We start from the raw sequence: 57,671 nt of genomic DNA, 5'->3' as shown, positions 1-57,671 counted from the left end.
CTGGGGTATTTGAGAAATATCCCAGTTTTTATAGCTGTGGACTGGCGTAGGGTTCATTAGCTTTAACCTCCATCATTCAAGGTGGGGGTTATTTTTTTCTTATGGCCTCTTGTCCAAGACAGCGTTCCCTCTTTAGAGCGTGATCGTTTAACGTGGATTTGAGCAAAATTATTTTCGGACAGAAACAATTACGGAAGCAAACACAAGGCTTGTAAACTTTCATAGCCAACTAGAATGGGTTTCCGTCATAGTCTCCAGTAATTTCTACTTCAGCATCAAACAGTGCTTCGTCTTCTTCGGGATTATCTGGGTCAATATAAGTTCTACACTTGGAGTAGAGCAAGAAATTCATTGGACGGTTATTTATGATTTCAACTTCAACAAAAACAAAAGATGCATTTCTCCGCAAGTACTCCTCTATAATCAACCTCTAGATCTTCCTCGTTGATCTCCAATTTCAGTTCAAAGAAACCTTCCTTGTTGTAGTACTTTATTGAATATACATCACGTACATTTAATCCACCTTCTCTTTCAATCACTTAATATCCTTTGTGCCCATCATGCTACTTATCTCTCTTAGCTTAGTTTTTGAAGCACATGTCTCTACCTAGAGGGGATAATATCATTCTTGAAGAAGCGTTTGCAGCCTTTTTGTCTCTTGTTTTACTGAGGTAAAAATCAATCGTGTTTCCTTTGGAATCCATTGCACGATACAGATACATCCATTGACCTTTTACTTTTATATACGTTTCATCGACTCTCCAGGAGTCATTTGTTGGTTTAGGATGACGCGCCGTACCTTTTAAAATATTAACTTGATGGCGATATACCTGGACCCCAATAAGAAAGCGAGAAGCGTTGTTCCTCTCTGAAACATCACTTGCATATCCACCTTTTTTGGCATCAAATGCAAAAAAAACAAGCCCTTTTCTTAGTGAAAGGGGCTTGTTTTAATTTAACAATTCGGCTTTACAAGACCATGTTTTTTAATATGATACTGCATACTTTGCCGGGTAATCCCGAGTTTTTTTGCAGCTTTTGATATGTTCCAGTCCGTCTGTTCTAATGTCTTTTGGATAAAATGCTCTTGAGAATTCGTAAAGATTGACTTAAAAGGCTTCTTTTCCATATTTTTTTGTTCATTGATTTTATACGTGTGATCGGAAAAGATTTTTCTTCTCATATAACCAGGGAGATGGTCAACCTCAATTGATTGATCGGCTTCGCTTACCCGAATAATTACATTTTCGATTAAATGCTCAAGTTCTCGAGTATTTCCAGGCCAAGGATATTGTAGAAGAATCATAAGTAATGTTTTTGAAAAATCCGGAACAGCTTTAGAAAATTTCTTCCGATTAGACTCAAGAAAGTATTCGATAAAAAAGTGAATATCTTCTGTTCGCTCCCTTAAAGGAGGTATGTAGAGACTTGTATGGGCAATCCGATAAAACAAGTCAAGTCGCATTTTTCCTTCGGAAATCAGTTTCTCCGGATCTTCGTTTGATGCACTGATGACTGTACACTCCACAGGTGTAACTTCATTGGAACCGACCCTTCGAACTAAACGCTCCTGTAATACTCGCATTAACTTTGATTGTAATGTCAGCGGCATGGAGTTAATTTCGTCTAGAAAGAGGGTGCCATTTTTGGCATATTCAAACAGTCCCATTTGGTTCGTTGCGCCGGTAAAGGCTCCTTTTACGGTTCCAAATAAAGTACTTTCCAACAGGTTTTCAGGGATTGCCGCACAGTTAATCGCAACAAAAGGACTTTCTGCTCTTGGACTGTGGTTATGCATGCTTTGGGCAAACAGCTCTTTACCTGTTCCTGTTTCTCCGACGATTAAAACATCGGTATTATGAATAGAAATATTTTGCGCTTCCTTAATTAAGTTTTTTAATGCAAGGCTTTCGCCTTTAATATGATTAAACGTGAAAGTGGTCCCATTTTTTAAATCACGTTTATTCTTATCCGTAACAACACTTTGCCTTTTTAGCTCAATGGTTTGGTGAAGTCGATCTTTAAGTTTTGATTCATTCGTACTTAGTGAAAAAACAGCAATCGTTTCTCCATCCTTTTGAATGGGAAATGTGCTGTAATTTACATATTTCGGAATTCCGTTAACCGTCGAGTGCGCCCGATATCTGGAGAAAATGGGTTTTCCAGTCTTAAATGTATGTTTATGCTCCGAATATTGCGGATTATAATTATAGGCTGACCATAAATGTTTGCCGATAATTTCTTGACTATTTAAACCTTCCAGTCTCTCCTGCGCAACATTGTATAAGGTGATTTTTCCTTCATGGTCACTCATCATCACGCCTTCATCGAGAGATTCGACTATTTTTTCTAGACAATATAATCGCATCTTAGGATTTGTCATTAAATCCTTAGTGTTTTCTATACACAAGATAATATAGTGGTTATCTGCAGAAAAATTCTTCACTTCAACAATGAATTTCTTTTGGTTTATTGTAATAGGAAAGGTTTCATTATCTACAAACCTCACTTCTTCACAGGGGATGAGTTCAGTAATAGGAATACCTTCTGTGATTTCCAATGGGATGTCTTCGTTTACGTCATGCCATAAAACATCGTGTTTTTCATTTAACACGATAACCCCGTCTACAAAACTTCTAATAATTGATCCGATAGATGCTGCAGTCAAATTTCCTTTCCTCCTGTCTCACGTTTAATGTCCCCTTGAATATAACATTAATTTCAAATATTTCAAATAGTCTGCATGCAAAATTTATCTGCTGCAATTAATGATGTAACCGTTTACAATTTTTTAAATATTCGAATGATTTCAATGAAATAGATGCAAAAAACATCTGCGATTTCTTCTGGACAAATAACCAACTTTTGTAAAATGGTAATCCGGTTATATTAGGGGGAATTTAAAAATAGCCGATTATAGACAGTGTTTTCTGTAAAATTAGAAAATCCCATAAAATTAGACTCCTTTGGCACGGTACTTGCAATATATAAAAGCGAGTACAGTAAATACTTAATTTAATTTAGGGGGAATAGTACATGTCAAAACCAGAAATCTTATATTCAGTTAAAGCACAAAGGGGACCTGAACTTCGTTGTAAAGGTTGGAGACAAGAGTCTATTTTACGGATGCTTGAAAACAATATGGAAAACGCAGAAAAACCGGAAGAGCTTGTAATTTACGGTGGGATTGGTAAAGCAGCACGTAACTGGGAGTCTTACCATGCAATCGTCAAATCGTTAAAAGAGCTTGAAGATGATGAAACACTTGTTGTTCAATCCGGTATGCCTGTTGCGGTGTTTAAAACACATAAATATGCTCCGACAGTTGTTATGGCAACGACAAATATTATGAAAGCGGACTGGCCGACTTTCTATGATTTACAAGATAAAAACTTAACGATGTATGCAAACTATACAGCAGCTCCATGGGAGTATATCGGTACACAAGGGGTCATCCAAGGGACATTTGAAACCTTGTCAGCAATTGCACGCCTTCACTACAATGATTCCCTTGTTGGAAAAATTCTTTTAACAGCCGGTGCTGGTGGTATGGGTGGAAATCAAACGAGAGCCATGACGATGCACGGAGGAGTAGCGATTCTATGTGACTCTAACGTAGAGATTATTAAGAGAAGAATTGAAAAAGGATTTATTGATTGTTTGGCAGATTCATTGGATGAAGCGATTGCGATGGCAAAACAACATGCAGCTGAAGGGAAACCACTTGGTGTGGCAGTAGTTGGAAACGCGGCTGATATTTTTGAAGAAGTTCTTCAAAAAGGGTTCTTACCAGATATTTCAACATCAATGACTCCTGGCCACGATCCGATTTCCTACTTACCTTCTGGTTATACAGTTGAAGAAGCAGAAAAGCTTCGTGATATAGATCGTGAACTTTATTTAGAAAAAGCACGTGAAACGATGGTTCGTGAGTTGAAATCGCTTATCAAATTTATGGACCTTGGTGTGCATTCATTTGAATACGGTACAAGTCACCGTAAAGAGTGTATCGATGCAGGCATGGATGCGAAAGAAGCAAAACGTTTACCAGGCTTTGTAGCTGAATATCTTCGTCCGCTCTTCTGTGAGGGTCGTGGACCTTTCCGCTGGATCTGTCTATCAGGTGATTCAGAAGATTTAAGGAAAATTGATGATATGATTTTAGACAAATTTAGCGATGACTATCTCGTAACGCGCTGGATTAAGCTTGCGAAAGAGCATATTCCAATTGAAGCATTACCAGCTCGTATTTGTTACATGGGCTTTGGTCAGCGTAAGGCATTTGCATTAGAAGTAAATGATATGATCCGCCGTGGCGAACTATCCGGACCGGTTGCATTCTCACGTGATAACTTAGACTCTGGTTCCATCGTAAACCCGACATTTGAATCTGAAAATATGAAAGACGGAAGTGACTTAATCTCTGACTGGCCGGTATTGAACGGTCTTCTAAACGCTGTTGGTATGTGTGATCTTATTGCCCTTCAAGCGAATTATTCCATGGGTGAGGCTGTTCATACAGGTGTTACGATGATTGCAGACGGAACAGCTGAATCTGACATGAGATTAGAAGTTGCGATGACAGTTGATTCTGGCATCGGGGTTGTTCGTCATGCTCAAGCTGGTTATGAAATTGCTCAAAATGTTGCCAATGGTAAAGGTAAAATAACGAAAGAAAGCATCCAAATTCCATTATGGTGGTCGCCAAAAGCAACATTCGGTCCGAAAGATGTAGAGCCGGAAAACGTTAAAGCGTAACACGTGCAAAAACATTGGTAGAGGTCCGAATGATCTCTACCATTCTTTTATCCTTAATAATATTTAAAAATTAGTGGATGAAGAAAGGGTAAAGATTATTAAAAATTTACTGTTAGGGAGCTGATGGATCGGAGTCGAAGGAATATGTATTGACCGGATTTACTGGCGTGTTCTGGTGGTGTCATCGTTTCTTACTTTGAATGGGTTCAGAATAACCAAGGGTATTATTGGTCAGAGAATGAGGTTTCTGAAAAACTTCGAAAAGCAATGGTCGATTCATTTGAAAATATTTCTCAAACATCACAGGTCCTAAAAGTGGATATGCGATTAGCTGCATATATGGTTGGAATAAGAATAACGGCTGAAACTTCGCGTTTCCGGGTCTGGGTTTAAACTGTAATCGGGTGAAGGTGACTTTTAGTAATAGAAGCAAGATTTCTCTTTTTAGGTATTCGTTCAGCTTATATCGGTACCTTTTAAATTAATGCAGTAACACATTTCTTCAAAAGATTTTAAAGGGGTGTTAGTTTGGATAATCAACAGCTGCAATTATCATCAAATGTGGAACAAAATGAGTCATCAGTTAGCTTACAAAAAAAATTAAAAGCACGCCATATTACGATGATTGCGTTGGGTGGTACTATCGGAACTGGAATTTTTCTTGGAACCGGTCCGGCCATCCATACAGCGGGCCCGGGTGGAGTTTTACTTGCGTATAGCGTGATTGGCATCATGGTTTATTTTGTTATGACAAGTCTTGGGGAACTGGCCTCGTTTATGCCGACAAGCGGTTCGATTAGTACGTATGCCACACGATTTATTGATCCCGCCCTTGGTTTTGCTTTTGGTTGGAACTATTGGTTCGCTTGGGCTATGACACTCGCTGCAGAACTATCTGCTTCTGCACTGATTATGAAATACTGGTTTCCCGATAGTTCGTCATTGTTATGGAGTGGGTTGTTTTTAATGCTACTTTTCTTATTAAACTTTTTATCTGTTAAAGGGTTTGGTGAAGGGGAGTATTGGTTTTCCTTTATTAAGGTGGCAACGATTATTATCTTCATTGTTGTTGGAACATTGATGATTTTTGGAATCATGAATGGACAGCCGATTGGATTTGATAACTTTACCACTGGGGAAGCTCCGTTTGTTGGGGGTACCCTTGGCACCTTAAGCATATTGTTAATTGCAGGTTTTTCCTTCTCGGGGACAGAGTGCATCGGTGTCGCTGCTGGGGAAAGTGAGAACCCTTCAAAAAATATACCGCGTGCAGTTCGCACCGTCTTTTGGAGAATTCTTCTATTTTATGTACTGGCGATCCTAGTTATCTCGTTTCTAGTTCCTTATACGAACGGAAGTCTTCAAAACTCTACGGTCATGGCTAGCCCGTTTACCATCGTGTTTGAAAAAGCAGGGTTCGCTCTTGCAGCTTCTGCTATGAATGCGGTTATTTTAACTTCTGTATTGTCCGCTGGTAACGGATGCCTTTACGTGACAAGCCGAATCATGTATGCCATGGCTCAAGACGGACAAGCGCCACGATTTTTAGCTAAAGTAAACAAACGAGGGGTTCCCGTCATAGCATTGGTAGCCACAGCGATTATTGGAATGCTAGCTTTTTTAGCGTCCATCTTTGGTGACGGTACAATTTATATCTGGCTGATGCATTCAGTCGGAATCACGACATTTATTTTTTGGCTCGGTATTGCTGCGAGTCATTACCGATTCCGGAAAGCATATGTTGCACAAGGTTATTCACTTAAAGATCTGCCTTATCGTGCAAAATGGTTTCCTTTCGGACCGATATTTGCCTTCGCCCTTTGCTTAGTCATCTTGCTCGGACAAAACTTTGAAGGTTTTATTAGTGGACATATCGATTGGAAAAATGTTTTGTCAGCCTATATTGGCCTCCCATTGTTTCTCTTGTTGTGGCTCAGCTATAAATTTATAAAGAAATCGAAAGTAATCCCGTTAGAAGAATGTAAGATTGATTTCAAAGAGCAGTAAAACAAGTGATTTTGGATAGAAGCCTTACCATAGAACAATTTTATGTCCATCGAAACCCCATACAGTTAAAGCAGAGGTGATAACTGCGATAAGTAACAAAACAAAAAATAAAGTTTAAGAGTATCAATCTTTACGTTTCGTTTGTTATTCTAACAAACCTGGAAAGGAGTAACCGCAGTTATCCAAGAATGATATGAGACACATCGCCGAAAGTAACAATAACATAAAATTGTCAGTCACCGAGGATTATTGACAAGCTACTGTGTGGGCTGAAGCAAGTTATTCTCCTCTTTCAGAGGATAAAAAGGTGGTCGGATCAATGAAACCTATTTATTTTCTTGCATTACTGCCATTTATCGGTTTATTAGTAGGGCTCCCTTTCGCTAATAGAGTGACTCCTTACGTACTTGGCATGCCGTTTCTCTTATTTTGGAATGTTTTGTGGGTGGTTCTCACATCCATTCTCTTAGCTATTATGTATAAATTCGATCCTATGAGAAAGGAGAGTGGAAACGAATGAGCGTGTCCATCTTCATTATTTTTGGATGTCTGCTCCTATCTCTTTACCTTGGAATTCGAGCGAGAAGAGGGAAAGATATGAACCTTGAACAATGGACGGTGGGTGGCCGAGGGTTCGGTACTCTTTTCCTAATCTTATTAATGGCTGGAGAGATTTATTCTACGTTTACTTTTCTTGGTGCCAGTGGGTGGGCGTATGGAATAGGGGGACCGATTTTTTATTTTCTTGCTACTGGGAGCTTGTGTTACATAGTTTCCTATTTTCTACTGCCTCCTGTTTGGAAGTACGCCAAGAAACATAATTTGCTGTCACAGTCAGACTTTTTTGTAAAGAAGTACAATAGCCTATATTTAGGGGTGCTGGTAGCTTTAGTGGGGACATTTGCTTTGATTCCCTATCTGGTACTTCAATTGAAAGGCTTGGGGATTATTGTTTCAGTTGCGTCCTATGGCTCAATTTCTTCGACGATGGCTATTTGGATTGGGATGATTGCAGTAACCGCCTATGTGATGATTTCCGGTATCCACGGTTCTGCTTGGACCGCTGTTGTTAAGGATATTTTAATTCTCGTTGTTGTCTTGTTTTTGGGGTTTTATATTCCGTTCCACTATTACGGCGGAATACAATCGATGTTTGAAGCAATTGATGCCGCGAAGCCTGGTCACCTAATGCTCCCCGATAAGGGATTTAGCGTGTCGTGGTACATTTCAACGCTGATACTGTACGCACTCGGCTTTTATATGTGGCCACAATACTTCGGTGCAGCCTATTCAGCCAAAAACGGAAATGCGTTTCGTAAAAATGCAATAATCCTGCCGTTGTATCAATTATTGATTATTCTTGTACTCTTCGTTGGATTTGCGGCAATCCTACAAGTTCCGGATTTAAAGGGGCCGGATGTTGATCAAGCATTATTGCTCATGTCTATCAAAACGTTTAACCCTTGGTTTGTCGGTATCATCGGTGCAGCGGGTTTACTAGCAGCAATTGTTCCCGGTTCCATGATTTTGATGACGGTCTCGACCCTCTTGGCGAAAAACGTTTACCAAGTTTTTTCACCATCCGCTTCAAATCAAAAAGTGGTGAAAATAGCAAAAGTTCTTGTGCCTGTTATCGCTCTAATTGCTGTATATTTTGCTTTGAATAGCGGAAACACAATCGTCGCTCTCATTTTAATGGGGTTAAGCTTGGTGACCCAACTGTTTCCATCTTTGGCCACTAGCTTAATGCAAACTAACTTCGTAACAAAACAGGGGGCGTTCGCGGGAATCTTAGCTGGTACAGCGACTGTAGTTTATACAACCATAACTAAAACGACTATCAGTTCGTTATTTCCAACATTGCCTCAAGAAATTAAGGATGTGAACGTCGGAATTATAGCTTTGATTGTTAATATCGCAGTCATGACTGTCGTGAGTTTTGCTACACGAAGTTCTCGTGTTGTCAGTAAGCAAAGTCATTCTGAGGGAGATGTCTTAAAACATAATTAAAAAAATCATGAGGCTATAAAACTCAGGACTTGGGCATGTTGCATGAGTATAAAAAATGGATTCGCGACATCCTGAGTCCTGGATAAACATTAGCGTATGATTACGATTAGATTTTAGAGAATCGTTTTTATACAACAATCGCGTTTTTATATATTACTTTTAGGGTTTGGCTATAATCCCCTTTCATAGCTGTATTAATAGGTCAGTAAAGAATAAGAAATCGGCTCTTTCGGTGATTTCCTCCAGGCATACCTCTGCATGCAAGGATTATTTGCACCTAAAAAAGTTTAATATTGTTAAGTGTTATTTATTATTGAATTGTTTGAAATGAAATAGTGTGCAAATTTTATCTGCGCTTTTTGCTTGTTGTTTGGATTAGAAATGGTGATTTTTAAAAGTTATTTGAAATTCTTTAACTGATATTTTCTATTAATTCTAATAATAATGAAATATATCGCTAGTTTTGAAACCTTGGCACAAAATATGCATTAATAATGTTTGTTCCAGTATTTTTTGGAGGAGGTATGGTAACGATGTCCGAAACGAAAGTAAAGACAAAGGTCGATTTAGTAATCAGTAATGCGGCAGAAGTAGTTACTTGTATAGGGGAAGGCATGGGGGATATCGGAGCATTAACAAATGCTTGGATTGCCATTAAAGATGATAAAATTGTCGGAGTCGGATCCGAAGAAGAGGTTAAAAGTAATTTTGATATAAATCAAACAGATGTTATTGATGCAAGTGGGAAAGTTGTTGCACCGGGTTTTGTTGATTCCCACACTCACTTAGTTTTTTATGGAACACGTGTTGAAGAATATGCTGCCAAACTGACTGGGAATGATCCGGGAAAATTGAAAAAAATCGGAATTACAACCGGACCTAATCGGACAGTCGAACTTACTCGTAATACACCAGAGGAAGAATTATTTGAACAATCAAAGAAACGACTGCTAACAATGCTTGAATATGGGATCACAACGGTTGAAAGCAAGAGCGGGTACGGACTAACAACTGAAAGTGAAATTAAAATTCTTGAAGTAAGCAGAAGGCTTGGCAAAGAGACGCCTCTTGACGTGTACAATACATTTTTAGGAGCGCACGGCTTTCCGGAAAATATGACGAAAAGTGAGTATCTGGACATCATTATTAATGAGATGATTCCGCAAGTAGGCGAGCGCGGACTCGCCGAATTTTGCGATGTTTGGTGTGATGAAGGTTATTTTACGGCTGAAGAATCTGAATTAATTTTAAACGCCGGCTTAGGGCAAGGGATGAAGCCGAAAATTCATGCAGATGCCTATTCCTATATTGGCGGCTCTGACTTAGCGGCGGAAATGAAAATGGTATCTATTGACCATTTAAATTATACACCTGTTGAAGTAATGGAAAAGCTGGCAGAGGCAAAAGTAACTGGAGTTTTAATGCCAGCTTTAGACTTTGCTGTCAGCCATAAGCGGCCGTTTGATGCCCGCAAGATGCTAGATTTAGGTATGAAAATCGCACTAGCAACGGATCTCTGTCCGGCGTGTTATACAGAATCAATGCAGTTTGTCATCAATCTTGCTTGCCGATTGTATAAATTTTCTGTTGAGGAAGCACTAAAGGCTGCTTCATATGGTGGAGCACAAGCTCTCGGTTTGAATGATCGCGGAGTGATTGAAGCAGGGAAATTAGCAGATTTGCAGATTTGGGATGTTCCGACGTATAAGCATATTGCCTATGAGCTGGGAACAAATATTGTGCAAACTGTTATCAAAAATGGAAAAGTCGTAGTGAATCGCTAAGTTAATAGAAGATTTATAGACAATGGAGGGAATTATAATGAAAATGAAACATGTCTCTAACGCTGCTGAACATGTAAATGCTGAACGTTTACAAGATCTATTTCTAGAACTGGCTAAAATTAATGCCCCGAGCACGAAAGAAAAACTTATTGCAGATTATTTGAAAAAAGCGCTGCCAGAGCTCGGATTTATTATTGAATTCGATGAAGCCAATAAAAACTTTGGTGGCGAAGTTGGCAACTTAATTGCTTTTCGCGAAGGAACAGATCCATCAATTCCTCCATTGTTTTTCTCAACACATATGGATACTGTGCTGCCAACAGAAGGATTAAAACCGGTCATTAAAGATGGCGTTATTTATTCTGACGGTACAACCATTTTAGGCGCGGACGACCGTGCGGCATTGGCGGCTTATTTAGAAGCAGTCCGGGCAATTATTGAAAGTGACGTTCCGCACGGTCCGATTGAATTTATTCTAACTGTCAATGAGCAGCCGGGGCTTGTTGGAGCAACCTATATGGATTACAAGAAGGCAAAAAGTAAAACCGGCTATATTTTCGATAGCAGCGGTGATGTTGGCCAAATTATTTTGAAAGGTCCTTACAGCAGTCGGATTTGGATGGAAGTTGAAGGAAACGCCGCTCATATTGCGCTTAATGCCGAAGAAGGCAACAATGCCATTCTGATTGCTGCTGAAGGATTGTCAAATATGAGATTGGGCACAATCGATGAAGAGACGCTTGCCAATATCGGGATTATTAACGGAGGAAATCTGACATCGATTATTCCGGGAAGTGTAACGGTTGCCGGGGAAGTCCGTAGCTTTTCAAAAGAGAAGTTAGATCAGCAGCTAAAGCATATGGAAGAGGTTATGCAGCAAGCTGCCGAGAAGAACGGCGGAAAAGTGAACGTTAGAATGGAGAAAAAATACAGCGGATTTGATATTCCGAAGGATGATATGTTAGTGAAAACGGCAGAAACAGCTGCTCAAAGCATTAAAGTCAACCCTTATTTAACAGAAACGTTGGGTGGTGCTGATACGAACGTGTTAAACGAAAATGGCTTAATTTGTCTGACACTAGGATTAGGATTCCAAAATATCCATTCGTTCAGAGAGAGTATTAGTATTGAAAACTTAATAAACACGGGGAGATTAACTGCAGCTCTTATTGAACAATGGTATGTAAATCATAAAAATGCATAGTTAGAATGATGTATAAAAAGTCCAACAGTGGTATTTATTCACCACTATATTATTTAATTATTATTTTTGTGTTTTGCCGAATTAGTTTTATAATGTTTCAAGAAGATGAAATATTCAGATAAAAAAATCAAGAGGAGATGGACGAATGCAAAACAGTGGAGTAGTAGACCTAGAGTTAGTAGAATTAGATGGTTATACGTTAGATCGTTATAAGGTACAAAGGGTAGTTAATGGCAATGCAAAGGTTTCTATTCCCGAAGAAAATCGGCTGCGGGTACAAGAGAGCCGCAATCGAATTGAAAAGCAAATTAATGACGGGAAAGTTGTGTATGGCGTCAACACAGGATTCGGCAAACTCAGTAATATCGAAATTGAAAAAGAGGATGTTTCAAAATTACAGTTAAATTTATTACGTGCAGATGCTGTTGGTGTAGGTGAGCCTTTTCCAATTGAGGTTGTAAGATCGATGATGATACTACGTGCAAATGCCTTGGCTAAGGGCTTTTCTGGAATCAGGGAAGAAACTCTGCAGCTACTTGTTGATATGATTAATAAAGGAGTTCATCCGGTTGTACCTTGTAAAGGTTCAGTCGGTGCTAGCGGAGACCTCGCACCGCTTTCACATATTGCCATCGTTCTAGTCGGCGAAGGTAAGGCAGAATACAAAGGGGAAATTCTTCAGGGGAAGGAAGCACTAAAAAGGGCTGGGTTGAAACCGGTTTCTTTAGAAGCGAAAGAAGGCCTTGCATTAATAAACGGAACTCAGGCAATGTCTGGTGTCGGGGTGCTTGCTCTTAATGAAGCGGAGCGTGTCGGCCTAGCAGCTGATATGGCAGCTTGTTTAACAATGGAAGCGCTTAATGGGGTTATATCTGCCTTTGATAGCGAATTACTAGCTGTCCGTCCCCATCCGGAGCTGGAATTCGTGGCTTCAAGAATGAGAAATTGGCTGGAAGGCAGTAGAAGGATTACACGCCAAGGGGAAGTACGCATTCAAGATGCTTATTCTATCCGCTGTATCCCGCAAGTACACGGAGCATCTTGGCAAGCATTTAATTATGTTGAGGACCGTTTAAAGGTAGAAATGAACTCCGCTACTGACAATCCGATTGTTTTAGAAAGTGGAGAAATCATCTCAGGAGGTCATTTCCATGGCCAGCCGATAGCGCTTTCAATGGACTTTTTGAAAGTAGCTGCAGCTGAGTGGGCGAATATTTCTGAACGAAGAACAGAAAGGCTTGTTAATCCGCAACTAAGCGGATTGTCACCTTTCTTAGCTGTCAATCCTGGTATAGAGTGCGGCCTGATGGTTGCTCAATATGCAGCGGCTTCACTAGTTTCCGAGAATAAAGTATTAGCACATCCCGCAAGTGTTGATTCCATTCCAACTTCGGCAAACCAGGAAGATCATGTCAGCATGGGTACAATTGGCTCCCGTCAAGCTCGGGAAATCATTCATAATTCTGCTAGAGTTATAGCGATTGAAATGATTTGTGCTTCTCAAGCTATTTATCTGGAAAAAGCTGAAAATCAATTGGCACAGGCAACTAGAGACTATTTAGAAAAAGTCCGTCTAATTTGCCCTCCTCTAGAAAGTGATCGGGCAATTTCAGATCAAATGGAGGAACTGGCTCAGTTTATTTTACGTGAAGATTTATTAAGATAAAAACTAAAATGAAAAGGAAAGTGCAATTTAATGATTTGAAATATATTAAATGACTACTGATTTTCAAAATGCACTATGAAAGGAAGCGGTAGGTGAAGTCAAAAAAAAGAAAAAAAGTTTGTTACTGAAAATACCCTGTTAATAAAAGAGGTAGTGGGAGTTAGTTAAAAAATACCGCAAAGTAGATTATAAAAATTGTATATAGTAAAAAACCTCGCTGAATTTCAACGAGGTTTTTCTAATCTCTTTGGTTCACCTTCCGAAAAAGGGTCATATAGGCACCTCATGTAAACGGTTAGCGTTGTTTTTCAATCAGATATATATACTTGTAAGAGATGAAAGAGCAAAAGACTTTCGGGAGGTTCCCTTTGTGTATGTACCTGGGGGAATGCTTGGGGTTCCGATTGTACTTGGAGAAATGACAGCTATAAATATCCTATCGGTGGCGCAGCTATGGGGTTTGAAATCACTTATTATTCAGGAACTACAACTATAGACGACGGGTTTGCTCTTTTTGTGTGATTGAAATAATGTTGTCCGAGGTCTGTACGGGATGACTTTATGCTATTTAACGATGTACTACATCCAGGTGAGGCGTATAAAATTTGGAGGCAAGAGTAAACTTGCATAAGCTCCAGATTTATGATGAGGAAGAGAGTGTGGTAAATTGATTATCTTTGCGTAAAATTTCAGTTTTACGAATAAATGGACATGAGAATGAATGTTTGGTATAATATTCATATAATAATTAAGGGAGCGTGTCTTATGTATACTGAAATGTTTCAAACCATTCAAGATACTCTCATAAAAAAAATAGATCCCGTTTTCATTATTATCTTTGGTTCTTATGCCAAAAAATCTACACATAAAGACAGTGATATCGATATTGCTTTCTACAGTGAGAATCAATCGCTTACTACATATGAAGTTTTTCAGCTGGCACAGGAATTGGCAGATATTCTGAAAATCGAGGTGGACTTGGTCAATATCCGTACAGCATCCACGGTATTTAAAGCCCAGATATATACTACCGGTACAGTTATATATTCAGCGAATGACACTCTTCTTAAAAACCTCCAAATGACTGCACTAAGCATGTACGCTAAATTGAACGAGGAGCGCGAAAATATCTTAAAAAAAATAGGAGAAAGTGGGACCATCTATGAAGAATGATGTGATATTGAACAAAATCAGTGTTATAGAACGTTGCATGAATCGGGTTAAGGTCGTATACGAAAACAATCCAAAAAACCTGAAGGACTATACCAAACAAGACTCCATCATCCTCAATATACAAAGGGCTTGCGAAGCGTCAATCGACTTGGCCATGCATATTGTAGCTGAACGGAAATTAGGATTGCCCCAAACCAGCAGAGATGCTTTTGACATGCTTCATGAGGCTTTAATTATCGACGAAAACGCCGTCAAACGATTAAAGGCCATGGTGGGTTTCAGAAACATAGCCGTTCATGACTACCAGACGGTTAATATAGACATTTTGCAGCAAATTGTTGCGAACCATCTTGAGGATTTTACTGACTATACAAAACAAATCCTCAAATTTTAATAAAGGAGTTTTATGATGAATTACAAAATCCGTGTTTATGAGCTCCATACAAATAAAGAAACAATCAAGGTAGATAAAATTTTTGAAACAAAAGATGCTGCAGAAGCTGCTATCGAAAATCATAAACTTCAAAATCCAGAAAAATATGAGTATGTAAAAGTTCCTGTGAAAAATTAATTATTTCAGCCCTATCCTTTCGTGCTTGGGCTGTTATGTTATTTAAGTCAATAACTTGAACATAATATAATTATGTAAACAACTATTCGTAAAAATTGAATTTTACGCATAAATTAAACTTTAAAAAGGAGTCAATCAATGGCCAATACCAGGCAACATCAAGTCCATGAACAGAAATTGGAACAGCTGGTTAAGTCCATGCCTTTCTATATCGTTGAATATGTTGACAATAAATTGGATACCCGGTCCCCTTCCACCCTCTTGAATTACGTTCTTGATTATAAATTATTTTTGGAGTGGCTGATTGCGGAAGGCATTGCTGAACAGGAGCATATTAAGGATATTCCCCTTTCCGTGCTGGAAAAGTTGAAGTTAATCGAAGCTCAATCTTTTATCAAATTTTTGGAACGGAGAAATATTCCTATCAATAAGCAGGAAACAAAAAAAGCGGAAAAGGTATCCGTCAATCGGAAAATTTCAGCATTACGTTCCCTTTTCAAGTATTTAACGACCCAGACGGAAAATGCAGACGGCGAACCTTACTTCTATCGGAATGTCATGTTGAAAATTGAAGTGAATAAAGTGAAGGAAACATTGGGGGCGCGTGCTTCCAGAATATCGACGAAGATTTTCCACAATGATGAGGATGCACGGTTTCTTGAATTCGTGAAGCATGACTATGAAGGAGAGCTACCTGAGAAGTCCAGGAAACTCATATACTTTAAAAGGGACAAGGAACGTGACTTTGCGATCTTATCCCTCTTCTTAGGAAGTGGCATCCGGGTGAATGAGTTATCCAACTTAAGGCTACGAGACTTGGATTTCGAGGAGAAACAAATACATGTGTTACGTAAGGGTGGAAAAAAGGATGTAGTGGCAGTCTCTCCTCCGTCTATGCAGGACATTAAAGATTACCTAGCTGTGCGATCGGAACGTTATAGAGGATCTAACGATGATGCGGCCTATGTATTCTTGACTAGGGTGAATAATGGTGCCACTCCTCTTTCCAACCGCGCCATCGAGGCTCTAGTAAAGAAATACACGAAGGCATTTAAGTCCAATAAATCGATGTCCCCACACAAACTGAGGCATACGTACGGGACAAACTTAATGGAGCAGTCAGGAGATATTCATTTACTGATGACGCAACTTGGTCATACTTCAACTACAACCGCTGCACTATATACAAACCCTGAGCAGGAGAAGGCTAAAAAGGCTGCGAAACTGTTGGGAGAGAAAAGAACCAACTATCGTGAAAAGGATTAAATAAAAAAAGAGAAGATTTTCTAGTCTTCTCTTTTTTAGTGTTGCTATAAGGGGCAGAACAGTTAATTTTTAGAGGAAATATATTCTTGAAAATGTTTAGAGTTATCTTAGCATTAGTGATTATTGTTCTATCAGGTTATAGTCTAATAACTGAAACCTTGGAGTTAATGCAGTATTATGTGTTTTTCCTTGGGGCACTTATGTTGATGACAGGATTAGCCGAATTGAAGAAGATTATTGTCCATGCAGATACCACTGTTATAGACAACTTTCGTCATAATGTAAGAAATGCTAAAGGAATGTGGTCACGAGCTACAACTATTATATTGCAATTAGTGAGGGATTTAGGACAGGATTAATTGAATCATATGAACAAGTCCAAGAAAAATTGATTGAGATAGATGAGATAGAACGATCAGGAATAGAGATGGGACTAATGGCATTTCGTCATCCTCTTGAAGATTGCACCTTTTTCTGAGAAAGTACTCAAGAGAGCCAAATATAGGGGAAGAGTGACCCCGTTGTGAAAGACGAAAAACTTAAATCTCTTAAAGAGCAATGGGAATCGATTGTCATCATTTTAACGATAATTACGGACCGATTGTAAAAGATGGTTTCACTTTTGAAGGTGGTTATACTCATCTGATATCAAGTGGAGATGGTGATTTTTTAACCGAAACGACTTTATGGGATTTTAAAGTTTCAAAGAAAGATCCGACTAATTCAATAACATTGAAATCTTTAGGTTTAATATACCCACCCTCTTGGCTGTTTTGTTTTAGTTACCCTTCCCATTACTGAAACCATAAAAGCACCCCTATCTAAAATCAACTTTCCTTATTTTACCATATTTCTAAAATTCCAAATCAGTTTTTTTATCAATTTATCACCCTTCTAAAAACTTTTTAAGCCGTTAAAGAGACGTTTAAGGTATTTTTAGTGTTTGGGGTTTCGGCAACCACCATAACCATTTTTACCAACTGACATTACAGAATGATTTGGCTTAGATATCTTTAAGAACGATGTAGCGGTCTGAGGTACACGAAATGCTTTTGAGGTTTTCGTTTCTGGACAAGTTTTTGCAGTGAACAGTAAGCAATTTTTACCTGATCAGTCGGGAATTGCAGCTGAAAAGCAAAAGTATTTAGGGCATGATTCTGAGAAAAACTGGAATCACGCCCTTTTTTTATGTTTAGGTCAACAACTAACAGTGATATCTGTAATAACGTATTAAACGGTTTTTTTTACAAATACTATCGGAATGAAATCAATTATGAAGGTGTGAAAGAGCTATGGTAAAGCAAAAAGAGGTCATCAGCACCTTAAAAGAAAAATTTAATGATAACAGAGATTTGATTGTCCACCAGTTTGAATATTACAAAAAGGAAATCTATCTAGTATATCTCGAAAGTCTGAGTGATGAACAAAAGATAAGGAAGGATGTAATAGAACCTTTGCTTTTATGTGAGAAAGAAAGCAGATATTTATTACATCTTTTATCTCTTCCAACATGTAAAAAGGTCAGTACCGGTGACAGACTTTCATCATTATTAATAGATGGATATCTGCTCATTTTTTTAGGGGATGCCGTTTACTCGTATCACATTATGAAGGCCACCAATGACCAGCCGCAGGACGCAACCGTGGAAATGTCTGTTCTGGGTCCGCAAAAGGCGTTAAGTGAAGACTTAAGCACAAATGTTAATTTAATAAGAACCCGCTATCCCGCTTTAAGCCTTATGGTGGAGCAGCAATCAGTCGGAACGGTGTCTAAAACACCCATTGCCATTATGTATGATCGGGACCTGGTCGATCATGATGTGCTAGGAGATCTAAAGAAGAAAATCCCAGAACTTAAAATGGATATGATTCAAGCCATCGGCGAGCTTCAGAATGCTTTAACTAAGAATAGACACAATCTCTTTCCGACCATGATGGACACACAAAGACCAGATCGGATTGCTTTAAATCTTGCGCAAGGAAAAATAGCAATTCTCCTGCATGGGACGCCTTTTGGTTTAATTGTTCCGGTAGTATTTTTTGATTTTATATCTGCAATGGATGACACATCTCATACTTTTTGGGTGAGCAGGTTAATGATTTTGATTCGATATATGGGGCTGATCATTACTCTCATTCTTCCAGCTTTGTATGTGGCACTGACCTCCTATAACCCTGAGATCCTAAGGTCCCAGCTTGCGGCTACGATTGCTGGCAGCCGTGCAGGCGTGCCTTACCCATCTTTTTTTGAAGTCATATTTATGCTTTTGGCGGTAGAAATGCTTATTGAATCTAGCCTGAGGCTTCCGAAAACAATTGGACCGACTGCGACAACAGTTGGCGGATTAATACTTGGCCAGGCTGCTCAGCAGGCACAGCTTGTCAGCTCAATCATGATTATCATTACCGCCTTCGTAGCCATTGCCAATTTTACCATTCCCGTTAATTCAATGAGTTTTGCAGTGCGGGTCGCACGCTATCCTTTGATCTTACTGGCCAGTTTTTTCGGAATAATGGGTTTATTAGCGGGGATTATCATTATAGTTTGTTACCTCACTGACACACGAAGCTTTGGTACACCTTTTTTAAGAATGTATTGGGGATCCTCTAAGAGAATAGAGAAAATAAGCGATGAAACGAAGGGAGAACGGAGTTAGTTGGCACGTTATTACTATTACATTATCTTAATGAATATGTCATTAAATATCATTCTCAACGTTCCCATGGTTTTGATACAAAACCGTTTCAATGGGTCGATTACATCCATTCTCATAAGTATCCCCCTTGGCACCCTGTTGGCTTATCTTTTTACAAAGGGTATGGGCAGATTTCCATATCAGGGCCTGCCGGAAATATTTAAAGAGGTAATGCCGGGATATATCAGAGTTCCTTTTTTATTTTTTTTATCGTTAATGTGGCTAGCAGCCGGGACCCTTGCTGTAAATTCGTTTAGCTATGTTATTAAGCTCTATCTGAATCCGGAAATGGATCTAAGAATCATTTCGGGTTTTCTTATTCTCTTGCTTATATTTGGAGCAACCCGAAATACTCAATCTATTTTGTATAAAACTGAAATTACCATGCTGGCCGCTCTTCCATTCGTAGGCTTTATTATCTTCAAAACACTATCAAGTGATTATTTTTACCCTGTACATATTAAGAGAATTCTACAATTCACCTGGCAAATGCCTAACTACAGCTCTATTGCAGCAGCCAGTTATATATTTACTGGATACATCAATTTGGCGATTATTAACAGAAATGTCCAAGCGAAGGAGATCCTTAAATATTTTTGGATAATTCCCGTACTCGGTTCTTTGATACTTGCCTTTACGTATCTTATACCTTTTGGATTTTTAGGGATTCAATCCATGGGTGATTTTGTCTTTCCATGGATGGTTACGTCAGATTCATTAAGAATGCAATATGGGTTTATTGAACGAACCAGTTTTGTATTAGTTTTTGTATTCATGCTGGTAACGATGCTCTTTGGTATAGTCACCTGGAATGTTGGCCTTGAGCTAATGAAAGGTGCCTTTGGTATACAAGATAGAAAGACTGGCATGCGCTTATTTACATTAACCTTTCTTTCTATTATTGGATTCCTGAGTGTCTATTTTCAAGAATCCGTGAACCAAAGGGAGTTTTTCGGGTACGCAAAATACTGGTTTAACTTACGGCTGCCTGTTGAAGTGGTATTAGTTATGGTTGTTTTTCTACTTTCCTTGAGGAGGAAAAAAACATGAAAAAGAAGGATTCCTTATTAATCTTATGTGCTGTCCTTGCACTTGTGGGAATGTTAGCAGGTTGTGCGTTTAAGGATATAGATAAGCGCTTCTTTGTGGTGTCTATGGGTGTAGATAAGTCAAATAATCCTAAGAAACCCTTCCATGTTTCCCTGAAATTATCGATTCCCTCTGCACAGGTTCAGCCGGGAAATGCTAAATTCCAGATTATTTCAGAAGATGCAGATTCCATTGCTGAAGCAGTACGGGTCATGAAATCCAAGGTAGACAAGGATTTTGATTTTGGCCATTGCCGGGTACTTATTTTTGATAGATATATTTTAAAAAGTCACCAAGCTGAAGTTCTTAACTGGTTCATGCGAAGGAGGGACATCCAGGGGATTTCCTACATGGCGATTGGTAAACCAACTGCCGAGATGGTCCTTAGAGTAAGATTTAAATCAGAAAGAGTAGCGGGAAACGCTCTCAATTTATCCTTTGATCAAACCACCAATACCTCTCCTTACATAGTATCTGAAATTCTTAATGATTATTATATGAGGTTAAAAGAGGACGGAATCGATCCATACCTCCCTGTTATTGAACCATTGGAAGATACTTACGTTATTAATAAGGTAGCTTTAATAAAAGGAGAAAAATTAATAGGTGAACTGAATAGAGATGAAACCAGAGTCCTTAATGAACTCTTAAATACAAGCCGCAAAGGCCAAATTAATGTCAGGCATGGGGATAATGAATTTTTTGTCAATGTAGACCGATTTAAAACAAAGATTAATCTGGTGATTCCTAAGCGAAAAAAACCCTATGTCCAGGTGAATTTGAAAATTGAAGGAAGTATTGAAGCCTCCGAAAAAAAGCTGGAAAATAATTATGAACTGCTAGAAGATCAAAAGCTGGCTGCCGAGGTTATCAATAAGAGAGTAGAAGGAACGTTGAAAAACATTCAAAAAATGGGAGCTGATCCGTTGGGTCTGGGCTTGATGTATCAAGCTAAACAAGGGGTATCAGAAAAAGAAGTGAAAAAGTGGGAAAACCTATATCCAACTATAGAATTTAAGGTCAAAACAGACCTAACACTTAGTGGGACTGGAACGATGTACTAATGGTGCGTGAAATACCGCTGGCGCTTTACGGATTTATACAAGAGTTTTATACAAATGGACGGCATGCAACGGTTATGCCGTTTTTGGTGTGCCAGGCATATTCATTAACTAGGCGGTGAAAGTCCGCTGTGGGCGTTGGGATATGCGAACCATTAGCTAAAGGCAAGGGTGTCGGCGGTGACTTGGAATCTGAATGAAGCCCAAGGCAAACCCTTGGTCTATACACAAATGCATTTGAGGTTTTCGTATCTGGACGCGTTAGCAAAACAAACTTCCTTTGGTCCTTCACCCTCGGCATTCATTAGTTTTATGAATAATTATAAAGGTTTCGATGGAAGGACAATTTTAAGGGAAATTTGATGAAAGGTATGAAAATATTTTTTCTCCAGCTATTACAGATTGTGGTCTAGAACCTTATAGAGTCGATAGGGATACTAGTGTGGTAATCCCTATCGACGAAATAGTGAGTGGTATAGAAATTCCAAACTTTGTTTAGCAGACATTACCCTTGATAATCCTAATGTTTGGTTTGAATTAGGATATGCTTTAGCTTACGGGAAAGATGTTGTTTTGATTAATTCTAATGAGCGTGACCATCTTAAAAGATTAGATGGTTGTTTTTGGATTTTAGTTTACATAAGATAAATTATAGGAAGTTGAGAATATATAAAATTCATTGTCTCAAATTGACAAGTAATCTTATTATAGTGAGACGGAATAAATAAATTCAAAAAAAGTACACATCTTACACATACCATTCACAAAAGATTCACACTTGTTAAGTGTATAATATAGGTACTCCTTATTTTGATCTCTGAAACGATTGTCCAGGACCAGTTGTATTCAGAATAAACCTCTAAGTTCATTCCCTTAGAGGCTTTTTTTATTGAATCTCATTGTAACGAGTATTCTTAAATTTTGAGACAGAATTAAAAATTTAAATTATTTTTATAATCCCTTTTTGAAACAAATATCGAGCAATTACAAATAATCAGGCTTATATGCATACATTACTTTTAAGCTAAATCCCTTAAATTGCTAGATTACTTACCATCAGTTTAAGCTTTTTACACCAGAAGCTAATTCTGTGTATGGGCAGTCCTCTTACTTGATTTATCTTTGATAAAGTATTAATAAGGTGCTTAAATAGATTTTGTCCTTTCCCCCTCGATAAAAGCTGCCATTGGACAAAACTCCTAACCAAATGGATGTAACCATCTCACCATCGACAAGTACAGAGCTACCCGTAATATATGTGCTTGCCTCTGATACAAGAAAGGTTTCGACTTTTGCAAATTCTTCAGGTGTGCCATACCGTTCCAGAGGAATGGTCTTTTTCGACTGTTCTGCTGCTACTTCTCGGGAAATCCCCTGTCTATCAGCATTTATCTGATTAAGATGGTCCGTTCTTTCTGTTGCAATTCTGCCCGGCGCAACCGTATTAAATAAAATATTATAAGGGGCCAATTCTACAGAAAGAGTTTTCGTAAGTCCATCGATTCCCAAACGGATTGTGTTAGAAAGAATGAGCCCTGGAATCGGCTGTTTAATAGAGGTGGAAGCAATATTAATAATTCTTCCGCCTCCCTTCTTCATATCCGGGAGCACTTCTCGAATAATTCGAATATAGCTAAGGAGGTTCAATTCGAAGGATTTCTGCCAATCTTCATCAGAAATCTGTTCAAAATTCCCTCCAGGAGTACCACCTGCATTATTAACCAAAATGTCAATTGACCCAAAGCTTTCTCAAGTAAACAGTACCAGTGAACGTATATTTTCAATATTCGTAACATCAGAACGATGATAGGCAACCTGTCCCTTTCCTATCTGCTGTAGAATTACCGTATAGATTTAACGCCAGCACCCAATGGATGTTGGCGTTTTTTATTTACTATATTTCTCGATTAAATCTGTTATTATGCAAGCTCGAGAATATCTCTCTGCAAACGAGCCGAAGTATAGGTTCTTTTTCGCCATAGCTGATTCTGCTTCTGTGCGGTTGTTACTTGCTTGTAGCGCTTTTACCATAGTAATAGCTTCCATTTCCATGGTTTCATTTTCACGGTCAATTGCTGAATGTTTTTTTATACTATGAGATTTTTATTTATGGCGGCAGTTTTTGCAGACTTTGATGGTTTGGTTTGTTTCAGTTTTGTGCGGGTAGAGAAGCTTTACTCCTGTTCTTTCACACAGTGGGCATGTCCCTCTGCCATTTGAAGGCAAGTGGCTGATTGTTTTTCCTCGGTTTCTTTTTGCCATTCCCCATCATTCCTATTCATAGTAATTCTTGTTTCTTTATTAAATGATGAACTGGCACAAAGGTTGATAGGCATTTAATGGTTTTTAACAATAGAGCCGCAATTCACATGAAATATATTACAATTTTCCTTTTACAAAATTAAACAAAAAGCAACAATATTAAGCAATAAAAACAGTTGATTATCAATATACAGTTTATGGGAATTATAGTGGAATAAAATCCAGTAATTTTGTGCTCCTAAAATTACTAGGTTTCGAGTGGAACAGTACTTTTTAAATAGGAAAAACAACCCAAAAATTTTATCTTCTAAGATTAAGTATTATAAAAAAGAACTCTTATTCTTTAAAGGATGTTATTCTAAAAGCATTTTCTTTAGGCAACGTTACATTGCAATTAATAGATTATATTCGTTCAAAAATTAGTTTTAAAGACATTAAAACGTGTTACTAAAAGATTAAGAAGATTAATTTAGTAGGAGTGATGTAGTTGGAAAATATAAAACAAAAACTTTTTAACTCTGATGTTGGTGTTTGGTTAGGGGTTGTTTCAGTTGTTTGTTACGCTTCGTATTATATTTATGCTACTTCTTTTAACCAATATTATGGATTGCCTAGCAATCTTGTTGAGCTTAAAATTGAGAATGTTGCAATAGTAATTGCATATGGTATATTCATAATAAGTATTTTTTTTGTGATACCAGAGAGTTATAGAAGGGCTTGTAGGCTTATTTTTAAGAAATTTCCTTCTTTGAATACTAGAAAAAAAGATTCTATCAAGTTGATAGTACTCCTTATTGCCCTTTTTATCTGTACAATCTTAGTATTTCCACTGTTTGGTTTTGAAATCACCCAATTAATAATATTAGGAATTATTTTGGTTTTATTGTCCAGTAATAAACAACCAGCATCAAAATGGACTATGGTGTTATGTATCTATTCTGTCGTAGGTTTGTCAACTATGTTTGGTACTAATAGTGCTGCGGAAAAGGAAGATTATCTAATTATGAGTAGTACCAAGAATAAGAATTATATAGTAATTAAGACCTATCAAGACAAATTTATTATTGCTCCAGTTAATTTGAAAAGAAAAGAAATAACACCAAAGTTTCAATTTATAGAAATAAAGTCGGATAAAGATAATAAAGTGGAGTTCACATTAGTACATACAGGTAAGTTAAAAGTGAAAAAGGTAACCGGAGAACAATATTAATAGTTAGTTCTTATAAAGGCTTTGAGCATAGGGAACTACCCGAAACAGGAATTAATTTAAAATTTAAACCAAAAGGACCTATTAGCTCGCCTGTTTATTATTCTGGATCCTAAAAAAATTTATAAACCCTATACTTACTATAGCTATCGCTACCCAGTTTTTCACTACTGGCTCACCAACCTATATTACTTGGGTGCTTGCGTCAATTACTTCTGAACCTAAGCTTTTTTGGACATTCTTCATTCATGGAAGCAATTGTCCAAACTTACCTTTTATAATCCAATTTTCACTATTTACACTTAGTGACGACAAATATAATCTTTGACTACAAAAGGAGTAATAATTAAATTTAAAACTAGCAGGATTCTTCTTTTTAAGCATCGAAGGTAATAATAGTAAGTTTACCAATTAATTGGGAAAAAGGAGGAGTTTAGGTGTTTAGTAGCAAAAAAGACGATATTCAAGATCATTTAATTAAAAAAGGATATGACATTAAAGAATTCATGAATGAAAATGGGGATGGGTACTATTTCAAAGTAAGTACAACATGGTCAGGAGTTCATACAGTAAAAGTAAAAGATGGATTTTTTGGATACGACATTCAAAAAGTTAAATTATGAACATATATAAAATAGCCTTTAGGCTAAATGAGCAGGCTAAAGCCCGCTTATTTGGCCTGCCCTAATATTATTACTTTGTGTTTATGTTATTCTATTTTCTTTTATTGTAAAATAAAGATAAAGGAACATCCCCTTATAGAGACACCTACCATTCTACATATTGCGATAAATTAAGATGTCCTAACGAGCCTTATTATGACTCACTAAATTAAGTTATTTAATTAGGCCCTCCAATGGGAAGCAATCTATATTCATCTTGTAGTTTTACCATTACGACTGCCTTACTTTACTCTTCAGCATACTAGGTTTATTTTTTTTCAGTTAATAACAGGGATTTAATCCGGATCCAAGGACGCTCATTCTCCCATTCTACTTTGACTGGGACACGAAAGGTCTTTTCCAATAATGATTCGGTTAATACGCCCCTTTTTTCTCCTTTATCCATAACGTTCCCCGAATTGATTAACATAGCATTGGTTATAGATGGTACAATTTCTTCAATATGATGTGTAACATATTAAATGGTTGGGCTGTTCGGTGCAGCAGTCATCTCTTCAATAGATGTTAACAGCTCTTCTTTAGAGTAAATATCCAGTCCATTGCAAGGCTCATCTAAGATTAATAATTGTGGTAAAGACATGAGGGCCCTTGCAATCATTACTTTTCTTTTTTCACCTTGATAGAGTGTGTGGATGAATTGCGCTGACTCCCTAAGCTTTCGCTGGTCAAACCCTAAAAGCGGCATAATCCCCACTTTTTTGTATCCAACTTATTGAATCAAATCCCTAATCCTTAACCAAACTCAGGCTTTGGCAATTCGACCTTGCCGCTTTAACTGCTTCAAAGTAAATAGATTTATAACATTTCTATACTATTTCCTAAAAAATCATCTATATTTGATATTTGTTTAATCTCACATTGAGATATATAATAAAAATAAGATAAAAAGAAAGCGCTTTCAATAATTGAATACTTCGTTACTTCTCATACTATAAGGAGGATTTAAGATGAGCCAAGTAGAAAGAAATTCAAAATTGCAGAAATTAATTGAGCAACAAAAATTCAATGAGAAAGAAGCTTCCAGGATGACAGATTCACAGATTGAATATTATCACTGGCTCTATTTTGATGACTCTGTTTATGATTATATGTAACTCAAATATAAAATGATAAAAAGCGGGAAAAACATTGATAATTCAGGGTTTCCCGCTTTTACTTTTATCACTTTCAGAAATAATCCAACAACATTAAGGGATCATATAAATCCAGAATCTTATCATCTAACTGGATAACTTAGCCTTTATCGATGAATTTTCGATATGCTCTTGATAAGAAATTAGTCAAATCCTGTAGAGAGATTCACTCGCATTGTCTGGGCATGCGTATTTCTCGGGTCAATCCACTAAACACCAGCGCCTCGGAGTTCGATGGCTCCGGAAAAGTGGAACAGAACCTGAAAAAAGGCCTTGCCGAATTTTCAACCGGCAAGGTCTATCCTGCGGATTTGTCCGCTTCCTATAATATCGGGGCTCGCTATTTCATTTGAGCTTTTCAAAAATCTACTTTGGAATCGAAGTGGTTGTTTCTTCAGGCAAAAGTTCCTGAGCTGGCAATAAGGACATCGCCTTGTCTTCGTTCATTAGTCTCCAGCATGCACTTGGGCTTCCGAAGGAAGCTTGACCAGCTGATGCTGACAATACCAAAAGCAGACCAACGACGAACATCGGATCTCGCATAAAGTACTGCCGCAGTATGAACAATGCCAGCGCGACGAGCCCTTTCGATTCACCTCCTTTTATTGTTCACAAGCGTAATTATCTTTGTCTCGGTCCATCTTCGCTTGATAAGCAGGATGGTCGGATGGTACGCCATTTGGATATTTGGTACGTAAGTCGGTGCAGTTCTGGAAGAACTCTGCTTGTGGCTCTGGCTCTGGCTTCGGAGCAGGTTTAGGTTTTGGAGCGGTAGCGGGCTCTGCTTTCTTCTCTTCTTCATAATGGAAACCGTGGTCATGGTCTACGTGAGCATAGCCTGGAATACTCCAAACTCCAATCTTTTTATTACGAGCGATATCCTGTGCCTTATGAAATTCATCGAGCATCGTTAAATCGTTATATAAGTAAGCGGTAGCGGCTAATCCTTTTTCCAATACCATTTCTTGATAAGTCGTATCCCCTACCCAAACATACGCTAATACTCGGCCATACTTATCGGTTCTCTCTTTTCCTACTTGAATCCCAACAGTTTTATTCTTTAATGTTTCTGTAGCAAACTGAGAAGCTTCGGGACCGAACTTTTCGACTGGCTTTTGTGGGTGCTTGGTCTCAGGTGTGTCGATTAATAACATACGGATTTGTTCTTGCTTTCCATCCATGAGGACTTCGATTGTGTCTCCATCAATGACTCGTACCACTTTCGCTTTGACTCCATGCTGTACGGCTTTAGGAGTAGCTGTTTTAGTTGTAGCGGTTGTAGTAGCTTTTTCGGAAGTCTTCTCCGTTTCCTTTTTAGCTGTTTCAGAATCTTTTTTCTCAGATTCTTCTTTGGCTGCTTCTTCTTTTTTCTCAGCCTTTTCTTCTTGCTTTTTCTCTTCTTGCGATGATTTGGTTTTCGTTTCATTAGAAGCTGTTTCTGTATCTAATGTCGGGTCGTTAAGTATGGCGATCATAAAGACTACGAATGAAATTAAGCTGAATATAAACGATTTTCTCCATTTCTTCTTTCTAAAAATATCAATGATTCCTTTCACGATAAAAACTACGAATAATAAAAACGCGATAATCTGAATTGCTCCTAACATCTTCTTCCTTCTCCCCCTGTTGTATCTCGTATAGTTCTTTCATACATCAAATTTTTGTTGCCTGCTTACTGATCCACTCGTCTAGGCTTTCAGCAGTAACGTACTCATTATACATCTTTGTATTCTTTACGTGGAGTAGGTCTTGAAGAGGCTCAACCTTAATCTTATCACTAAAACATACTCATGTTTCACACTTATATCTTTCCAAAATGAAAGGAAATTTTCCAAACAGAAAATCGATTTTCTGAAAAGGATAGTATCCTGGAAATGATTATGCTAATTTAAATTACTACGGAGAAAGTAATATTGACGAAGAGCTAATCATAACCGACTTAGGACAACTCCTTTTTATACGACAATAAACTATTTAAATACCGATATGGAATATAGTTATATCAATTGAATTAATTTAAAGTCAAGGAATTTTAAGTAATCTAGAGTCGCTGAAATGTCTATTTCATGAGCAATATGAATTCTATCCTGCATTTCCTTTGTTAAGTAATAAGTGGTCTTTTTCCACCATATGATTTATTAACACTTGGACATCTAACGTGTTGAGTGTATGTAAAATATGATTGGTTTCTATCCGTTCTAATAACTCACCGTACATAATTCCATTGGTTTCTTGGCAAATAGAAATGATTTGATGGAAGGCAATGTCGATTGGAAACGGGTAATCAGACGCAGGTTCAATCCATTTTTCAAGGATTAATTCCATGACAGCCAGGGAATGGAGAAGACTATCTTCCTTTGTCGTATATAGTTGCAGCATTTGGCTGGCAGTAGTACCACCACTTTTAGATTTATCCCCCACTTTGTAGACTGGCTTTTTTGAACTTTGTGTGCTTTCAAATTCTTCAGTATTTATACTTTCCTCATTGTGGTAAATTCCTAGAAAATCGAACTAAATAGCTTTTGATATCTTTTACTTAATTTTCATAAAAACAGGTTAATAAAATATCTGTTTTACTGATTCTTTTCTTCATTTCTTAATTCTTATTATTACATTTTCAAGTTTATTTAATAAAATCAGCTCGGTTAAATTCCCTATAATTGCTTTATTAGAGCTCTTCAATTTCCTTTATTACTCTAAAAACTTCATAAAAACCACTTAAATCAAAATCAATAAAATTCTCTTGTTGATTTAGTATATATTCAGCAAATTGATTTTTAGATAAAGCAACATTTTCATCATCAGCATTATATACATCACAATCAATAATTTTAGGATTCCTTAACTTATGTGCATCTCCAGAATATGTTAGTATTTTATCTTCCAAATGCCTTCCTGAAATAGTTGAAAATTCAGAGGTTAAAAATAATCTTCTTCCATTTTCATCTTCAGTCTTGATATTAACATCTCGATATAATAATTCTATTGATATACCTTCATATTCACTTCTAAAATTCGGCTTTGGTATACTAAAGGCAAAAACATTATTCCCTAAATTATGTCTTCTTTCTTTTGCGTATTTTTTTCCATTTGCTTCATCACTATCAAAAATTCCAATTATTTTTTTATTTTGATTTACTTTAGCCAATTCTCTTAATAGAGTATTTAATTGAGAATCTGACATTTGCAGCATTGTTTCGTCATATTCTAAAAATTCTAAGTCGAATTGATTAAACTCTGTTTCTAATTTTAATTTATTATAAGCGTTTTTAAGATGCTTCCAATCTGTTTTACCTTCAGTAATAATTAAGGTTTTAGTATCTTGTTTTATCCTATCTACTAGTTGTCTATGTTCATCTTTTAAGCCTTCATATCCATTTACAAATATTTCATAAGCCTCTTTTACTTCACTAAAATCATCAACAGAAATTTCTTCACCATTTGGTAAATTAATTAATTGCCATTTTTCCTTAAATTGTTCCTCCATGCCCAAAAGCATAAATGGTGAATGTGTAGTAATAATAAATTGTACATTTGGAAACAATTCAATTAATTCAGGGATAATATTTCTTGCAAATTCAATATGTAAATTCAAATCAATTTCATCTATTATTACAATTCCTTTTACATCCCCTAAGCTATGAATATGCTGTGATTCATCCAAATTATCATAACTTTTCAATATAGAAGCAAATAATGATAATAGCATAGCTTCACCTGAGGAAAGGTGCGAAAAAGTTGGTGCAATTTCACGTTCATTATCACCAGTTTCTTTTAAAATTATTGATATTCTTCGTCCTGCTTTTTGAGTAACACCTATTCTTGCACTTTCAATATTCTTATATTTTACTTGGTAAATTACCGTAAGTATTCTATTAATTAAATTCTTCAAAATTGTATTTCTACCGTTTATTTGTACCATTTCTAAACCATTTCTAAATTGATTATCATTAACATGAATCAATACTTTATTTACTTTACTTTCATATAAATACATATCTAATAATACATCTAGAAGCCAACCTTCAACTTCATTCAATACGTTTTCTTTAATTAATGAATTGTTATCGAAACCTAAATTATTCTCAGTAAACTGGAAACCAATCTGTTTATTACTTTTATTATACCAAGCTGGTACATGGTATCTATGTACTGGAAAATATGAAATAATATTATTCTCTAATTCATTTTCAACATTACTTCCAATAATAGACTTATAGTAACCTATTTCCTTATACCTATCATCAGTGTAAATCATTGGAAAATACTCATAACTCTCATGTAACCTAGCAGATTCAGCAATATTATTAGACATAAAATCAATATATTTAAATAATTTATCATTTTCTCTGTACGTTACTTCAACCAAGCTATCATTAGCCTCTATATTTATATAGTTTTTCTTCCCAGTTTTGTAGTAGTTATTTGTTTCTACTTCAGTAATTGAAGTATATTTCTTACGTTTTAATTCGATTAGACTATCCACCATTTGACTTAATAACAAAGTCTTACCAGACCCATTCTTTCCAACAATAACAATAGGTTTTGGTGAACCGTTTTCATTAAATTGAGGAATTAAATCTAAATCCTTAATAGAACCATATCCTTTTACCATTACTCTTTCTAAATACAAAATTGATTCACATCCTAACTTCATAACTTTTAGTAATCACACTTCAATATTATACCATTTAATCAATTTGAAATAGGATAATTCTACTAACTCATTTAAACTGAATAATAGTTTTTTTATTGAGATATAAAATAATAAAACACAGCGCTCATTCGTGTTTCATCATGATTTATCGTAATTAATCGGGTTGGTATTACGGTATTAAATCCTATACAAACACAAAAAAAACACCAATGGCGTTTTCGTTGTGCACGAACGAATATAAGACGGAAATTCTAATAGAAGATCATTCTGAGCCAATGAAAAAAGCAAGACTGTCTCGTTATCGATTGACAGAAATTCAAGATTACATAAACGAAACAGGAAATATAGAAAACGGAAATTGGGGTTATTTGTTACAAAAGAAAAAATGGTGTGAGGATAAATACATCGCATTAGAGAAAAAAATAGGTATTAATGAGGAAAGAAAAAATACGAGGAATTTTTACCCAATCAGAAATCAATGACAATTGAAGAAACCATCGATGTAATTAAGGATTATTTAAGGGTCAATGCTGACATGGAAGAGCTCATTGAAAAAATGCTCACTAAAATTTCAATTGACCAAAACCGAAATATAAACGATAATCTTGGAAAATTGGACAATGAACTATCACAGATGCAATTCCACAGATACCTAAATACCCAAAAAATATACCAATTGAACAACGTTCACACGGATTGGGATAAACAAGTTACTTATATTATTACGACAAAAAATAAGGAATTACAGGCGGAAACAAAAGCCATCCCACAAGAAAACAGAATGTTGAAGGTTAAGGACTATGAATTTAAGATCCAAAAACTTTATGAAGAAATAGCCGTGCTAGATTCTACAATTTGGTGAATTAATGAAGCGTTTATTTCAAACGAAAAAGTCAAGCAAATTGAGGAAAATAACAAAGTTCAGCACAAAATAGAAAGAAAGTTATTTTGGTTGACAACTATCACACTCGGCTTTGTAATTATACAAACAGTAATCGGATATTTAAGTCTACAATAAGAAGCGCCAGATCGTTTATTAGCGACTGGCGTCTTTGCGGCTAATTCCTTTGGAGTCATGGACTCTTCCCCTAAACCGGTTGGAGTGAATTTGTTTCAAAAATATTCCTCATATGCCACTTAAAATACAATTTATTTTCCGAATGAATCTGAATTTTAGCACTTGGTATTAATCCATACCAATTTATGTATAGGAACTTCATAAGGCGTATAGTCATTTAACCATTTGTCCAATTTTAATTCTCTTTCATACTTATCATCTATACTAATTATATCTTTTAATCGAAAGTACATAGGTTCTAATAAGTCCTCTATATTTTCTTTAGCTTTACTATGAAAATTAACATAATTATTATTCCTCCTTCCATATAAGTAAGCTAATGAAGCACCAGTAATAGCAACTAATAAAGGAAAATACTCTTTAAAAAAGTCCATTAAATCACCTAATTCCATCTATTAATATATATCTTTTATTTCCAATTTAACGAATTTGAAAGTATGATCTTAAAAAGAGGACCTCTTAAACACTTTGGTAATGTACCTGAACTAACACTACCAGGTTAGTTTAAGGATTAATTAGATGATTAAAGAATAACCTGCATACTAATTTTTTACAATAACAAACAATCGTAAGTATCAGTCATCCCAAATACAAATGATGTTAGTAAGAATTCTTTGATGTTTGTTTTATTTCTACATACACAAAAACAAAGCGACGGAAATGTCTAAGTTGTATAGTAACAATAAAGTTTACTATTCAATAATCGGGCCAGATTGTTGAATAGACTGTGAAAAATAAACTTAAAGTAAAGTTGCAAGTTAAATTTTAAAAAACTTTTGTATTGTATATGCTTTTTTAATGCGAGAGAATGGTTGAATATATCTAATATGGTAGAAAAGTTAGATTTAAAATATCTGAAGAGAAAAGAGAATTACAGGTAACAAAATTTCAAGAAGGAGGAAGAAGATAAATGAAAGATGAATTAGTAAGTTATAGGCTGGGTGGATGGTGTTATTATGGTAATAATACTGCCCAAAATCCCTCATTTAAAGAAACAGATAATGTAGGTAAATTCATGACGTATGGACAAGGTGATCTTTCAAATGAAATGCAAGAATTAATACTTAAGGCAATCAAACAGGGTATCACTCCATTAATTAAACATACTGATCTTGATACGCTTGATTTTAATCCACGTTCAAAAGATAGCTCATGGGTAATTGTTTGGTATTCTAATGATGAAGAAAAAGCTCTAAAGGGTTTAGCTAAATTTTTAATTGATCATGGGTTAGTAGCGAAAACTAAGTCTGGTAGATATTATAATATTTCATTTAAATATGACAAACAAACTCGAAATGGTGAATATGCCGAACAATTTAAATCGTCCATTTCTTTGAAGGATTTAATAGATTTGAATACTGGGAAATTCTATTAAATTATTTAAGTAAAATAAAGGAGTATACGATCACTAATCGTATACTCTTTTTGTTGTTTAGGGAATAATATGACCTTACGCAATCGGGCGCTTTTATGGAATAAAAACTAGATATTAAACGACTTTATTGTCATTCTAATAAGTATTTTGCAGCCACACTTTTAAACTTGTTATGCAGACGGGGATTATAAGTAAAAACATTCAGTGGACTATGCCCTAGGGGAGGGAAGGAATTTTAACATTGCTTATATTTAAGATTGTTCTCATAACAATTGGGACATCCACTACGATTACCATTTCTATTGTATATTTGTGCATCCCATTCGTGACTGCACTTTTTACATAACCACCAAACTTTAAAATGAGAGTTTGCAAAGTAAGCTTGCGGACCCTTTTCATTTTTAGTTGGGTGCCACTCCTTAACTAGTTCTGGATTTACAGCAGCTAAATTATTATCCGTATGCAACCTTCTATTCCCACAATCTGGACAGTTGTTGCCTCCTTTTGTTCTACTTGCAATTGTAGCAGACCATTGATGTCCATGAATACAAACTCAATTTACTTTTTCATGACTTGCAACTTTAAAATTTTCTGGCTTTAAATCCCCATTCTTCTGGTAATCCCATTCTTTTAAAAGTGTGGGTCTAACAGCGGCTAATGAATTTTCATATTCGTAACGATCCATTAAATCTAAAATTGACACATTATCTCTTTCAATATTTATATCAGGACTTTGTTGAATATGATCAATAAATATCTTTTCAAGACACCTTTGAAATGCTTTCATAGAATGATTTTTTTAGATAATAAAAAAATGTATTTGGATTCGGTGATTTATATATAGGACATTCCGGTTCTCGAATTCTAATGAGCTTTGTATATGGCATTTTTTCTAGTATCGCAATGTCTTTTTTTATATCACGCTTATAATCCTTATGATATAGACCTCCGTCATATTCAATTACTAATTTAATCGAAGAAATGTAAATATCCAAAACCATACGTGTGCCTAAAAGTGGTGTTTCCATCTCAACATCATCAAAATGTTTTTTTTAGTAATAAAAGAGTGCATATGATTGTTTTGACACTTTCTTCGTTTTATTACATCTTGGACACCCTGTCCCACCACTTGTTTGATGTTTTGGAGTTGTTTCCCACTCATGTCCCTTCTTACATCTCCATAAAACCTTGTACGATGAACCAAGTGGGACATCTCTTGCAGTCATACTTTTATAATCAATACATTCAACCCATTCATTTGCAATATGCGGATAGAGGTTAGCTAGACTGTTTGTTTCATTCACCCTTAAACCTCGACAGTATGGGCACCAACTACTCCTTCTTTTTCTAGTCATTTGTTTAATTGACATATCAAACGAATGACCTTTTTTACAAATCCAATAAATCACAATATTGGATCCAGCAAGTACCTTATCTTGAGTTAATGAACTATTTCTCTCTTTGTCCCACATGGCTACTAGATCTGGTCTTCTTCCTAATAATGATCGTTCAAAACACACTTTTGAACCTTTGCAATATGGGCATCCTGTTCCATTAGATCTAGATGCTAATTTTGCCTCATAACTTGGATGTCCTTCTTTGCATTTCCACCAAACATGCTGTCTTCCTTTTGGAGGAACATCATTTGGCTTTATATCACCATTTAATTCATAATCCCATTCATTGGCCAATTCTGGATATTCACTTGCTAGACTTTTCTTCATTTATACCACTCCAAGAAATGCAGATTCTTAATTTATTCATATCCCAAATTTACAGTAATTAGACAATTTTAGAGTGTAGTGTTCTTACTTTTATTTTTTCAACTACCGTAGCTTTGAAAGGAAGCTTGGTCAAATTAATACTAATAACCTTGATAAACGAACAAAAAGAAAGAGCCTGTATAGAAAAAAAGATAAACAGAGGCTTTTTAATAAAAACATATTAAACAATTAGGCCCTTTAATGGAGAAGATAGATGCTTATTACTCTTCTTCCTTTATACTTATTAACCCTCTAGCCAAAAATATTTCTACATTTATGCAAAAAGACGTCTATTGGATAAATAGACGTCTACTTTCTGTCATATTTCTCACTAACTCTTTTCACCCATCCCCGCGGTAGGCCGCCTCTTTAATTAGTGATAAGATTTGAAAATTTGCTTATAGGCAAGAATTAGATTAGTTTATACACCGATATTGCATTTGAAATTAATTGACTTGATTCAGATATGATGTGAAAACACAGAACTTATTTCACAAGGACAGGCAAGCCTTACATAAATTTAAAACGTTACCCTTGAATCAAATTACAATAATGGTTCTTAGCAAAATTTTTCCATAAATCATGAAGTTCTTCAACTTGTTCATCTCGTAAGTGTAAAAAAGCACTCCTAAACTCTAAAATTAAATCCTCGTTTAGAGAAATAAATCCTCCCCTCACCTGTTCTTCTTCCATTAACAAAAATAGAAGGTGATTCTTACCAACATATTGATTGGTAAATAGATTATTTGACGGCTCTATAACCATTAAACGAAAAATTGAAGACGTACCATATAGTTCATAATAGGCAGATTTAGCATTTCCTGAAAAATAATTGATTCCCGTAGAATCTTCAGCCATTAAAAGTTTTGGGCCCTCCATAAATTTCCCTCTTAAAATTTTTTGAATTTCTTGCTCTTTATTCAGCATAAACTCCCTCGCTCTCCTCGACCTGCGATAAGAAATCATCTATTCTTTCTTTAAGACTTTCGTAACCAAAGGGTTTACCCTCACTATAAGAATCGTTTGGTTCAACTTGTAAATAAAGCATACTTTCTCCATAAAGATGGTCGGGTACTACAGGTTCCATACCGCTTTGTTTAGGATATAAAACTATAACTTGTTTAATCGGTGTTTTGACAGGTACTTCCCCTTTTTGTGATGCATGTGTATCAAAGTACTCGAGATTTTTGAAATCTTTTAGTTGCAGCTTTACATCTGGATCTATGTTCTGATTAATTAGATATTTATGACGCCGGCACTTCGATTCAATAATTAACCCCGCTTTATCTGTATACAAAGAGCCATCTAAACGATAAATAGTGATACGAATATCAGGCCTTCTTCCAGCATCATTGAAATATCTACTATAGCTTTTATCAATTATTGCACTTTCAATCTCGGTATCATAAGCCAACTCAATATAATGATCACTGTTTGACTTTTCAAAACGTAAAATGGTATCCGGGGGAAGAGTACCTATATGTTGATGTGGGCTGTCTTTACTTGCTAACCACCCATCAACCCACTTGTAATCATTCTCTCTAAAAATATCAATGATTAAACCTACATTATAATATTCAAAGAGTTGCCACGTCCGACGAAAGGGAATGCCGGAAAGACTTGATTCAACTTTCTTAGTCTCAAGTCTAGAAAGCTCTTTGTATAGGGTATACAACTTTCTATATCTATAGTCTTTAAGTAGACGTTGAGTTATCTTCTTTGGCTTATTAGAAGGTACTGATTGAAACCAAGGAACAGTTTCATACTGAGTAAAAAGGTATGTTATTTGACGTAGGAGATTCTTATGTTGTTCATAACTTTGTCTCTCTTTGTCTAATTCCTCAATTCGTCCTAACAAACGTTTTTCACTTCTTTTTAAGCCCTCTATAGATTTCCGATAACCAAAGGAATTATTCCCCAAACTGATTTGCTTTCTATTTTGTTCTAATTGGGCCTTTTGATATTCCATTTTTCTTGAAGTTTGATTTGCTTCCATTTGAAAGCTTACTTCAAGCTTTCTAATTGTCCGCAGAAAAAACTTAATAATAAAACGCACCCATTGATTCTCTATATTTTTTAAGGTTAATTCCGCATGTTTTTCTAAATGTAAACGAGGACTATTAGGTAAAGAGTTTTTCTGTCCTCCCTTTTGAGCTTGCCATAGGAAACTCTTTCTATTTGGCCTCCTCGAATGTGGTGTCACTCGATACTCTCCAATCAAATCCGTCATCGGATCCTTGAAAATCATTTCTAAATTAAACTGAATGTAATTTTTATGTTTATTTACAAATTGAAATAATTGAAGCAAGGTTGGGTTCATATTTGAGATAGGTATTGCCATGCCTGATTTTTGTTTAACCAAATCGTATGATAAGCCATTTAGTAAATTCTCTAGGTATTGTCGTAAATTAAGTAATGATTGCTCCGAAAAATCTTTTGAACTGACTATATAATAGGAAACATACTGTTTTTCTTTTGTAATAATTTCAAATCGATACTTATCCGGCACAAGCATATGTTCAGAATTAGTACCTCCCATAATGGTAGTTCCTTTTAAAGAATGGTGTAACTCTAAAATTTCTCCTGTTTCGTATGTTTCAATTTTTAAAATTGCTTCTGTATCGTTAGGACAAACCAGCTGTACATCGACCTTAGTATATTCACTGACTTCTATTCCTGAATATACTACTTGAGTCGAATCAAGTATTGCCTCATAAGTTTCAGGTCTAGCAAAGGGCCGATAAACTGTGAATAAGACTTTAGGTTGCATATCCATTTACACTTAACTCCCTTGCCTTTTGTTTAAGTTCTATTTTGGTTTTATCAAATGTACTTATTTTTTGGGCTGTCTCACTATTAAACAAAGAGTATAATTCCCCGTTAGGTTCTGTATTGTCAAACTCCATCGTTCCAATTAAATTTTCATATATTTCGATTGGGCCTCTTATTTTAGTAATTACTCTTTGTTTAATGAATAGATCAATTGCTTTTCCTCTTTCAATATGAAATACTTGTTCGGAATCTACTGGTAGATTATTTAAGTAGGCCCCCATCCGTATAATGTTTCGTATAGAAAAGCCCTTTAACCGATCTACTCTAGAAATAGCGTTGTCCAGCTCATCATAAAACTCTAATTCGAATTCTTCAAAGGCTTTCCAATTTTCCTTTTGGCTTTTCCATGTCATGTATACTTCTCCATAGGCATCTTCTAAACCTGAATTATAAACTTCACTTCCATCAAAAACTTCTAGTTCTTTTTTTATATCTTTAAAAGAACGCTTTTCTAAAACCACGACATTTGACCGATCTAATAACCGGTCAGAAAGATCTTTTGTAGTTTCATCTGTATTCATTGTCCCGACAATTACCAAGTTATTTTTCAAATGAATGCTATTCTTGTATTTCTGATCATTATGACACACCGAGTCTTTACTATATAAATTTAAAAACCGATCTTCTTCCTCTAATTCTAATAAGGAAATGAATGGGGCAAAGTAATGTTCAATTTGACTCAAATTCATTTCATCCATAATAAGCATATGAACTTGTTTATCATAATCTTGAGCATGTATCAAAAATTCTACTAAACCAGTTTCAGCTGGCATATAAAGTCCAGTTGCGGGATTTAAATAACCCAATATGTCTCCCGGTTCTGTATATGCAGGTGAAATAGGCATAATCAGCATCGTATCGCTTTTTTGGCTTAAACCAAGAGTTTCACCATATATTGTTGCTAATTTAGTTTTTCCAATTCCACTTTGTCCAGATAACATTGTTAGCGCACTTGATTTTATACTAGTATGAAAGTTGATTAAATCTTCCCTACTATATATTAGATTACGTGCTTTTGCCTTTGTTTCTAAATCTCGGATAAATGCAATCTCGTGAAGTTGCTTAGGACTTGTATTAGTATACTCTGGGCTTTTTTCATTCATTGCAGATTGAACATTTTCAAGTTCTACTTGAGATGTGGCATTGGTTTCTTCTTCCAACCCTCTTAGGTGTACTCCCTCAAAATCTAAACGGTCTGCAATTGTAGTCGATACAAATTCATCATCAAAAAACACAATGAAATCACGTTCCGAACCTATATATTTAAGTTTCTCAGCTTCCATCAGTTCCACCCGTTTTACAGTGCTTGGTGATATAATGACACGGGCATTATGATTGTTTGAAGAATCGATTCTCCATTGATTCTCTTTAATATTCCCATAAATATAATCGCCACAAAGAACATAAAGGGGAGCTGGCATGGCATGATTGTATTGCTCTAAATTGATAGGCTCTTCTGCTAAAAGTTTTGCTTCAAATTCATTTGGTGTCAAGTTTACTTTTGGTACCGCGTAGAAAGATACACCTTCCCTACAGTCTTCCTCAACAATGATATCATCTATGTTTTTATAATAACGTTCGGTTCTTTCTTGTTGAGTTAATAATGGTTTAAACAATAGGAGCTTTCCTTCGAATTTTTCTTTTATGTATTTAATCTTCTTATTTATATCTGTATTATATTTAAATTCAAGAGGCAAGTTACTAATACTTTTACTGCCTACTCCAATATACATTTTATTCATTCCGACCCTATTTTCAACTTGTGTTATTTCTTTCGGTTCTTGGCTAATGGGCTTCACAAAAAAGACAACATCATTCATCTGTTCCGAAAATGAAACAGGTTCTCCAGAATCACCCATTCTTGGTAGATAGTCATCTTTTGATGCCAAAACTCCGACAACATAATTTTCTTTAATTTGATCTAATATATTTGGAGGATATAATTTCATTATAATACACCCTTCCTTTCCATGGTTTTCATGTATCCAATCCATTCAACAAATTCCTTATAGCTCTCAAACTCTATTCCTTTGTATACTTTGTTATATTTTTCAATTTCTTGTTTAATAACTTTAAATTGTTTTGTTGATAACCCTTTCATAAGCAGGTACACAGTTTTAATATCCGGATTATTAAGTAGGTTTTTAATTTCCATTTTGGAGTCAGCATGAACAATTGTTAACTCCGGATAGATTTCCTTAACCCAGTCGTAGTCTGTTAGACAAATAATTCCCCATTCTGTATTAAATGAATACTCAGTCTTATATTTATTTACTCTTTCAAGCTCTATTATTTTTTTAATATTCATTTCTTTTTTCAGTATATCAATCTGGTTTCCAAGATCATTTTTTAATTTTGTTTCGGACCTTTCATGTTCTTCCAATGTCCTTTCAAATTTCTTTTCTTGTTTGTTATACTTTAATTCCCAATCATTTAATTGTTTCTTGAATTCTTCCCTCTCTTTAGAATCTAATTTCAAGCTCTTGTTTATTTTTGTAAGCTCAGTCTCTAAGTTTAATATTTCCGTATCCTTTGTTTTTAATAAATTTTCCAAACCTTGTTTCTCATCTTGGGTTTTGCCCAGTTCTTCATCAAGTTTTTTCTCTAAACCGCTAATTGCATATTCGCTTTGGTTTTTAAGAAGTTCATACATAGCCTCTATGGCAAGTAACATTAATATGTCATGTTCCTCATCCTGATGGGTAATAATATAAGCAGCATGTGAGATTGGAAGTCCAAACATCTTATAAATCTCTTCACTTTGATTGTAAAAGCGTAAGAGGTCATAATTCTTAATTTGATCTTTACATTTTTTTAATAGAGATGAGTACTCGTCAAATTGGTAATCTTCCAAGACTTCTATAATCTTTGATGGTGCATTTTCGCCTATATAAGATCTGTATTTTCTAATAAATTCTTTTAATTCTTCAACTGTTTTAATTCTTTCATCAAAGTTAAGGGGATCTATTCCTTTTCTAATGTTTTGATCTATAGTATCTAACCTTATTCTTGTTTCTTCTGGAAAGGTTAGTAACAGGTTAATAAACCGTATATAGTCAGGAATATTTTTTCTTTCTTCATTTAGAAGTAACACTTGGTCTGAAAATGACTCGGCATTTTCTTTAATAATATTTTGTGAATTAATATAAGTGTAAAAAGGGTCAGGATGCCCCTTTCTTCGCTGACGAATCATTTTCGGTGTCATAGACTTAAAAATTTTTTTAATATGTTGCTTTTTTTGTTCAAGAGTAGCCGTTGTGGTTTTACGAGTACCCGTTGGTGTTTCATTAAAAAATTTGAGTATATGGTTTGCTTCTTTATCATCTATTAAGTATATATATATATCTATTTCGCTCATTAAACGTTCCCCCTTGTTGCGATATCCCTATATAGTAATATATTACCACAACCCTTTTGCTTCTAATACTGAATTGGTTTGAATCATCTTTTAACTTCGGTACAGATAAAAGTAATTTTCCGACAAATGCATGCCCCGATAGTTCCATAAGAAAAAGCTGCCTTATAGACAGCTCCGATCTTCAGCTAAAGCACCTGTTAGTTTTATAAGAAAAGCGAAACCGCGCTCGATTCTTGAAGAAGGAATAGTTGAAAATCTTTTTAACTATGTCCTAGGTAATTGAGATTGATATTGTGAATACATCCCGTTGCTAAATTCAATATAAAAATCTAAATCCTGTGTATTAACTTCTTCCTTATTATTCAATTTAACAAATATAACTGTAGCTTTTTCAATATCAGAAAATTGATAAATCTTTCCCATGAAATCTATAGTACGTTGGGGCAATCCAGCAAATTCTTCAGCATGATTAATTATATTTTTTAATTGTCTACTGAAATATAACATTATATCTTCTGAGCTAGCTTTCCCATCTTGAATTTTTTTTAATAAATCAGAATCCTTCATCATTGAATAGACAGTTTCTAATTCAATTCTTCCTTCATTTAATTCATAATAACCATCTGATGGAACATGTTTATTAGGTATAGAGTATTCTATATTTAATAACTCCCCAGCATTTGCATATTTCAATAAATTTGGTACAGATACAGTTGACTGATTAAGGTATTGCATCAATAAGAGATAAAATAACATTAAATTATTTTCAGCAGTATTTTTAATTAGTACAGGAGTGGTATCTTCATTGGGTAGAAGATTAATGTCCTTCAAGCCTTTCTTTGATACATTCACAATTAATCCTTTATCTAACACACACAATGCACTAATCTGTTTATGTTTTTCCACTCCATTATTTTCTTCAACTAGATTATCTAATAAGGTTTCTAGAGTTGTAGATGACGTAAAGGCAAATACAAATCCAGCTGTGGGTGAATTTATTCCATCCAAACTATCTTTAACTAATGATTTAACACTTAAGATATTATTTACACACTTACTTATTTCAGTTTTGTTTAATGATGATTTAACCTCTATAACTGAAAAAACACTCTCTATGGGTACCATTTTTGTAGACTGCATATTTAATAAAATAGGACTATTAAATGAATCATAAATGATAATATCCTGTTGCCTACTTTGCACTCCAGTTCCATCAATTATTACTCCATTATTCATCTCATATTTAGTAGGAATATATTTTCTTAAATAGCTGAGCAAAATCTCTTCTCTACTACTACCTCTTTCTCCCATATGGTTAATGTTTCCGGTTACTTCTTCAAAGTCAATTTGCATCTTCTTGGCTGAAGCATGAATAGACTGTTTAATCATTGTTTTACCCCCTTAATTACCTCTTATTTATTATAATTAACATACATCATAAACATAAAAAGTTGTATGAATCCTTACTTATTTTGTCTATATTTACCTTCTTATCAGTTTAAAATTGAACTTTTAATTTTTATTGTAATCAGCCATGTACTATCTGTGGCTTTAAAACAATTACACAATAACACAATTTAAAAGGGATAAAAAAAGAACCTCTAAAGAGATTCATTAAGGAAAAAAATCTGCCAAATTAATTGGAGGATGTTTAGGTGTATCTTCTAATTTATCCACTAATTTTCCATTTTCATCAAAAATGTAAACGGATGGTTTCCAAGTCATCCAATCTGATGCTGCAGGTACCAAAAAGTAAGCACAGGCAATAATCAAAGATAATTTAAGTAAATTTTTCATTTACATCCTCCCGGTTAGTGTATTAATAAAAATCCTTTATTTTATATCTCTTTTCCACGTTTTTCAGGTATTTAGTGGTGTTCTCATTAAATACTTTTATAATCTTGTTACAAGAACTCATCTGTTTAACAAGAGTTTCATATCTATCAGGATTGGTGGGTTCCTCGATGAGCTGATCATATGCAACAGTGACCGAATGGATGGCACCTACGATTGTGAAGTATCTGCTTGTAAAGTCATAAGGAATATTTGCTCGCTCTTTTTCTAATAATGTATGTTGTTCTTCGAAAAAACCTTTGCTGTTTTTAAGAATTTTTAAAAGTCCTGCGTTTCTATAATCTTGTTTATCTATCATTTCTCCTAATACTTTCAATGTCAATTGTTCCACCTGAGATAGATAACCCAAATGAAGAGTAATAATTTTCATTGTGCCATAGCAACGAAAATTAAATTCCTTGTTTTTTTGCCAGTTGTTGTATATCAGTATCAATACTGCTACCGAACCAGATATAAATGAACCGATTAATGAACCATAAAAACTGGGTGGCAGCCCTGCACTTTGAACTGCTGCGCCGATTAAGAACATATCTATCCCCCAAAATTAGCATTACCTTTTTTCTTCTTATTATCGCACATTAAGAAAATAATGGAAATGATTACAATGAAAGAACTCCCCGCAGGGAGCTTTCTAATACCAAAACAAAATCCAATCTTTCCTAATCCACGTTTTCCTTCCATCTCTAAACCTTACTATGTAATATTGATCATTTCCAATACCAACGATTATCCCAACTGTGAAACTGTTCCACCTGTTCTTCGCCTTGCCTACATAAACTTTCATATTTAACATTTAAATTCCCCATCTTACTTAATGAAGTGGAGTATATTCTATTATATTAAACTCCCCTTACTTATTCAGGTGGAATTTCTTCTATTAAACTAAAACGCTTCTAGGGTCTAGCCTATAAAATTTTTAATTATGAACAAAAAAAGAACCTCTAAAGAGATCCTTAAAATATATTTTTAGTTGATTAATTCTAAAAAGGTAAATTATCCTTTATTATAGGGTGTACTTTTCTTACTAAATCTGTAATGTCATTTTCTCCGTTGTAAACAACACTAACAATTTGAAAGTCGTTTGGATAGCGAACAGAGTTTTTTATCTTTTTTATCCACTCATAAGCTGATATAGCAGCAGTCCATTCCTGTTCTGTTCTAAAGTCCGTTGTTATTACTGAACAACTACCAGACTGTAAGAACTTAGCACCGTTCGCAAACACTTGAACCTCAATCTGAATTTCCATTGTATACTCCTAAATCTCTGTGGTTTTTCCTTCCTGAATAAAAAAGGGCTTTTTTTTAATCCTCAACGATCACACTAATAATTTCATTAAACTTAATTTTCTCGTAGGAACTATCTTTCTTCTGAATACTTAACTCTTTCGTGACAGGATCAATATACACACAGTATCCATGCAGTTCAATTGGATTTCCCCGGTTATGCAATCTAAAGCTTATCGGTAAATGATATTCCATCGCATAATGAATGTTGTTTTCAAATTCTTCAACCTGGTATTCATCAAGGACAGGTTTTTTATTTAAGAAATAATCGTCCTTATCCTTTTTTTTATTTAATGCTTTATGTTCTGGTAACATCAATGCTGCTTGCCATTTAATGATTCCTCTATCACGAATTGTACCCATTAGAAAGATCCCTCCTTTTCATTCATTATATACGAACTAACGTTCTTGTGAAAGGCAGAAAAAAATGCCTATTCCAGAGAAGAGTCACTTTTAGTGATCCTTAATGAACAAACGCACCCGTTAGTTGAAGAAGAAGAAGAGATTACTTATTCCTTGTTACTATTTGGGTCACTTTTTATTTCGTTAATTCGTTGCAAGTTAAGCCCTGTAAACCTTTGAATCATTTCATCATCTAAATTTTCACTTATTGCCAATTTAGCGATTTCTTCAGTTCTTTCTTCTACTGCAATCAAACCTCTAATAAACGTATAGTCTTCAAGCCTCAATATATCATCTGCCGTTTCACCATCTAAGGTGAACACACACAAATAAGAACCTATATATGTGTCCTTCAAATAAATCCTTAATTCAGCTTCGATAAACTCTGAGTAATCATAAATTATGGCAAGTGATATTTTATGAATAATCAATTCTAGCCAACTTTTGTTGATACTATTAAAAAGGTCCTCTAATTCATCGTCTTCATTTATTTTGGCATTATTTATCCCACCCCAAAAGCCTTGAATAGTGCGTTCTTCTATTTTATGCAGTGCAATTAATTCCTTAAATGCTTCAATGTTCATTTTATCCTCCATACTTAACTTCTTCTTAGCAAAATCAGAAAATTTCGATGCCCTCTTCAAGTATTGCACCCGTTAGTTTAATAAGACAAAATAATAGCTAATATACCGAAAATAGAACCTATAATAATCAAAATAACTACTCTTGAGAATTTCCTTTCCCATTTACGCAGAAACCCCTTTGATAAACTCCTATCATCGTTAGTTGCCTTTTTTAACTCCATACCAAATCTTGATGTCTGAAAAATTAAATATAAAAAAATGCTGATTGAAATTATAGCACTAATTAGTCTTAACCAATCCATCAATTTCACCCTCAAAATTAAAATGTTGCAGTTATACATTCAACTATAAAATATGGTTACTCTTTCTTCAACTAACCTGCCCCTTTAGTTCCATAAGAAAAAGCTGCCTTAAAGACAGCTCAGATCTTCAGCTAACGCACCCGTTAGTTTAAGTACAATATTTCACAAACTTCTAACTAATAAAAAAAAGACGGTGACTTACATAAGTCATCGCCCCGATATTACTAATTATTCAATGCACTAGTAGAATTCCACTCGTCAACTATATGGTCCCTAAAATGAGCTACTTTAATTGTTTATTCATTCCCCTCTGGAAGTACAACAGTAAATGGTTTTAATTCCTTAGCTGGGACAAAGCTTGAAAAATCAAATAGCAACATTGTATTTTCCAGCTTAAAATTCTCAATCCTTTCTTCTCCGTTTAAGTCAAAAGTAGATTGGAAGTGTGCTGTTGCCTTATCAATCATTTTTACTTTATTAAAGGGAATACCGTGGTTTTTAGGAGGCCATGGATTTTCCGGGTCGATCTTAGTTAAATATTCCTTATCAACCAACCAGAAAAGGTATTTCAAATTATGGTTAATTATTTCAAGTTTACCTTTACTCAAATTCTTCGGAATCCCTGTAAGTTGATAATCTATTACCAATTTCTCACCTTTTTGAGTAACATCATTTACCTGCAGGCCTAAATTGAACCGTGTGCTTTTTAAGCTGAAAGATTTAATATTCAAAAGCTGTTGAACTTTTGGATCTGCTGCAGATAACTGAGGATAAAAGGTAAGTGAAGTAATATCTGAATTGAGCTTGGTCATTTCTCTTCTCATGGTACTTTGATATCCATCATCTTGTTCTGACTCATCAAGTAAAGTTCCATCTCCAAACCTATACACTTTTCCTTTATTATCAACTGCTTTTATATAAATATCATCACCTTTGTATTTCTCAACGGTCTCATATATAAGTGAAGATGATGCCTTTGCAGTGAGTATCTCTTTAATACGGATTTTTACCTCGTCTTCTGGATATCCTTGCTCTTGATTAATAGCAAGTGTACGATTTTTTTCTTGTTGAATTGGAATATCAAAATTCCATTCACCTTTTATCCCGTTGATATTATGAATCGTTATGGGAAGAGTAGAATTCTCCATAAATGATTTATAAGGATATACCATTTTCCATTGAAAGTTATATCCATTTTCCACTTTCTTAATGTCATTTGACTTTCCATTTAGCCAAGGGTCATGATCCCCTTTATTGTGTTCAAAGTTTACATCAAAGCTTACTTCTCCTTTTTCGTTATGCCCCTTTTCAACATCTTCATCTACAAATCCTGTGATTGATACTACATTGCCATCAAAGTATGCGCTGGTCAGTTTTACAGTTACCCCATTTTTTGTAATTGATTGGTTTAATTCTGTAACTGCATCCTGGTTAGCTAATTCTACGCCTGTTGAATCATTAAATTCTTGAAAAATCCCGCCTATTAAAGGGGTATTAGCTAATACTCTATTCATTGTAGGATTAACAAATCCTGAGGCAACGGTGATCCCAAGAAGAGCAGCTGCAGCAGCTGAACCTGCAAGAACTTTCTTTATCTTTATTTTCCTACCTTGCCCTGACATTTCTAAGCCTTTATCAATAGCGCTAAACACTTTTTCTTTTGGTACAACTATTTTTTCAATAGCACTTTTTACTTCTTTGTTATCCATTGCATTTGCCCTCCTCTTCTTTATAGGACTTTTTTAATTCGGCTTTCCCCCTGCTTAAATAAGTTTTTACAGTCCCTTGGGGGATCTCCATGATTTCACTAATGGTTTTAATAGAATAATCATAGTAGTAAAACAAAATTATGGCGGATCGATAATTCCCTTTTAACTGTCCGATCGCATTTAATAGATCTATTGCTTCGTCATGACCTGAATGATAGGTTACCGTTAAATTAGACAATACTTCGTCTGTTAGCCGCACAATATTATTTCTTTTCTTAAGGATTTGGCCAGCACATCGGATAATGATTTTTGTAAGCCAAGTCATAAAATATTCCGGATGCTTTAACGAATGAATACTCGTAAAAGCTTGATACGTTGCCTCTTGAACGACATCTAATGCATCCTCTTCGTTATGTACATAAAGATAAGCAGTCCGGTAGACTCGTTCATAGTGCTGCTTTATGAGTTGTTCAAAAGCTTTTTTATTGCCCCTGATTGCTTTTTTAACCATCTTATCATCATCAAACTTCATCTCTCTCAACTCCTTTCAACCATTAGTGGAATATATCTTCAGAAAAAGTTTCAAAAAGTTAAAGTATTTTTGGAAAAAGCATAACATGCAAATAAAAACCTAAGTTAAGAAAATAAACAGAAACCACTTTGCGATTTCTGTTTATTTAAACTGTTGCTTTTTTTTGATAGCATTTGAATTTGTTGAGTGTATTCTGCAACTCAAAGGTTTTGTGAGTTTACACTTTATTCTACAAAATCGCTTATTGAACTATCCTGCCCCGTTAGTGCCATAAGAAAAAGGCTGCCGCAGCAACCCTTGTTATTGAAGTAAGCACCCGTTTATAAAAAAATAAAGTTAAGTTATTAATCGGTATTAATCTAAAAATAATTTCTTTTGATTTTCTGCAAACCAAAGGATTGCTTGTTTTTCCATTTCTTTAACAAATGTCTCTTTTGCTGGACTATACTCACTTGTGTTATCAAACCGTTTCGCCAATTTTTCTTTAAAGCTACTATATCTTGTTACTTCTTCTGGGTGAGACCGCAGATAATCCCTAAATATTAGATGCCGTTCGATTTCGGGGTTATCAAATTGATAAAAATGTATATGATGAGTTCTTTTTTCTCCACCTTTTTGAAATAACCTGCGACCTGTAATCCCCCATTCTCCAGCAATATCATACCCAAGGTTATACATCTTCTCATTAAATTTATCAACCTTCTCGATGTCTTTTACGATACACATCATATCAATTACAGGCTTTGCCTTCATACCACAAACTGATGTACTGCCAAAATGTTCAAATCTGATGATTTCATCCCCAAATATTGTTTTTAAAAATTGAACCTCATTTTTATACATTTGTGCCCAATTTTGATTAAATTCAGTTAGCCGAACTTTCATTTGGATACCTCCCTTATCGACCTACAGTAATTACTTTATTACACTTTCTTTTGCTTAATAACAAAAAGAAGTTATAATTAAGCATTTTTTTCCAAATAAATATAAGTCTTATGTAGCTAACCTGCCCCGTTAGCTTATGTACATTCCTTTTACAATTCGTGCTTATTTCTTTTTTCGAATAAAAAGAGAATACGCTACCAGTAGCAATCCTAATATTATAGGCAAGGTTGAACTCAAGATTTTCACCTCCAAGTATATTCCTTATTCAAGTAAACTGGCCGATAGTTCCATAAGAAAAGCTGTCTTTAAGACAGCTCTGATCTTCAGCTAACGCACCCGTTAGTTCAATAACACCCTTGAGAGCAGCAGGTCACTAATATTTCACGAATGTGGTAACGCTTCGTTTTGATGCAATAGTTCGTCTGGAAAGCTTTTCTTTCCATTTCTTTGAGTCTAATTGATATTCACCGTATTGATCTTTGTAAGTTTTTTTAAAGAGATTAATTGTTCTGGCCTCTTCTGGATAATTATGTGATAAGGGATAACCCAGTCGTCCTTCCTCAAATATATATAGTTCTACAACGTCCCCTATTTCCATAAATGAATCTAAGAATGTAATAAATTCAATATCTTCACCTCCAAGTTCATAAACATAAGGAAGGGTAAACGGCAAACTTTCCTTATACGCTTCACCATTTAGAAATGGATAATTATTTTCACTTGTGTGATATTCAGGAATTGGTTTTAATGTAGCGATAAAATAATGAGCTGTCATTGAAAAATCCCTTTCAAAAATACAATATTCTTATTAAAGCAACCCATCATAAGTACAACCTTGAATAATATCAATATTAATGGTTCACCTAACGTCTTCTTTCACCAAACTGCATCGTTAGTGCCATAAGAAAAAGCTACCTTATAGACAGCTCCGATCTTCAGCTAACGCACCCGTTAGTTATATTAGGTTAAGGAACCTTATTTCATTTTAGGCTTTATTTTCTGTTCAAATTCATCTTTGGCTATATCCCAAACTTCATATTCTTCACCAAACTTATCTCGAACATCTTGAGCCATTAAATCAGTAATTATTTCATAATCATCTACTATATCTTCGTTAAGGATTCCCTTAACTGTACTCCACTTAATAAATTTATCATCACTTGGGCTGATAATATAAAAATATCTGATTTCAAACTTGTTTATCATTGGTCCCTCCAGGATGAATTTTGGGTTTAAATCTTAATTCCAGTTTACAATCCGAGTTATGTCCTCTTAAACTATCCTGCCCCGTTAGTGAAATGACCCTGTTATAAGTACAATACCAATAAGGATAGCCCCAAGTGACAATATTAAAAGAAAACCTTCTATACTTTCTGTAAACAAAATATCAATTATTCCTAAAATTAAAAAAACCACTTTTTTGGATGTTTTAGTTTCATCTTTCTTAAATTCTATATACGCATAAACCAAAAAAGATATAAAAGAAACCAAACCTATTAAAAAGAGAAGTAACCCAACGAACATTACCATAAAAGTTTTCCCTTCGTTGCCATTTGTTGTGAAGCAAAAGCACCCATTAGTTCCATAATAATCTTTATAATTCATCGCTTTTTTTTATTCGTTGACTGGTTCTATCGTTTCAACTTCTAATTTGTTTTCCTTTGTGTAACCTTTTCTTAAGGTAACAGGCACTTTATCCCTTTCTTTTATCTGATTGTAATAGTCCGAATGGTCATATCCATATACGATGACGTTATTTTTATATCGGAGGGTGAGTTCCCATTCCGACGCATCATCTCTTACGTGTTCTTTTTTGACTACGGTTGCTTCTACTATTTTCTCTTCAAAGTGGTCAATCGGAGGACCTTCGGAACAACCAGATAACATACCTATTACAATTAATAAAACCCATACTACATTCATTATTTTCATTTTGCGAACCTCATTCCTTACACCCTCTAAAAGAGAATAAAAAACTAACCTGCCCCGTTAGCTCGACAAGCAAATAGTCAATCTACGAAAAATAGACCCATAAAGCGAAAGCACCGATTACAACTGGAATAAGTGTTAACAGTATAAGAATTATTTTTGCAAGAATGTACGATTTACTCGCAATTTTGTGAAAAAGAATCATATCCTGTTCTGACCAAGAAGCATAGGTATCATTTCTTATCCATTTCCACTTCTTAACTTCCTTCCTATGCTCCTCTTCCGTATATTTTAACAAGACCCATATGAAAAAGATTATTCCTGGAATTAGAAACAACAATCCAACAACCAAAGCATCCATTTTTCTCAATTCCTTCTTATAATTTCACTTTTCTATTCGTTTTAAAATCCAATAATTTTTCAATCCTTCTTCAACTAACTGCCCCTATAGTTCAACAAGTAAAATTTACTTACGATTTTTGAACAACTTTATATTTTGCGAAATAAGGGAAGCTAAGCATGACGGTAAAAAATAAAACTAGTATAATCAAAAATCCTATATAAAAAGGAATATAAAAAGGGAGGAGATTACTTGAGTTAAGAATGAATAAGACAATTGGTACTAACAATGCAACTATGATTCTGGTCATCATAGTAACTTCATGTTTAGTTCCGCATTTCTTGCATATAAGTGGCTGATAACCAAAACCAGCAGTAGTGCTCCTTCCCACTTCTCTCCATGTAAATTGATTCCCGCAAATTTCACACTTTTGTATGTTCAAAGAAAACACCTCTTTTACAGTGAATCTTAGCATGAACTCTAAACTTATTCTTCAAGAAAAATCCCCCAAAACTTATGCAACTAACCTGCCCCGATAGTTGCATAAGAAAAAGCTGCCTTAAAGACAGCTCTGACCTTAATCTAACGCTCCCTTTTAAAGCAATAAGGAATTTCTCATAATTAATTAAAATGATTATCGAATTTATCACCACTTTAGTAAAAAACTATTCGTATTTATTTCATTTTATCTCTTGAATTTGCCCTTATTTTAAAGTCATACCCCATTCTCTTTCCCAACTACGTAATAAAAGATATCGCTGTATTCCCTTTGTTTTCGAAAGAGCGTTGCGTGCATGACTGAATGCATCTTCTTTCCGATTCTCTTTAACCAAAAGTTCTGTTGTTAATGCTTCCTGCATCCACATTTTCGGATTTTGTTTAATATATGACCAAGCACCTTCAAAATCATTAATCAAAATCGAACGAGCTGCTTGGTAATAAAGAGTAAAAGCTGACTTTCTCATGCCGTTTAAGATCTTTTCCATTTCTTCTGGTCGTTCGTAAAAATAGGCATGAATTAATTGGTTCTGTTTTTTTACAATAGGCAGGTGAAAACCTTGATTGATTTTTCTAATGGACTCGTCCACATCTTTTTCAATTCCATTAGCAATTCCATAATAAAATCTATAAAAAGGATTCTTTTTATTTTTTAAAATAAGTTGTTCTATTTTTTCTACATCACCTATTCCCCAATATAATCGGAATTTCGCATATATAAGGAAGTACGCAATAATGATAATGACGAAAAAGGAAACAAGAGGTTCAGGAAAGTCTAAAAAACCCCCTATAAAGGAAATTACTAATCCAAAAATCATCGCATATACAAATGATAACCAATTCATTTTTTCTCCTTATACTTATTATGTCTTTTCTTACTATACAGCTTCTAATATTGAGAATGATCAGTCGTAACTGATCGTAATATTTCTTCAGCTCTCGCAACCCGATAAACAAAGAATTATTCATCGAGTACCATAATTGAATTAATCTTTTGAAATTTTTCTTTAGTAATAAAATTCCAAATAAATACAAAAATATAAAACACTGTGAAACAGACAATTAATTTAATTAATTGGTTAAGTATCCACATATTTGATATTTCTACATCTTTCATAGAGTCCAAAACAACATAGATAATAAATATTGTTATAAATGATTTTTTATCCATAAATTCACTTCTGTCCGCCTATAATCACATTTTTTTCATCATAAGCGAAAAAAATTCTATTTCGTACATGAAAATATTTCCACACCTTTGAACTAACCTGCCCATTTAGTTGCATAAAAAAAGGTTGCCTCTGCAACCACCCTTATTTAACTATAGCACCCGTTAGTTTAGGTTCATTACTTCACAAATTTGTTTGGGATAAATATTTTGGAGACTAATTTCACTCAAAAAGTCACTCTTTCTGGATTTACTTTGAATTCAAAAATTCGTTCAGTTCTCTCACTTTTTCTTGTACATCAAATACATACTCATTTTTAGAGAACCTATATTCATCCCCCTGAATAGTTTTAATAATCAGTACATCATATGGACGCTTTCCACTTTTCACGATTTCTCTTTTCACACCAGTAGTTCCAGGACTTGCAAAAAACAATATTATCCGAACAAGCAAATTAGGCTTTACTTCCTCTATCCATTGCTTATTTACTTCTTCGGATGTAATTTCATAACTTTTAATATCGGTTAATTTGATTTTTTTTGATTCTATTTCAAAGAAATCTTTTCCCATAAAGTAACACCTCACAAATATATTTATTCACTGTAATATACACTATAATGCAATTAACCTGCCTTGGTAGTTCTATAAGAAAAAGCTGCCTAAAAGACAGCCCTGATGCAATCCCTGTTATTGGACTAAGCACACGTTAATTTAAGTGAGTAAATGCATAAACACTAAAACAAAAACAAATAAAGGCAAATATAAATAACAATGTTTTGGTAACCTGATATGGTAACAGTCTCAATAAGATGACAACGAATAAAGAGATGATGACACTAATGATTGAATCAGCTCCAGAACCATCTAAACCATCGTTTTCGTGTCTTTTTTTATTATAGGCGCATCCACCATATAACGCTACAAAACCAAACAACACAGACATTGCTCCTAATAAATCCATTATCTCACCTTATACTTTTCACTCTGTAATGCAAAGAAAAGCCAAATCAGAACCATAAAAGTTACATATTCTGTACCTTTTTCTATTGGATGCCCAAGAATCAAAGCAATTATATCTGTACATATGTTCGATAAAAATGAAAGAATAATCGTAAGAAAAATTGTATTAAGAAACAATTTAATAAATTTAATCCTTGAAATTTTAAGAAAAGCCATAAAAACCTCCAAAAACCCCTTTTTTCTAGTTGTGAACAATCATATTTTACTATACCCAAATGTTTTTACATATGGAAATTCAATCCTTTTTTATATGCGTTGTTGAACTATTCTGCCCCGATAGTTTCATAACAAAAAGGCAAGCTTCATCAACCTTAGAAAGAACAATTAAATAGGTAATATTAATGTGTAGGCTTGATGGTATATGATGGGCACCTTTGATTAAAAATTACAAAAATTACCGACTATACTCCTATTATATCAATATATTATACTATATCTTAGTGATTCAATTGCTAGGTGAATCAATTTGAGCAAGTATAAAAGGAGAGAAAAGCGATTGATAGAGGTAAAGGGTAAGGTCAAGAAATTATCGAAAAAGATTTATCCTTTTTCGATTGGATTTTTATGTGTAAGCTTATTTTCTCCTATACTTATACCTGTTGCTCAAGCAGCAGACAATCCTCCTTGGGTAAGTCCCGTACAGGTATCTCCCTTAGCTACTGACGGAAAAACAACATCGGGTGATGTACAAATTTCTGTTAAGGCAGGAGATGACCTAGGAGTATCAAAAGTAGAATTTTACAGTGCCGATGGGAAGTTTCTAATTGGGAAGAAGACTTCTCCCACCTTATACTGTAAAATGGGCGACCGACCCATGGGTTTCTGATGGAGAACAAATCTTAAAAGTGATTGCCTACGACAAGACAGGGCACAAAGCTGGCACAACCCGAAAAGTCTACATACAGAATGATAAAGTTGCACCTTCTTCACCAACTAAATTGCACACCACTGCCAAAACTAATAAAAGCATCTCTCTAGCATGGAGTGCTTCTACCGATAATGTTGGTGTAGTGGGATATGACATCTACAATGGTCAAGTTCGTATTGGAACCTCTACAAATGCGAGTGTTATCTTGAATGAATTAAAGCCAGGTACAACGTATCATTTGTTAGTAAAAGCTAGGGATCATGCAGGGAATATTTCGAAGGCAAGCAATACAATTAATGTGACGACAGAAGACTTGCCTCCTACTGTGAGTTCCATAGAGGTATCTCCTTTAGGTAAGGATGGAAAAACCATATCAGGTAATGTAAAACTTTCCGTCACAGCAAATGACGATAGTGGTATTTCAAAGGTTGAATTCTATAGTAAAAATGGTGGGTATCTGATTGGGACCAAGACATCGGAACCCTATTCCGTTACTTGGTCAACTGATCCGTGGATTCCAGATGGGGAACAGGTTGTAAAGGCAGTTGCCTATGATCTATCGGGGCAAAAAGTTGAGTCCTCTCAAAAGATTTACGTTCAGAATGATAAAAGTGCACCTTCGGCACCAACGAATTTGCATACCACGGAAAAAACAAATAGAAGCCTTTCGTTAGCATGGGATGCTTCTACTGATAAAGTTGGCGTGGTGTCTTATGATATTTACAATGATCAGGCTCTAATCGGGACTTCAACTAGCCCGAGTATTACTCTGAACGACTTAACACCAGGGACAACGTACCATTTGTCTGTAAAAGCAAAAGATCGAGCAGGGAATGTTTCAACGGCAAGCGATACATTTAATGAAACTACTCAGGACCTTCCTCCTACTGTGATTCCCCTAGAGGTATCTCCAGTAGAAAGTGATGGAGAAACTGTAAAAGGAAACATCAATTTATCGACCAAAGCGTCAGATGATACGGGGATATCAAAGGTCGAATTCTACAGTTCAAATGGACAATATTTGATTGGAACAAGGACGTCCGAGCCCTATTCCATCACTTGGGCTACCGACCCATGGGTTCCTGATGGATATCAGATCGTAAAGGCGATTGCCTATGATCAATCGGGGCAAAAAACTGAAACATCCAAAACTGTATTCGTTCATAATAAAATGGGGCCTCATGCACCCAAGAATTTCGATTTGACAGGGAAAACCGATCATTCCATTTCTTTGAAATGGGATGCCTTATCCGATAATGATGGTGTATCAAGCTACTCCATTTATCAAAACAACGTTAAAATTATGGACACGACAAGTACTCACTTTGTTGTAGGCGGACTAACTCCGGATACCCAATATACATTTTACGTTACGGCAAAGGATGCAAAAGGACAAGAATCACCTGCGAGTCAAAAGTTAACCGTTTCGACTAACTCACCGATGCTCACGCCTCCAAGTCATGTGGTTTCTGGTTACTATGCAGGCTGGTCTACCTATAACGGATTTAACGTATCGGACATTGACGCTTCTAAGTTAACACAAATCAATTATGCCTTTGCAAATATTGGGGATGATCTAAAGATGCAGGTAGGAGATCCCGATGCCGATATAGAAAAATCATTTCCAGGAGATTCTTCAACGGATGCGTTTAAAGGGAATTTCAATCAACTTAAAAAACTAAAGCAAAAATTCCCTCATCTAAAAACGGTCATATCAGTCGGTGGATGGAACTGGTCCGGTAAATTTTCCGATGCGGCATTGACCGACTCCTCCAGAACTGTCTTTGCTGATAGCGTTGTTAAGTTCTTAGTAACGTATGGTTTTGACGGCGTTGATTTTGACTGGGAGTATCCGGTTGGGGGAGGATTGAAGACGAATGTTACTCGTCCAATCGACAAGACGAATTATACGCTTCTCTTGCAAAAAGTTCGTGAAAAACTGGATGCGCAGCAAGCGTTAGATGGGAAGAAATATACTATTTCTATTGCTGCCGGTGCTTCATCTTCTTTTGCTGAAAGCACGCAATTGGATCAAATTGGTAAAATTGTAGATTATGTTCAACTTATGACCTATGATATGCATGGTCCATGGGAAAGCCTTACCGGCTTTAACTCCCCTCTAAATGCCAGTTCTGGAGAACCTTCCAATTCACCGAGTGACTCGCAAGCTGTGCAATTATTTTTAGACAACGGGGTTCCTGCAAATAAACTCGTCATGGGTATCCCGTTTTATGGGTATGAATATAAGGGTACTAATAATACCAATAATGGATTGAACCAATCTTACACGGGTGTTGAGTCAGTTAGTTATAATACAATAGAGAAAAACTTTATCGGAAAAAATGGATTTGTCCGATATTGGAACGAAGATTCCCAAGTTCCTTATTTATGGAACGGATCCACCTTTATTAGTTATGACGATGCAGAATCGATGGATCAAAAAGCAGATTTTATAAAATCTAAAGGATTAGCAGGAGCCATGATTTGGGAGATCAGCCAAGACCCCAATGAAGTCTTGCTGAACCAACTAGCAACAGATTTAAAGTAAAACAAAGAAGGGCCATATTAATGAACTGCACCCCAATTGTTAGACAACATCTAACAATTGGAGGTGCAGTTTTTTTGACTAAATATACGATAGACGAAAAATCAAATGCAGTTT

Annotated in this window: 56 protein-coding genes and 4 pseudogenes; 26 read left to right on the top strand and 34 right to left on the bottom strand. The window is 35.3% G+C overall.

The genetic code is table 11. The annotated features are described in order from the left end of the window. Nucleotides 1-99: 99 nt before the first annotated feature. Nucleotides 100-232, top strand: a pseudogene (locus ACFRAK_RS14605) (Tn3 family transposase); the annotation flags it as partial. Here the strand turns inward: ACFRAK_RS14605 and ACFRAK_RS14600 are convergent. From ACFRAK_RS14600 to ACFRAK_RS14590, 3 genes and pseudogenes are all read right to left on the bottom strand, one after another. Further along, nucleotides 230-427, bottom strand: a complete 198-nt coding sequence (locus ACFRAK_RS14600; protein WP_387704790.1) for a hypothetical protein — start codon at nt 425-427, stop codon at nt 230-232. The pseudogene ACFRAK_RS14605 and the gene ACFRAK_RS14600 overlap by 3 nt on opposite strands. 214 nt (nt 428-641) lie before the next feature. Continuing rightward, nucleotides 642-788 (bottom strand): annotated as a pseudogene (locus ACFRAK_RS14595) (DDE-type integrase/transposase/recombinase); the annotation flags it as partial. A 167-nt stretch (nt 789-955) separates the two neighbouring features. Then, nucleotides 956-2,668, bottom strand: a complete 1,713-nt coding sequence (locus tag ACFRAK_RS14590) for a sigma-54 interaction domain-containing protein (RefSeq protein ID WP_394571954.1) — start codon at nt 2,666-2,668, stop codon at nt 956-958. A 368-nt stretch (nt 2,669-3,036) separates the two neighbouring features. Between ACFRAK_RS14590 and hutU the strand changes: the two genes are divergently transcribed. The 17 genes and pseudogenes from hutU (at nt 3,037) to ACFRAK_RS14505 (ending at nt 21,288) form a co-directional block, all read left to right on the top strand. Continuing rightward, a complete protein-coding gene (gene hutU, locus ACFRAK_RS14585; protein ID WP_387704703.1) occupies nt 3,037-4,758 on the top strand; it encodes a urocanate hydratase in 1,722 nt (573 codons plus the stop codon). Between the two features lie 153 nt (nt 4,759-4,911). Then, nucleotides 4,912-5,151: pseudogene (locus ACFRAK_RS14580) on the top strand (glutamate dehydrogenase); the annotation flags it as partial. A gap of 228 nt (nt 5,152-5,379) precedes the next feature. Then, nucleotides 5,380-6,765, top strand: a complete 1,386-nt coding sequence (locus ACFRAK_RS14575; RefSeq protein WP_387704780.1) for an amino acid permease — start codon at nt 5,380-5,382, stop codon at nt 6,763-6,765. Nucleotides 6,766-7,084: 319 nt separating this feature from the next. Continuing rightward, nucleotides 7,085-7,285, top strand: a complete 201-nt coding sequence (locus ACFRAK_RS14570; protein WP_098177425.1) for a DUF3311 domain-containing protein — start codon at nt 7,085-7,087, stop codon at nt 7,283-7,285. Further along, nucleotides 7,282-8,775, top strand: a complete 1,494-nt coding sequence (locus tag ACFRAK_RS14565; protein ID WP_144551270.1) for a sodium:solute symporter family protein — start codon at nt 7,282-7,284, stop codon at nt 8,773-8,775. The genes ACFRAK_RS14570 and ACFRAK_RS14565 overlap by 4 nt, the downstream gene beginning before the upstream one ends. A 533-nt stretch (nt 8,776-9,308) precedes the next feature. Next, nucleotides 9,309-10,559 carry an imidazolonepropionase gene (gene hutI, locus ACFRAK_RS14560; RefSeq protein ID WP_394571953.1) on the top strand — a complete coding sequence of 417 codons (1,251 nt, stop codon included), beginning with the start codon at nt 9,309-9,311 and terminating at the stop codon, nt 10,557-10,559. 37 nt (nt 10,560-10,596) lie between these two features. Further along, nucleotides 10,597-11,763, top strand: a complete 1,167-nt coding sequence (locus ACFRAK_RS14555) for a M20/M25/M40 family metallo-hydrolase (protein WP_394571952.1) — start codon at nt 10,597-10,599, stop codon at nt 11,761-11,763. Between the two features lie 145 nt (nt 11,764-11,908). Further along, nucleotides 11,909-13,429 (top strand): histidine ammonia-lyase, encoded by a 1,521-nt coding sequence (gene hutH / locus ACFRAK_RS14550; RefSeq protein ID WP_387704697.1) that lies wholly within the window; start codon nt 11,909-11,911, stop codon nt 13,427-13,429. Between the two features lie 370 nt (nt 13,430-13,799). Then, complete coding sequence (locus ACFRAK_RS14545; protein WP_387704695.1) at nt 13,800-13,925, top strand: hypothetical protein; 126 nt, start codon at nt 13,800-13,802, stop codon at nt 13,923-13,925. Between the two features lie 269 nt (nt 13,926-14,194). After that, nucleotides 14,195-14,602: a type VII toxin-antitoxin system MntA family adenylyltransferase antitoxin gene (gene mntA, locus ACFRAK_RS14540; RefSeq protein WP_394571951.1), complete on the top strand. Its 408-nt coding sequence runs from the start codon at nt 14,195-14,197 to the stop codon at nt 14,600-14,602. After that, nucleotides 14,592-14,996, top strand: coding sequence for a type VII toxin-antitoxin system HepT family RNase toxin (gene hepT, locus ACFRAK_RS14535; protein ID WP_394571950.1), 405 nt, complete (start codon nt 14,592-14,594; stop codon nt 14,994-14,996). Before mntA ends, hepT begins: the two co-directional genes overlap by 11 nt. 15 nt (nt 14,997-15,011) lie before the next feature. After that, on the top strand, nt 15,012-15,173 hold the full coding sequence (locus ACFRAK_RS14530) for a hypothetical protein (RefSeq protein ID WP_387704691.1): 162 nt from the start codon (nt 15,012-15,014) through the stop codon (nt 15,171-15,173). A 138-nt stretch (nt 15,174-15,311) separates the two neighbouring features. Continuing rightward, the gene (gene xerS, locus ACFRAK_RS14525; RefSeq protein ID WP_394571949.1) at nt 15,312-16,439 is read left to right on the top strand and encodes a tyrosine recombinase XerS; all 1,128 of its coding nucleotides are present in this window, start codon (nt 15,312-15,314) and stop codon (nt 16,437-16,439) included. Nucleotides 16,440-16,525: 86 nt separating this feature from the next. Then, the gene (locus ACFRAK_RS14520) at nt 16,526-16,798 is read left to right on the top strand and encodes a hypothetical protein (protein ID WP_394571948.1); all 273 of its coding nucleotides are present in this window, start codon (nt 16,526-16,528) and stop codon (nt 16,796-16,798) included. Nucleotides 16,799-17,731: 933 nt separating this feature from the next. Next, complete coding sequence (locus tag ACFRAK_RS14515) at nt 17,732-19,096, top strand: spore germination protein (RefSeq protein ID WP_394571947.1); 1,365 nt, start codon at nt 17,732-17,734, stop codon at nt 19,094-19,096. Then, complete coding sequence (locus tag ACFRAK_RS14510) at nt 19,097-20,185, top strand: GerAB/ArcD/ProY family transporter (protein WP_394571946.1); 1,089 nt, start codon at nt 19,097-19,099, stop codon at nt 20,183-20,185. It begins immediately after the preceding gene. Beyond that, nucleotides 20,182-21,288: a Ger(x)C family spore germination protein gene (locus ACFRAK_RS14505; protein WP_394571945.1), complete on the top strand. Its 1,107-nt coding sequence runs from the start codon at nt 20,182-20,184 to the stop codon at nt 21,286-21,288. Before ACFRAK_RS14510 ends, ACFRAK_RS14505 begins: the two co-directional genes overlap by 4 nt. Nucleotides 21,289-22,491: 1,203 nt before the next feature. On the opposite strand, the pseudogene ACFRAK_RS14500 reads toward ACFRAK_RS14505, so the two are convergent. Beyond that, a pseudogene (locus ACFRAK_RS14500) lies at nt 22,492-23,124 on the bottom strand (SDR family oxidoreductase); the annotation flags it as partial. 910 nt (nt 23,125-24,034) lie between these two features. Between ACFRAK_RS14500 and ACFRAK_RS14495 the strand changes: the two are divergent. Beyond that, nucleotides 24,035-24,757 (top strand): hypothetical protein, encoded by a 723-nt coding sequence (locus ACFRAK_RS14495; protein ID WP_394571944.1) that lies wholly within the window; start codon nt 24,035-24,037, stop codon nt 24,755-24,757. Between the two features lie 434 nt (nt 24,758-25,191). Beyond that, nucleotides 25,192-25,377 carry a hypothetical protein gene (locus tag ACFRAK_RS14490; protein ID WP_394571943.1) on the top strand — a complete coding sequence of 62 codons (186 nt, stop codon included), beginning with the start codon at nt 25,192-25,194 and terminating at the stop codon, nt 25,375-25,377. 517 nt (nt 25,378-25,894) lie between these two features. Here ACFRAK_RS14490 and ACFRAK_RS14485 read toward each other — a convergent pair. Next, complete coding sequence (locus ACFRAK_RS14485; RefSeq protein WP_394572001.1) at nt 25,895-26,122, bottom strand: ATP-binding cassette domain-containing protein; 228 nt, start codon at nt 26,120-26,122, stop codon at nt 25,895-25,897. A 262-nt stretch (nt 26,123-26,384) separates the two neighbouring features. Here ACFRAK_RS14485 and ACFRAK_RS14480 point away from each other — a divergent pair, with 262 nt between their 5' ends. Continuing rightward, the gene (locus tag ACFRAK_RS14480; RefSeq protein WP_394571942.1) at nt 26,385-26,531 is read left to right on the top strand and encodes a BH0509 family protein; all 147 of its coding nucleotides are present in this window, start codon (nt 26,385-26,387) and stop codon (nt 26,529-26,531) included. Nucleotides 26,532-26,936: 405 nt separating this feature from the next. On the opposite strand, the gene ACFRAK_RS14475 is transcribed toward ACFRAK_RS14480, so the two are convergent. From ACFRAK_RS14475 to ACFRAK_RS14460, 4 genes are all read right to left on the bottom strand, one after another. Further along, complete coding sequence (locus tag ACFRAK_RS14475; protein WP_394571941.1) at nt 26,937-27,113, bottom strand: hypothetical protein; 177 nt, start codon at nt 27,111-27,113, stop codon at nt 26,937-26,939. 59 nt (nt 27,114-27,172) lie between these two features. Continuing rightward, nucleotides 27,173-28,177, bottom strand: a complete 1,005-nt coding sequence (locus tag ACFRAK_RS14470) for a thermonuclease family protein (protein WP_394571940.1) — start codon at nt 28,175-28,177, stop codon at nt 27,173-27,175. Between the two features lie 475 nt (nt 28,178-28,652). Next, entirely contained in the window at nt 28,653-28,991 is a 339-nt protein-coding gene (locus ACFRAK_RS14465) for a hypothetical protein (RefSeq protein ID WP_394571939.1), read from the bottom strand. 247 nt (nt 28,992-29,238) lie between these two features. Further along, a complete protein-coding gene (locus tag ACFRAK_RS14460; RefSeq protein ID WP_394571938.1) occupies nt 29,239-31,203 on the bottom strand; it encodes an AAA family ATPase in 1,965 nt (654 codons plus the stop codon). Nucleotides 31,204-31,502: 299 nt separating this feature from the next. Between ACFRAK_RS14460 and ACFRAK_RS14455 the strand changes: the two genes are divergently transcribed. Both ACFRAK_RS14455 and ACFRAK_RS14450 read left to right on the top strand, forming a co-directional pair. Then, nucleotides 31,503-31,709: a hypothetical protein gene (locus ACFRAK_RS14455; protein ID WP_394571936.1), complete on the top strand. Its 207-nt coding sequence runs from the start codon at nt 31,503-31,505 to the stop codon at nt 31,707-31,709. Continuing rightward, nucleotides 31,706-32,089 carry a hypothetical protein gene (locus tag ACFRAK_RS14450; protein ID WP_394571935.1) on the top strand — a complete coding sequence of 128 codons (384 nt, stop codon included), beginning with the start codon at nt 31,706-31,708 and terminating at the stop codon, nt 32,087-32,089. The genes ACFRAK_RS14455 and ACFRAK_RS14450 overlap by 4 nt, the downstream gene beginning before the upstream one ends. A gap of 311 nt (nt 32,090-32,400) precedes the next feature. Here ACFRAK_RS14450 and ACFRAK_RS14445 read toward each other — a convergent pair whose 3' ends face one another. After that, nucleotides 32,401-32,697 carry a hypothetical protein gene (locus ACFRAK_RS14445; protein WP_394571934.1) on the bottom strand — a complete coding sequence of 99 codons (297 nt, stop codon included), beginning with the start codon at nt 32,695-32,697 and terminating at the stop codon, nt 32,401-32,403. 518 nt (nt 32,698-33,215) lie between these two features. On the opposite strand from ACFRAK_RS14445, the gene ACFRAK_RS14440 reads away from it, so the two are divergent. After that, the gene (locus ACFRAK_RS14440) at nt 33,216-33,680 is read left to right on the top strand and encodes a hypothetical protein (protein ID WP_394571933.1); all 465 of its coding nucleotides are present in this window, start codon (nt 33,216-33,218) and stop codon (nt 33,678-33,680) included. Nucleotides 33,681-33,915: 235 nt separating this feature from the next. Here ACFRAK_RS14440 and ACFRAK_RS14435 read toward each other — a convergent pair whose 3' ends face one another. From ACFRAK_RS14435 to ACFRAK_RS14320, 24 genes are all read right to left on the bottom strand, one after another. Beyond that, complete coding sequence (locus tag ACFRAK_RS14435) at nt 33,916-34,146, bottom strand: zinc-ribbon domain-containing protein (RefSeq protein ID WP_394571932.1); 231 nt, start codon at nt 34,144-34,146, stop codon at nt 33,916-33,918. Between the two features lie 87 nt (nt 34,147-34,233). Further along, nucleotides 34,234-34,467 (bottom strand): zinc-ribbon domain-containing protein, encoded by a 234-nt coding sequence (locus tag ACFRAK_RS14430; protein ID WP_394571931.1) that lies wholly within the window; start codon nt 34,465-34,467, stop codon nt 34,234-34,236. A 265-nt stretch (nt 34,468-34,732) separates the two neighbouring features. Beyond that, nucleotides 34,733-35,404 carry a zinc-ribbon domain-containing protein gene (locus ACFRAK_RS14425; RefSeq protein ID WP_394571930.1) on the bottom strand — a complete coding sequence of 224 codons (672 nt, stop codon included), beginning with the start codon at nt 35,402-35,404 and terminating at the stop codon, nt 34,733-34,735. Between the two features lie 567 nt (nt 35,405-35,971). Further along, nucleotides 35,972-36,370: a hypothetical protein gene (locus ACFRAK_RS14420; RefSeq protein WP_394571929.1), complete on the bottom strand. Its 399-nt coding sequence runs from the start codon at nt 36,368-36,370 to the stop codon at nt 35,972-35,974. After that, a complete protein-coding gene (locus ACFRAK_RS14415; protein ID WP_394571928.1) occupies nt 36,360-38,219 on the bottom strand; it encodes a hypothetical protein in 1,860 nt (619 codons plus the stop codon). Before ACFRAK_RS14415 ends, ACFRAK_RS14420 begins: the two co-directional genes overlap by 11 nt. Beyond that, nucleotides 38,203-40,224 (bottom strand): hypothetical protein, encoded by a 2,022-nt coding sequence (locus ACFRAK_RS14410; protein ID WP_394571927.1) that lies wholly within the window; start codon nt 40,222-40,224, stop codon nt 38,203-38,205. Before ACFRAK_RS14410 ends, ACFRAK_RS14415 begins: the two co-directional genes overlap by 17 nt. Continuing rightward, on the bottom strand, nt 40,224-41,633 hold the full coding sequence (locus tag ACFRAK_RS14405; protein WP_394571926.1) for a hypothetical protein: 1,410 nt from the start codon (nt 41,631-41,633) through the stop codon (nt 40,224-40,226). The genes ACFRAK_RS14410 and ACFRAK_RS14405 overlap by 1 nt, the downstream gene beginning before the upstream one ends. Before the next feature lie 264 nt (nt 41,634-41,897). Continuing rightward, the gene (locus ACFRAK_RS14400) at nt 41,898-43,022 is read right to left on the bottom strand and encodes a DUF6602 domain-containing protein (protein WP_394571925.1); all 1,125 of its coding nucleotides are present in this window, start codon (nt 43,020-43,022) and stop codon (nt 41,898-41,900) included. A 225-nt stretch (nt 43,023-43,247) separates the two neighbouring features. Beyond that, nucleotides 43,248-43,430: a hypothetical protein gene (locus ACFRAK_RS14395; protein ID WP_352928089.1), complete on the bottom strand. Its 183-nt coding sequence runs from the start codon at nt 43,428-43,430 to the stop codon at nt 43,248-43,250. A gap of 22 nt (nt 43,431-43,452) precedes the next feature. Further along, nucleotides 43,453-44,016, bottom strand: a complete 564-nt coding sequence (locus ACFRAK_RS14390; RefSeq protein WP_394571924.1) for a hypothetical protein — start codon at nt 44,014-44,016, stop codon at nt 43,453-43,455. A gap of 451 nt (nt 44,017-44,467) precedes the next feature. Beyond that, nucleotides 44,468-44,734, bottom strand: a complete 267-nt coding sequence (locus ACFRAK_RS14385; protein WP_394571923.1) for a hypothetical protein — start codon at nt 44,732-44,734, stop codon at nt 44,468-44,470. A gap of 55 nt (nt 44,735-44,789) precedes the next feature. Then, nucleotides 44,790-45,134, bottom strand: coding sequence for a YolD-like family protein (locus ACFRAK_RS14380; RefSeq protein WP_394571922.1), 345 nt, complete (start codon nt 45,132-45,134; stop codon nt 44,790-44,792). 146 nt (nt 45,135-45,280) lie between these two features. After that, nucleotides 45,281-45,757 carry a hypothetical protein gene (locus ACFRAK_RS14375; RefSeq protein WP_394571921.1) on the bottom strand — a complete coding sequence of 159 codons (477 nt, stop codon included), beginning with the start codon at nt 45,755-45,757 and terminating at the stop codon, nt 45,281-45,283. 598 nt (nt 45,758-46,355) lie between these two features. Continuing rightward, nucleotides 46,356-47,768, bottom strand: coding sequence for a DUF4179 domain-containing protein (locus ACFRAK_RS14370; RefSeq protein WP_394571920.1), 1,413 nt, complete (start codon nt 47,766-47,768; stop codon nt 46,356-46,358). Then, nucleotides 47,761-48,300, bottom strand: a complete 540-nt coding sequence (locus ACFRAK_RS14365; RefSeq protein WP_394571919.1) for a sigma-70 family RNA polymerase sigma factor — start codon at nt 48,298-48,300, stop codon at nt 47,761-47,763. The genes ACFRAK_RS14370 and ACFRAK_RS14365 overlap by 8 nt, the downstream gene beginning before the upstream one ends. 354 nt (nt 48,301-48,654) lie before the next feature. Beyond that, nucleotides 48,655-49,185 (bottom strand): GrpB family protein, encoded by a 531-nt coding sequence (locus ACFRAK_RS14360; protein ID WP_394571918.1) that lies wholly within the window; start codon nt 49,183-49,185, stop codon nt 48,655-48,657. A gap of 373 nt (nt 49,186-49,558) precedes the next feature. Next, the gene (locus ACFRAK_RS14355) at nt 49,559-49,960 is read right to left on the bottom strand and encodes a hypothetical protein (protein ID WP_394571917.1); all 402 of its coding nucleotides are present in this window, start codon (nt 49,958-49,960) and stop codon (nt 49,559-49,561) included. A 200-nt stretch (nt 49,961-50,160) separates the two neighbouring features. Beyond that, nucleotides 50,161-50,391, bottom strand: a complete 231-nt coding sequence (locus tag ACFRAK_RS14350; RefSeq protein ID WP_394571916.1) for a hypothetical protein — start codon at nt 50,389-50,391, stop codon at nt 50,161-50,163. Nucleotides 50,392-50,475: 84 nt separating this feature from the next. After that, nucleotides 50,476-50,715, bottom strand: coding sequence for a hypothetical protein (locus ACFRAK_RS14345; RefSeq protein ID WP_394571915.1), 240 nt, complete (start codon nt 50,713-50,715; stop codon nt 50,476-50,478). Nucleotides 50,716-50,799: 84 nt separating this feature from the next. After that, entirely contained in the window at nt 50,800-51,117 is a 318-nt protein-coding gene (locus ACFRAK_RS14340; RefSeq protein ID WP_394571914.1) for a hypothetical protein, read from the bottom strand. A gap of 467 nt (nt 51,118-51,584) precedes the next feature. After that, on the bottom strand, nt 51,585-51,929 hold the full coding sequence (locus ACFRAK_RS14335) for a TIGR04104 family putative zinc finger protein (protein WP_394571913.1): 345 nt from the start codon (nt 51,927-51,929) through the stop codon (nt 51,585-51,587). Nucleotides 51,930-52,158: 229 nt separating this feature from the next. After that, entirely contained in the window at nt 52,159-52,797 is a 639-nt protein-coding gene (locus ACFRAK_RS14330) for a hypothetical protein (RefSeq protein ID WP_394571912.1), read from the bottom strand. 573 nt (nt 52,798-53,370) lie between these two features. After that, on the bottom strand, nt 53,371-53,691 hold the full coding sequence (locus ACFRAK_RS14325; RefSeq protein ID WP_394571911.1) for a hypothetical protein: 321 nt from the start codon (nt 53,689-53,691) through the stop codon (nt 53,371-53,373). A gap of 136 nt (nt 53,692-53,827) precedes the next feature. Continuing rightward, nucleotides 53,828-54,082, bottom strand: a complete 255-nt coding sequence (locus ACFRAK_RS14320; protein ID WP_394571910.1) for a hypothetical protein — start codon at nt 54,080-54,082, stop codon at nt 53,828-53,830. A 555-nt stretch (nt 54,083-54,637) separates the two neighbouring features. On the opposite strand from ACFRAK_RS14320, the gene ACFRAK_RS14315 reads away from it, so the two are divergent. Beyond that, nucleotides 54,638-54,967, top strand: a complete 330-nt coding sequence (locus tag ACFRAK_RS14315; protein ID WP_394571909.1) for an Ig-like domain-containing protein — start codon at nt 54,638-54,640, stop codon at nt 54,965-54,967. After that, on the top strand, nt 54,906-57,557 hold the full coding sequence (locus ACFRAK_RS14310; protein ID WP_394571908.1) for a glycosyl hydrolase family 18 protein: 2,652 nt from the start codon (nt 54,906-54,908) through the stop codon (nt 57,555-57,557). Before ACFRAK_RS14315 ends, ACFRAK_RS14310 begins: the two co-directional genes overlap by 62 nt. Nucleotides 57,558-57,671 lie beyond the last annotated feature (114 nt).

This window comes from Peribacillus sp. NPDC056705 (genome assembly GCF_043656335.1).
This window is presented reverse-complemented; position numbering and strand designations above follow the sequence as displayed.

What these genes read in the sequence shown, in the direction of transcription:
- ACFRAK_RS14375 (WP_394571921.1), bottom strand. Translation starts at nt 45,757, where the DNA reads ATGAACATTGAAGCATTTAAGGAATTAATTGCACTGCATAAAATAGAA.
- hutH (WP_387704697.1), top strand. Translation starts at nt 11,909, where the DNA reads ATGCAAAACAGTGGAGTAGTAGACCTAGAGTTAGTAGAATTAGATGGT.
- ACFRAK_RS14555 (WP_394571952.1), top strand. Translation starts at nt 10,597, where the DNA reads ATGAAAATGAAACATGTCTCTAACGCTGCTGAACATGTAAATGCTGAA.
- ACFRAK_RS14530 (WP_387704691.1), top strand. Translation starts at nt 15,012, where the DNA reads ATGAATTACAAAATCCGTGTTTATGAGCTCCATACAAATAAAGAAACA.
- ACFRAK_RS14480 (WP_394571942.1), top strand. Translation starts at nt 26,385, where the DNA reads ATGAGCCAAGTAGAAAGAAATTCAAAATTGCAGAAATTAATTGAGCAA.
- ACFRAK_RS14400 (WP_394571925.1), bottom strand. Translation starts at nt 43,022, where the DNA reads ATGATTAAACAGTCTATTCATGCTTCAGCCAAGAAGATGCAAATTGAC.
- ACFRAK_RS14335 (WP_394571913.1), bottom strand. Translation starts at nt 51,929, where the DNA reads ATGCTAAGATTCACTGTAAAAGAGGTGTTTTCTTTGAACATACAAAAG.
- ACFRAK_RS14395 (WP_352928089.1), bottom strand. Translation starts at nt 43,430, where the DNA reads ATGAAAAATTTACTTAAATTATCTTTGATTATTGCCTGTGCTTACTTT.
- ACFRAK_RS14455 (WP_394571936.1), top strand. Translation starts at nt 31,503, where the DNA reads ATGAAAAAAGCAAGACTGTCTCGTTATCGATTGACAGAAATTCAAGAT.
- ACFRAK_RS14355 (WP_394571917.1), bottom strand. Translation starts at nt 49,960, where the DNA reads ATGACAGCTCATTATTTTATCGCTACATTAAAACCAATTCCTGAATAT.
- ACFRAK_RS14445 (WP_394571934.1), bottom strand. Translation starts at nt 32,697, where the DNA reads ATGGAATTAGGTGATTTAATGGACTTTTTTAAAGAGTATTTTCCTTTA.
- ACFRAK_RS14565 (WP_144551270.1), top strand. Translation starts at nt 7,282, where the DNA reads ATGAGCGTGTCCATCTTCATTATTTTTGGATGTCTGCTCCTATCTCTT.
- ACFRAK_RS14475 (WP_394571941.1), bottom strand. Translation starts at nt 27,113, where the DNA reads ATGCGAGATCCGATGTTCGTCGTTGGTCTGCTTTTGGTATTGTCAGCA.
- hutU (WP_387704703.1), top strand. Translation starts at nt 3,037, where the DNA reads ATGTCAAAACCAGAAATCTTATATTCAGTTAAAGCACAAAGGGGACCT.
- ACFRAK_RS14485 (WP_394572001.1), bottom strand. Translation starts at nt 26,122, where the DNA reads ATGCCGCTTTTAGGGTTTGACCAGCGAAAGCTTAGGGAGTCAGCGCAA.
- ACFRAK_RS14325 (WP_394571911.1), bottom strand. Translation starts at nt 53,691, where the DNA reads ATGGGAAAAGATTTCTTTGAAATAGAATCAAAAAAAATCAAATTAACC.
- ACFRAK_RS14345 (WP_394571915.1), bottom strand. Translation starts at nt 50,715, where the DNA reads ATGGTAATGTTCGTTGGGTTACTTCTCTTTTTAATAGGTTTGGTTTCT.
- ACFRAK_RS14575 (WP_387704780.1), top strand. Translation starts at nt 5,380, where the DNA reads ATGATTGCGTTGGGTGGTACTATCGGAACTGGAATTTTTCTTGGAACC.
- ACFRAK_RS14360 (WP_394571918.1), bottom strand. Translation starts at nt 49,185, where the DNA reads ATGAAAGTTCGGCTAACTGAATTTAATCAAAATTGGGCACAAATGTAT.
- ACFRAK_RS14320 (WP_394571910.1), bottom strand. Translation starts at nt 54,082, where the DNA reads ATGGATTTATTAGGAGCAATGTCTGTGTTGTTTGGTTTTGTAGCGTTA.
- ACFRAK_RS14380 (WP_394571922.1), bottom strand. Translation starts at nt 45,134, where the DNA reads ATGGGTACAATTCGTGATAGAGGAATCATTAAATGGCAAGCAGCATTG.
- ACFRAK_RS14515 (WP_394571947.1), top strand. Translation starts at nt 17,732, where the DNA reads ATGGTAAAGCAAAAAGAGGTCATCAGCACCTTAAAAGAAAAATTTAAT.
- hutI (WP_394571953.1), top strand. Translation starts at nt 9,309, where the DNA reads ATGTCCGAAACGAAAGTAAAGACAAAGGTCGATTTAGTAATCAGTAAT.
- ACFRAK_RS14390 (WP_394571924.1), bottom strand. Translation starts at nt 44,016, where the DNA reads ATGTTCTTAATCGGCGCAGCAGTTCAAAGTGCAGGGCTGCCACCCAGT.
- ACFRAK_RS14330 (WP_394571912.1), bottom strand. Translation starts at nt 52,797, where the DNA reads ATGAATTGGTTATCATTTGTATATGCGATGATTTTTGGATTAGTAATT.
- ACFRAK_RS14450 (WP_394571935.1), top strand. Translation starts at nt 31,706, where the DNA reads ATGACAATTGAAGAAACCATCGATGTAATTAAGGATTATTTAAGGGTC.
- ACFRAK_RS14410 (WP_394571927.1), bottom strand. Translation starts at nt 40,224, where the DNA reads ATGAAATTATATCCTCCAAATATATTAGATCAAATTAAAGAAAATTAT.
- ACFRAK_RS14415 (WP_394571928.1), bottom strand. Translation starts at nt 38,219, where the DNA reads ATGGATATGCAACCTAAAGTCTTATTCACAGTTTATCGGCCCTTTGCT.
- ACFRAK_RS14385 (WP_394571923.1), bottom strand. Translation starts at nt 44,734, where the DNA reads ATGGAAATTCAGATTGAGGTTCAAGTGTTTGCGAACGGTGCTAAGTTC.
- ACFRAK_RS14370 (WP_394571920.1), bottom strand. Translation starts at nt 47,768, where the DNA reads ATGGATAACAAAGAAGTAAAAAGTGCTATTGAAAAAATAGTTGTACCA.
- ACFRAK_RS14425 (WP_394571930.1), bottom strand. Translation starts at nt 35,404, where the DNA reads ATGAAGAAAAGTCTAGCAAGTGAATATCCAGAATTGGCCAATGAATGG.
- mntA (WP_394571951.1), top strand. Translation starts at nt 14,195, where the DNA reads ATGTATACTGAAATGTTTCAAACCATTCAAGATACTCTCATAAAAAAA.
- ACFRAK_RS14470 (WP_394571940.1), bottom strand. Translation starts at nt 28,177, where the DNA reads ATGTTAGGAGCAATTCAGATTATCGCGTTTTTATTATTCGTAGTTTTT.
- ACFRAK_RS14570 (WP_098177425.1), top strand. Translation starts at nt 7,085, where the DNA reads ATGAAACCTATTTATTTTCTTGCATTACTGCCATTTATCGGTTTATTA.
- ACFRAK_RS14505 (WP_394571945.1), top strand. Translation starts at nt 20,182, where the DNA reads ATGAAAAAGAAGGATTCCTTATTAATCTTATGTGCTGTCCTTGCACTT.
- xerS (WP_394571949.1), top strand. Translation starts at nt 15,312, where the DNA reads ATGGCCAATACCAGGCAACATCAAGTCCATGAACAGAAATTGGAACAG.
- ACFRAK_RS14405 (WP_394571926.1), bottom strand. Translation starts at nt 41,633, where the DNA reads ATGAGCGAAATAGATATATATATATACTTAATAGATGATAAAGAAGCA.
- ACFRAK_RS14365 (WP_394571919.1), bottom strand. Translation starts at nt 48,300, where the DNA reads ATGAAGTTTGATGATGATAAGATGGTTAAAAAAGCAATCAGGGGCAAT.
- ACFRAK_RS14430 (WP_394571931.1), bottom strand. Translation starts at nt 34,467, where the DNA reads ATGAAAGCATTTCAAAGGTGTCTTGAAAAGATATTTATTGATCATATT.
- ACFRAK_RS14340 (WP_394571914.1), bottom strand. Translation starts at nt 51,117, where the DNA reads ATGAAAATAATGAATGTAGTATGGGTTTTATTAATTGTAATAGGTATG.
- ACFRAK_RS14350 (WP_394571916.1), bottom strand. Translation starts at nt 50,391, where the DNA reads ATGATAAACAAGTTTGAAATCAGATATTTTTATATTATCAGCCCAAGT.
- ACFRAK_RS14420 (WP_394571929.1), bottom strand. Translation starts at nt 36,370, where the DNA reads ATGCTGAATAAAGAGCAAGAAATTCAAAAAATTTTAAGAGGGAAATTT.
- hepT (WP_394571950.1), top strand. Translation starts at nt 14,592, where the DNA reads ATGAAGAATGATGTGATATTGAACAAAATCAGTGTTATAGAACGTTGC.
- ACFRAK_RS14440 (WP_394571933.1), top strand. Translation starts at nt 33,216, where the DNA reads ATGAAAGATGAATTAGTAAGTTATAGGCTGGGTGGATGGTGTTATTAT.